The organism is Streptomyces sp. NPDC054783 (assembly GCF_053611725.1).
Genome location: NZ_JBSHAY010000027.1, coordinates 57,672 through 112,958, shown reverse-complemented (window position 1 = coordinate 112,958; position 55,287 = coordinate 57,672). Strand labels below are relative to the sequence as shown.

Genomic DNA, 55,287 nt, shown 5'->3' with positions numbered 1-55,287 from the left:
CTCCCGGACCATCCGGGGCGGATGTGCCTCGGTGAAGGCCCCGGTCACGTCGAGGCCGTAGCCGACGTTGAACTCGTCCGACCCGAACGGGGTGAGCACTCGCAGGGTGAGGGCCTGGAGCAGGTTGGCCGTGCCGGTCACTTCGGCCACCTGCCCTTCGTGCACGACCAGGTCGCCCTCCTGCAACAGCAGGCTGCGGCCAAACGGTCCGTCGTTCACGTCAATCCTCCTGGGTTCGCCGGCTACTTGGCCGTCAGCTTGGTCTGGCCGGCCGAGACGACCTGCCACATGACGGGTGTGGGCGGTGTTGCGTTGGTGAGCCCTTGGGCGGTGTCCAGCAGGACCGGCTGGCCGCGGACGGTGAGGGTGGTGCTCAGGCCGGTGAGGACGGAGGTCACCTTCAGGCACGGGGTCTGGCCCGCGGACGCGTTGGTGTTGGCGCAGCCGGCGATCGCCGCGCCGGCGAGGTCGCCCTGCACCAGGACTGGCTGTCCGTCGACCATGAGGGCGGTGCTGCCGGCCGGCACGGTCAGCGTGCCGCCGTGGATGCACTGGAGCACCGACGCGGTGGTGAGCACACTGGGCATCAGGTCACCTTCACCGACGGGCCGTCCAGCGCGAGACTGACCTTGCCGTTGCCGAACGTCAGCTTCTTGTCGGCGGCCGTGGTGATGCTGACGTTGCCGTCCTTGTCGACGGCGATCCTGGTGCCGCTCTGGTGCTCGATCGTGATCGTGCTGTCGGCCGGGGGCGTGGGCCGGGTGCCGACGGCCGGCAGTTTGTCGGCGCCGACGAGCAGATGCAGCCCGGCGACCTGCACCACCCGGTACCCGGCCGCGTCGGTCAGATCGTTGGCCCCCTTGCCGACCGGGAACCCGCCCGGGCCGAGCTGCGTGGGCAGGGCCAGCCAGTAGTCACCGGCCTGGTTGGCGGGTCGGGCCTGGGCGGGCTTCTCCGGCCAGAGGAACCCGGTCACCACCGCGTCGTTGACGAGGCCCCGGTTGTGCGCCAGGACGGCGCGCATCTTCGGGTACACAGGTGTGATCAGGCCGCAGTTGTGGAACGCGAAGGGCGACGCGACCGGCTTGTTGTGCAGGTCCACCGTGGTGTCGACCGGGGCCGCGACGCTGGGCGCGACCACCTCGGCCGAGGGGCTCTGCCCGTAGTGCAGGGAGGCCAGGTGCTTGCCGTCGCGGCCGGGCGCGTAGCCGGTGACCTCGCCGACGTCGATGGCCGGCCGCTCCTGTTGCCGGCGTTCCACGACGTCCTGCCAGCGGTCCACCACGCCCTGCACACCGCCGCCGACCTGCGCCCGTTTCCCCGGCTCGGCGACCACCAGCTTCACCTTGGCGGTATAGCCGGTCCGCGTGCTGAACCGGTGGATGACGCCGCTGATCCGCATCGTCTGGTCGGGCACGCCCTTGACCCCGGTGATCGAGGCGACCTGCCCGACCCGCAGCCCGGGGTGTCCCAGGGCCACCAGGTCGAGCGCCGCACGCATCGGTACGGTCTGCGTGGTGACCGGAGCCGGTGCGGGAGCCGATGCGTTCGGTGCGTAACGGGCCACCGCGTCCTCGGCCCGGCACTGGTCGAGGGAGACCAGGTTGCGGTCCGGATCGAAGGAGACCGGAGCGATGTCGCTCGGGTCCCCGACGGCCGGCCCGAGACAGACGGTCCGGTCCCGGACCACGAGGGGCACATCCGCCCGGCGCGCCAGATCACGCAGGATGTCCAGCGCCGAGCCGTTGGCGGCGGTGAAGTCCGACAGGGTGCCCGGCAGCGCCGAGCGTTTGGCCAGCTCCACGTCGGCCTCCTGAGCTACCCTCCGGGCGAACTCGGTGGCGTCGGTCGGCGGGTGCGTGCTCTGGGCGACGGTCTTGTTCCGGAGCCGGAACCCGCCCTCCTCCTGGCCGCTGAGCACGGTACGGGACGAGCCCTCCTGGTCCACGCTGCTGTGGACCTTGAGGAGGCGCCCCTCGAGGACGGGCTTCAGGCTCCTGGCGGCCGGGTCGTCGAAGTACCCCAGGCTGACGACGACCTTGAGCGGGGTGGTGGTGACCTTCGCCCGGATGACGTCCACCGTCACATCAGGCAGGTTCACCAGGGTGACCTCGAAGGTGTCGGCGGCGGCGCCCTCGGTCATCGTGACGGTGATGTCGGCGTCCAGGATGATCGAGCCGCTCAGCACGTCGTTCGAGGCGGTGACCGGAAGACCGGCGCCCAGCAGCGAGGCGGTGGTGGCGGACGGAGTACCGGCCGACGTGAGCTCGGCGATCTCGACCTTGTACCAGATGATCAGGCTCATCGCAGCGCCACACCTCCCACCACCTCGGAGCCGAACTCGCCGGCGCCGTTCAGGTTCCGCCGGGCCACCCGCATGGTGGGAAAGGTCAGGGACAGCTCGGCGGCGCTGTACGCGACCCCCTGGACCAGCTTGCGGCGCAGCGTCGTGACCAGCCCGGAGGGCTCCTCCCGGGCCACCCGCAGCACCAGGAACGCGCCGGCCGTCGGCAGGTCGAGGACGGCGTCCACGCCGGTGGTCCGCAACAGGTCCTCGGCCGCGTTCACATACAGGTCGAACTGGTAGATCCTGGCGTTCAGCTGGAGCCGGAACGCCTGCGGGAAGCCCTCGGCGGGCTCGATCGGCAAACGGAGGTAGCTCGGCGCTGCCACCATCCCTCCAGCTACATCGGGCCTCGCGGCGTACGGGGAATCGGGTTCGGCGGAGGGCCGCTCGGTACGGCGGCCGTCGCGGCGGCGAGGGCGCGATCGGCGGCCTCTCCGATCGCCGCCGTGATCGCCGATCTCGGCACGTGCTGCAGAGTGATGCTCACGTCGAGGGCCTCCCGTTTCTGCAGGTTCTGGGTGAACCGCAGATCGGTGATCTGTATGTCGAGGCTGATCGTGAGGCTGGACACCACCGGAATACCGGCCACGGCCAGCAGCGGCGCCGCCGTGGAGACGAGCAGACGCGACGTCAGCGCCATGACCTCCAGCGCCTTCTTCAGCAGGAGGCGTTCCGGCCCGATCAACAGCGCCTCGATGGCGATGGTCTTCGTGGTGGGCTGGGTGGCCTGGGAGAAGCGGCCACCGGCGATCCGCTCGATCCGGTACCCCTCGCGGATCGTCATGGACTGCACGTACAGCAGCGGCACCGCGCCGACCAGCACCGGGGTGTTCGCACCGTTCACAGCCGGCTCGTCAGCTCACGCTCGAACTCGCCGAAGACGTGCCTCGCGACCTGCTGGAGGTGATCGTCGCCCAACGCGCCGACGATCTTCACCTCCACCGGAAAGTGGAAGTTGACCACGGTCCCGTCGGACCCGGCGGGGGACAGGACCGCCTCGCCGGCCGCCGCGGGGACGACGTACTCGCCTTCGTGCACCAGCGCGATGCCGGTGCGCTCGACCCGGCCGCCGCCGTCGAACGACGGCAGGGCAACCGTCCCGTCCTCGTCGGCCACGGTTCACGCCTCCAGTCCGACGGTCAGGGCCATGCAGTTGAAGCTCGCGTGGGGGACACCCTCGACGACGACGTTGCTGGGGCTCGCCGAGGTGACGATGCACCGGGCGAACTTAAGGGACTTGAACGCCCAGTCGGTGCCCTTCTTCTCAGCGACCGCGATCGAGAACTCCTTGCCGTCGGTGGCCAGTTCGGTCAGATCGGCGACCGCCGCGGCCACGGCAGGGACGGCCATGGTGAACGTGAAGGTGAACGGCTGCCGGACATAGCCGACATTGTCCGCCTCAATGCTGTGGATCACCGTGTGGGGCACGTTGAACGTCGGCGTGAAGGTCGAGATCGGCGTGATGGTGGCGTCGCCGAGCATGACCTCCAACCTGGTGTTCCAGTCAGCCATGCAAGCTCTCCTTCTGTGGGGACCACGGGTCCTCTCGGACTACTGGAACTTCAGCGAGATGTTGAGGCGGTGCATCGCCGCGGCGTACTCGACCGTGACCAGGGACTCGACCACGCGCTGGGCGTGGGCGTTGTTGATCTGTGCGCCTTCCGAGGCGGTCAGGGTCGCCGGATCCTTGTCGAGCAGGCGTAGCAGCGGAATGTCGATCGTGTACGAGTCGAGCACCTCGGCCCGCTGCAGCGGATCGAGGACGGACTCCATCTGTCCGATGAGGGCCCGCAGACCCGACCGGCTGATCCGGAGGTTCCCGATCGCCTTGATCAGCTGCGCCTTGAGACGGAAGGACACGTCATCAACGGTCCGCACGATGTCGATGAACTTCTTCTTGCCGGGGGCGCTGCTGCCGGTGTATCCCTCACCCATGTACACCCCCTGGCCGGGGATCAGTGAAGGCGTGGTGAGCCAGTTGACGCCGAGTCCGGCCGGGCCCGAGGGGACGGGACCGGTCTCGGTCTCCGTCCCGTTGAGGGTCTGGATCTGGGACGGCGTGAACGGCGGGCTGGTGATCTGGACCTGCTTCAGCAGCATCGAGATGTGCGGGGCGTGGCCGGCGATGGTGCCGGCCACCGCGGCGGCGGCGTCGTCTCCGCTCTTGTGCGCGATGTAGACCATCCGGTCGCTGGCCAGCTCGCCTACGACGATCGTCGGATCGGCTGAGTCCGTGGCCAGCATGGCCACGCCCATCCGCTCCTTGCCGTCGCCGCCGGTGTCCGAGACGGCCTGCACATGCCGGACCAGTTGCGTGATCGCTCCTGGGCTGGTCCCGGTCGCACCCGATGTCGGGTTCAGGGGGAGGTTGGCGAGCACCACGAGCTGGACGTCGAGTCCTGCCACGATGTCGAGGGCGGCACCGTAGTTGGGGTTGGTGGAGTCCACGCGGACGCCCCACACGAGGGAGGGGCCAGGGGACTGCTCGAACGCGATCCCGATCGAGTCGCCGAGGTCGCCGGGGGCACAGCGGTGGGCCTCGGCTGGATCGGTGAACTTGACCGGCACCCCCACCTGCGCGAGGTCGGGCGGGGGCGAGGCAGGGGCGGAGACCTTGCCGATCACCGCGATGTCGCCGAAGGCCCGGGTGACGGGCGCGAACAGGTCGACCGTGGGGTTGACTCTGATGTATCTGACGGTCATCCGCCGTCTCCGTTCTGTGGGGCCTTCCTCAGTGGTATTTCGCTCGCAACTTCCGTTGAAGTGCGGTCAGCTCGCGTGCGGACAGCGGACGCGGCGTCGTCACGGCGGCGGGGGCCCCGGACATCTCGGCGGGCTTGGGGTCGGGGGCCGGCGCGGGCGGCGCGCCGAGGTCCTGGGCTTTGCCGGACTGGACGGACTTGGCCCTGGCGCTCGGTGTGGGTGCTTCCTTGGACGCGGACACGGCGGAGCCTCCTTTCGATCACGGGGGGTTGCTGAGGAACAGACTCAGGACGTCCTCGCGGGCGAACAGCTGTGTGATGTCCTTGACCTGCGGATCAGGTGAGGGAGAGGGAGCGGGGGCGGCCGGGAAGACGACGGCCACGGCGTACGGCGCCTTCGCCTCACTCAGCGCGGAAGGCCGAGCGGGAGTCAGCACGTCTTCGGTGGCCGCCCGCAGCTGTTTTGCCGCCCGCAGCCCCCCAGTCAGGTCGAGGGAATCCATCGCCAGGACGGCGAGTGGAATCTCGAGTCTGTAAGCGTTGCCCGGATCAACGGGATCGAATGGCGGAGGCGTGCGCAGACGGTACTCGGTGACCAAGTATTCGTGGGCGTTCCTCAGATCATCGACCGTCGCCAAGCCATGGCGGCTCATGAATTCGTCGACATCGAGAAACGGGACTTGTCTGCGAAAGTCGTCCAATGTGTCGACGGCGTCCACCATGCGGGTCACCACGGACTCCGCGCCACCGGGTTCGACCTCGGCGATCACCTCGGCATGGACGCGGACCAGGAGGTCGGCCCAGATCGGCTCGTGGGCCACGTCGAGCCGCAGATCGGACCTGCAGTAGCTCGGTGAGGTCCGGGTCAGGTCACCCGTGATGCGCCGGGACGGGAAGAACGGCTGCTGCAGGGCGATGTCACCGATGGTGACGTCCTGGACCTGGTCGAGGCGAGCGAAGGTGAACTCATGGATCGCGTGGAGCAGGGTGAGAATCCCGGTGGTGTCGTTCGCCGGGACGAGAGCGGCTTTGAGGCGATCGGGATCGCTGAGCGAGAGCAATACGGTGTCGGAGAACTGTCCCATGGCGGTGGGGTCTCGCCGTTCCGTGAGGTGGCGTGCGGATACTGCGGCGAGGCCCAGTAAAGCAGAACCGTGACGGTGCACCCGTCATATGCCCGGCGAGTTGCCTGGCGTGTGAATCCGCCGAGGGCGCATTCGTGTGAATTGCAGAAGGACTTTCTCCGGGGAAGAGGGGAGTCTCTCTCATCCACCGGGAGGCGGGAAGGGCTTCGTCCAGTCAGGGTCAGCCCACCGTCCCGGCTGCTGAGGATCCGGCAGGTCCGGACGGTACCCGGGGTCCCGTTCCCGGCGCAGTCTGACGCTGGTGTGCAGCACGGCGTCGCCGGGCAGGGGGCGGGAGCGCCGGCCCACGAGGCTCCACAGCGGGCCGTTGTGGTGCACGGGCGCACCGGCGAACTCGTCGGTGAGTGCACACGTCATGTGGTAGGCCTTGTCCCGGAACACGAGGTCCGTGGTGACACCGTCGATGATCCACTTCAGCGGGATCGCGGAGAGCAGAGGCGCGCCCTCCGTGTGGTCGAAGGTACCGCCGACATCGGAGTGCACTCCGGCGAACCACACCTCCTCGGCGCTGTCCTGACGCGCCGGCCGGTGCGTCACCAGGAACTCGTGGTAGGGGCGGCGGGTCTCGTCGAGCGACACGGCGTGCCGGATGCGGGCTGCGTTCGGCAGCTGGTGGGTGTACGGCCACTGCAGATTGCCCAGGCGCAGGAGCCCGGCCGCCTTCACGGTGTCCCACACGCCGAGGTAGGCCACGGGCAGGGCGTGGTGCGAGACCTGCCGCGGGTTGTTCTGCTTGACCTCCTCCCACAGCGGTTCGTCTTCGGTGCGCCGGCAGAACGCGTGCGAGAACCGGGCGACCTCCTGTTCGCTCTTGTCGATGTCCTGGTTGAAGGCGTACTTCGCCACCGCGTACGGAACGAGGTTCTCCGAGCCCGGACGCATGAGGCCAGGTTTGTTGAGCATGCCGACGAGGGCTCGGGCGGTGTAGGCGCCACGGCTGAACCCGAACACGTACACCAGGTCGCCGGGATGCCACTCTCGCATGAGGTACGTGTACGCCTCGGCGAGGTTGGTCCGCAGACCGCTGCCGAAGGCGAGCCCCCAGAGGCGGGAGAGCCGACGGCCGATGGGTCCGCCGGCGGTGGGCGACGACATGGTCCCCACGCCGGGGTCGTAGTAGACGAGTTGCCGGGCCGGATCGTTCGCGTCCAGCATCTCCACGAGCCTGACCACATTGGTGGGGTTGTTCGCGCCCACCTGGCAGCCCGTGCCGTCGAGGCAGATGACGATCGCGCGAGGCATGTCCGTGCTCCGTTCTAGCCGTGGACGCCATTGCCGCGCCGTGCCGCGCCGGCCGCGAGCGGACCGGCGGCGGTGTGCCGGCCGGGAGTGATCTGCCGCTCGAAGGCCTGCATGGCCACGTCGCTGTCCGCCGGCAGGACCGCCATCAGCCCGTGATCCTGGGCCGCCGCGATCGACGGGGCGGCCTCGCTGCCCTCGGGGACGAAGGTCAGACGGACCTTCCCGTCGCCCGAACCGCGGCGGTCCACCGGAGCTACGGCTCCGTGGGTGCCGTCGGGCAGGGTCACCCACAGCTTGAAGTCGTCGTACCGGACGAAGTCCGCGCCCTTCACCGGCCATGGATAGTGGTGTTCCCCGGGCACCTCGGGGAGGATGCCCTGGTGGTTCCCGTGACTCAGCGGCACGCACGAGTTGAACAGCGAGTCGGTCCACGCCTCGACCCCGTCGGCGTCCTTGATCGGCGTGCGCAGCAGTTCCTCGGCCCGCTCATAGCCCAGTTGCGTCAGGGCGGGCAAGGTGTGCGGGAAGGCGGCGATCAGTTCAGCGGCCTCCTGGCGGAGCCGGTCGACCTTCGTGGGGTCGGCGCAGAACTGCATGCTCCACTCGATACCGACCCGGGCACGGAACATCAGCCAGTGGTCGGCTCCCTTGACCCAGAGGCTGCCGCCGTGGTGCATCTCCCAGTGCTCGGAACCGTTCGGCTCCGGCCCCGGATCCACGGGCCGGGGACCGTAGGGCAGGTCGGCGTCGTTCATCTGGCTGAGGATCTTGTGCGCCGTTTCCTTGGCGGCACGGAATTGCTCTGATTCGAACCGCTTCGGATGTTCGACGAGGCGGATCTGCCACGGATGGCTCTCCGATTCGACGCCACCGGACTGGAGTTCGGGTTGTGCCATGGCTGGCCTCCTCGGCCGGCCCCACGGACAGCTCCCCCGGCTCGCGGGGCGAACCCCCCTCGTCTCCGCTGTCGAGCCGCTTTCCCGGCAGCCCCTTGCGAGTGCTTCGGGCGCCGCGGCAGCGCCGACTGTGCAGCAGCGCAGCAGCGAGGCGCGGTGCATACGCGGCACGACAACCCGCGCTTCTCCGGCGGCAGGGAATGGTCAGCCGGCCGGTGAAAACCAACACTCCACTGGATTGCGGTGTGTCGGCGACCGAAGCCCGCCACGCACACGTGTTCCGTCTACTCGACCAGCTTACTGCGGCATGCTCGCGACGTCGAAGCGATCAAGGGCCGGGCGGTCCCAGCGGTTTGGGCGTCACGGTCGCTGCGGTCAGCACCATGCGACCAGCTCTGCCTTGTTCTTGAAGTTCCCGAGATCCCTGTCCAAGGGCTGGTCGGTGTACTGGTGGAATACCCAGGGATGCTGGATGTCGGGCTTTCCGGGATGGCCGTTGTATTCGGCGATCCACAGGCCGTCACCGTCGAACGAGGACGTGTCGCGGTGCACCCAGAAGTCACGGTTGCAGTACAGGAGCACCTTGTGGCCGGGGGCTTTGTGCTGCACCCGTTTGATCCACGCGTCCTTCCACGCTCCCGAGATTGCTGGGTCTTCCCAGTCCAGGGCGAGGATGTCGCCTTCCGCAAGATTGATCTTGGATAGGAAGAAGTCGGCCTGCACCTCGTACGGTCCGGGGCGAGCGAAATGATAGAAGCCGGTGACCAGGCCGGCTTTGCGAGCGGTCTGCCTCTGGGCGACCCACTTGGGATTCGTGTAGCTGTGACCCTCTGTGATCTTTATGAACACAAAGTCGAGCCCTGAGACGTCGTATCTGTCCGGCTGGATCGACGACACGTCGATGCCTTTGGTGCTCATGACGAGCTCCTTTGTTCGGCCCGGATTTGTCGCATTTTGAGAATACGCCGATCGGCCAAGTGGTGCTCGGGCGGGCGGTAGTTGAGCAGGCAATCTGTCCTGAGCTCCCGTCATCAGGGCTTGATCCGGCCCGGTTGGCACGTCTTCGATTCTTGACCGCACTCACCAGATCGCGGTACTACTTCACTATGAATCACGTAACTAAATCCGAGGAGCTCGCCCAGGACGGGGCCGGGCTGCTCTACGACCCCCAAGTCCGCACGGCCATAGCCGCGTTCACGGCAGGGGATGACACCCTGCGACTGGAGGCGGCGGCCGCGGCGCGCGCCGCGCACAGGTCCGTTGAGCGGCTTCGCACCCACGGTTCGGAAGGCCGGGGTCTCAGCACGGGAGCCAGCGACGTCCTGATCCGGCTGCGTACGCTCGGCGAAGCCGGGGCGAATCTCGGCGAGCTCGCCCGTTCCGCGGGCATGACTCCCCGCAACGCCACCGGTCTGGTCGACACACTCGAACGCGAAGGGTTCGTCCGGCGCGATCCCGACCCCGGCGATCGCCGGTCCGTCGTCGTCCGCATCACCGCCGCCGGCCTGACGTGGCTGGACGAGTTCCGGACACCGACACAGCGGGCGATGGCGGCACTGTTCCACGGATTCAGCGACACCGAACTGCACCAGCTCCGCCACCTGTGCCTGCGGCTTGTACAGAACCAGCAGCTCATCGCCACCCACCTTGCTGCCACCGAAGGAATGGACACCGCATGACAGCGGCCATGACCGCGACCCGCACCACCGTCCGTACCTACCACCAAGCCCGGTCCCGCGACGCCGTCCCCGCCGCCGCTCGAACTCTCAGCGGGCCTTTCCATGTCCAGAGCCCACTGCTGACCTCGGACAGCACGCACGAGCACCTCAGCGGCCTGGACGCGTTCCTGGGAATCGTGACCGGCGACGACCTGGTCAGGGAACTTTACGGCGAGACCGATGCGACCTTGGTCTACGACGTTCACCCCGGTCCCGGCCATCGGAACCCGACGCACCGCCGAGCACTTCCACCTCACCAACGGCCGGATCGACCCCATCCGCCTGACCTTCGACGCCACTTCCCTGGCACGCGGTCGCAGGTGCAGCCGCCACGCCTTGACACCGCGCACAGCCTCCGCGGGCCAGGGGGGCGAGGCAGTGCAGTGAGTCCGTCAGGGGGGCAAGTGCTAGCTAGCCTCGCGGTTTCATGATGCGGAGTGTCCGACAGCTGGCCCGCGAAGCAGAAAATGCCCCTGACCAGCAAGAATGAGGATTGTCTAGGTCCTTGTTCCTGCTGAAGCCGGAGGCACTTTCCAGGTGAAGAACCCCACCGGGCCCTACCCGCGTGTCCGGGTCCAGGGCGACGGCCGCCAGGTCGTCTCCCACGCCGGCTCCGTCCTGCTTGTGGAGACCATTCGCAAGACCGGACTTGACCAGGCGATATCCATAGCCCTCGCTCCTCAGCGCAAGCCGCGGACTGTCCACGATCCCGGCAAGGTCCTCCTGGACGTCGCGCTCGCGTTCGCGCTCGGCGGAGACTGCCTCGCGGACATCGCCATGCTGCGGGCCGAATCGGCCCTCTTCGGCCAGGTCGCCTCCGATCCGACGGTCTCCCGCCTGATCGACACCCTCGCCGCCTCGGGAGAGAAGGCCCTGCAGGCCGTCCGGGCCGCCCGGGCCGAAGTCCGCAACCGGATCTGGTCGTTGGCGGGCCAGAAAGCGCCGGATGTTGGTGGTCAGGTCACGGTGGATCTCGACGGCGTCCTCGTGATCGCACACTCCGACAAGGAGGACGCGGCCGCAACCTGGAAGAAGACCTACGGCCACCATCCGCTGACCGCGTTCGCCGACCACGGCCCGGGCGGAACCGGAGAGCCGGTCGCCGCCCTCCTCAGACCGGGTAGCGCAGGCTCGAATACGGCCGTCGACCACATCACCACTGCCCAACTTGCCTCGTCCCAACTTCCGAAGAAGTACCGGCGGGGAAGACAGACGCTCATCCGCACGGATTCCGCCGGCGGCACCCATGACTTCGTGTCCTGGCTGGCGAAGCGGGGCCGTTGACTGTCCTACTCGGTCGGCATGGTCATCACCGCAGCCATCCACAAGCACGTCCTGAAGGTCCCGGACACGGCCTGGACCTCGGCCATCGAGACGAATGGCGAGGTTCGCGACGGCGCCTGGGTCACCGAACTCACCGGCAGTCTGCTGGACAGTTGGCCGAAGGGCATGCGGCTGATCATCCGCAGAGAACGACCGTACCCCGGCGCTCAGTTGAGGATCACAAACGCGGACGGCATGCGGATCACGTGCTTCGCCACCCACACCACGGGCCGGCCGATCGCCGAACTCGAACTCCGCCACCGCCTGCGGCCCGCGCGGAGGACCGCATCCGGGCCGCCCGGACCATTGGCCTGCGCAACCTTCCTCTCCACACAACGGCCCGGAACAAGGTCTCTGCGGCAATCCGCGGCCTGGAGATCACGACAACGACTAGGCCGCTGCCGCCTATTGGCAGACACTCATGGCGGACCAGGAAGTCAACGGAACCTCCCGGTACGTGCCCTAGCCCCGAACGCGAACGACGAAGGACGCCTCCCGCTGTGGACCTCGACGAATACCAGACGACCTACCTGCTCTACGCACCCGCCAAGAACCCCGCCGGCTGGAACCTCGACCTGGCCGCGTTCGGTGCCGCGCTTGACGCGGCGTTCCACGACGTCCGCTACGAGACCGAGCAGGGCCGCCAACTGCGGCTGTGCTTCTGGGCCGTGATGGAGGACGGAATCGTGTTCGACGGCTTCGCCACCAATGAAGGCCGGGACACGGTCCTCCTCACCGACAACACCGCCGACGAAGCAGCCGTGTTCATCGCCTGGCTACGCGACACGTTCCTGTCCTCACCGGACCTGATCCGCTTCACCTCGGAGCGCGCCGTGGAGCGGGGGATCGAAACGGACTGGCGCATGCCCGCGGTTGGAGACATGGCGAGTATCGCCGAGGAACTGAAGCACCACATGCAGGTAGTCGAAGACTGACCGGCGGGCGCCGGGCGCGCCGGGCCTCGAACGGCGTGGACCGGTAGAAGGCGGGCAAATCCCTCGGGCCGAACTCCCGAGAGCGTCGTACGGAAGTTGTCGGTGCTGTTTGGCGGCAGCGGCTATCCCTTGACCGCCCAGGTCAAACACGGTTGCCGGGGGCCGGATGAGGAGCCTCGTGGGGCGCCTCGTATGACGCCTTCGCATTCGGCGACCAACGGCGGCCCGGACCCGCGGGGAGTGGGGGCCGCCGGCGTTTTCAGGGGAGCTGGTTCGGACCCGGGGCAGCCCTTCCGGTGGTCTGCGCCGAACTGCTGCAGTCCGCCTCCCGCGGCGACCAGCCGTCGGCCGGGCACGAGGGAAACCCCCTGCCGGGACTTCGCACGGGACCGGGGCCCTGACGGGACCCGGGACAGCCAGGCGCGCCCCCGGGCCCGCTGGCCCCCAGGCGGTGAGTGTGGTTCTCCACAATGCTGTACAGCGCCCCGGCCACGGCGCTGAACCGGGTGAGGAAGTCACGGGCCTATACCGCCAGTTCGTCATACGCGGCCGCAGACGTGGCGCCCGGCTATCGCCAGGCAGAATCAGGCGACGTCGGCTGCGGACCCGGGGCCAGTCGGCCCCGGGCCGGTGGAGCGCAGCACTCCGGACAGCATGGCGTGGCGGCCGCCACGCCCAAGCAAGACGTCCTACCGGACATCAGGCGTAGCTGAGGATGAGGAAGGCCAGCGTGACCTGAGCCGTCCACTGCATCACAACAGCCCCACGCCTGGCACCGGTCCACCGACCTCGAGGCCACAACAGCGCTACCAGGCCGGCGGCAACAGCGGTCCAGAAGCAGCCGTACAGGAGTATGCCGGGAACATGTGAACACTCATCACCATCCGTCACGCACCGGCTGCCGCGCACGCTGGCAAGGACCGGGACGACGCTGAGGACGATCATCGGCAACAGCAGTCCCAGCCCCCAGCCGGACCATCTCCGGATGCTGCGCTCGGTGTCCTGCTGATATGGGGTCGTATTCATGATCCCAGCCAACCGCGCCGGCTGGCTCCCGTGATCGGGTCCCCTACCCACATGCCCTGAGTAGGCATGCTCAGCACCCACTCCAGAAACCGCGAAGCGGAACCGGACACAGCAAAGGAGCGACACCGCCAACACGGGCGAGACGGTCGTCGTGGTCACCGCCGTCGCAGCGGTGATCGTGCTCGCCGTCCTCGGGCGCCCGGTCCCCGCCGTCCCGACCGCGCTCGTCGCTGGAGCCCTCTGCTGGGTCCCGTAGGGCTGGCCCCGACGGGACCCGGCAGGGCAAGGGTGCGGGTCAGGCCCGGGTGAGCAGGAGCAGCCGCTTGTGGGATTTGGTGCAACAGTGACGGTCAGTGCTCTCATCGCGGTGCTCGCTCCCAGTTCGACGCGCCGCCGGGCCGCACGCGACGTCCTCGGCCTCTCGCTCCGGCGCCCCCTGGAACCCAGGCGGCACCGCTCGCGTTCGGGCGCACTATGGAGGCGGCAATGCGGACGTGGTCGTCTGCATCTCGGGGTCCGCTCACCACAGGCGCATCGGATGCCGGGGCGGCGGCGTGAGCGGTGCGCTGGTTCTGGCCAGTAGGGCCTGCGCAGTGAACCGCTGTGGGATCGGTGGAGCCGGTAGCCGGTCCGAGGCGTGGGGAGTCGGGACAGGCAGCAGCCTCCATCAGACGCGGAGTGCTTCAGCTGCTGGTGGGACGCCGGGCTTGGCGAACGTGGCGGCCCTGGGCCGGTTCGCCGCGTAGGGCTGTCACAGACCGGGAGGCCGTCTTGTCTTGACTGTGGACACTTCACTGATTGGAGAAATACATGAGCGCTGAGCACGCACACCTGCCCCCGGGCGTTGAGGTGATCGCTATCCTGCCGGAGGCGACGGCCGGGATCCCGGCAGGCTCCGAAGCCAGGACTGTCCGAGTCACCCTGTCCCCCGGTGACCCCGGCGCGCCGCCGCACCGGCACCCCGGGCCGCTCTTCGGCTACGTGACCCAGGGCGAGATCCTCTTCGAGCTGGAGGGGCAGCCGCCCCGGGTACTCAAGGCCGGTGACGCCGTGTTCGAGCCCGGCGGCGACGTGATCCACTACCTGGGCGCCAACAACCTTCCGGACGCGCAGTCGGAGCTGGTGGTGACCATGTTCGCGCCGCCGGGTACCGCGGTTCTGACCGTGGTGAGCCCGGAGGAATTGGCCGAACGACGACACCTACGGTTCACCCAGCCTTGATGACCTCCCGTTTGCGACTCTATTTGCGCCATGGTCGAGCAGGGTCGGCGTACAAGTGAACGTGGGCCCTGGCAAGGTTTCCGTGAAGCTGGGGTGTGCCCCCGTACGTGGGTGACGCTCCGTCACGGGTGGCGGCACTGTCAGCGAGTGTGATGACCTCGTACGGATCATGACTCCGCACCTCGATGCGGTGCGGGTGGAATGAGTGTGAGCGGCGGGCGGCGTGGTCCGCATCGGGGCCTGCACCCGCGATTTGACGGTGGCGTGTCCGGACTGCAGTCGCGGTTCTGCGCGGGTGCACGGTCGCTATTGCCGCACGCTGGCCGATGTCGCTGTCGGTGGGCGCCCGGTGCTGATCGGGCTGTCGGTGCGGCGGTTGTTCTGTGACAGCCCGGAGTGCGGTCGGCGGACGTCTGCCGAGCAAGTTGAGGGGCTGACGGCGCGCCACCAGCGCCGCAGACCACTGCTGCAGCACCTGGTGGAGATGGCCGGGGTGCTACTCGCCGGCCGCGGCGGCGCCCGGCTCCCGCAGATCCTGAAGGCGGCGCTGTCGCGGACAAGCGTGCTGTTCCACTTGGTGCGCTTGTCGCTTCCGGCGGCAGCGACCCCGCGGGGGCTGGGCGTGGACGACTTCGCGCTGTACGCGGACGTCTACGCAACCTTGCTGGTGGATGCCGACAGCCGGTTGCCGACCGAGCTGTCGCCGGGCGCGACGCCGAGCAGCCGGCCGCCTGACTGCGGACGCACCCCGGTGTTGAGGTGGTCTGCCGGGCGGCTCGCTGGTCTACCGCCAAGGCATCACCGACGGCGCCCCGGACGCGGTGCAGGTCAGCGACCGCTTCCACCTGTGGCAGGGGCTGTCGAAGCGGATCGGGGATATCGCCGCCGCCCACCGCGGCTGCCTACCCGCCGCAGTTCCCGAACCCGAACCGGCACCGCCACCAGCGAACCCGGCGGGACCGTCCGATCAGGCCGACACCCCAGCCCGCCGCCACGCGAAGCGCCTGCTCGAGGCGGTGCACGCGGTGACCGACACCGGTCGCTCGCTCAACGCCGCAGCCCGCGAGCTGGGCTTGAACCGGCACACCGTACGCAATTACGTCCGAGCAGCCACCTGGCAGGAATGTGTACGAACCACCCGGCCCCGCCGGCCAGCCCCTCCGTATGGAAAACAGCGGCATGGTCGCAGCTCGGCGGCAGCGAGCCAACGTGTTTTCTCGTCCGCCGTGGGAAGGCACCTGCCACCGTCGTAAAGCATCAACGCAGCGCTGGAGAGCGCCAGCCGCTCTCTCTGACGGCGGCAAGCGGCTCACTCGGTGTTCGAATTCCCGGTGTGCTGTGGCGCCTCCCGAAGTTGTGACCGTCTGCTGTCCCTTCTCGAATTCTGGCTCAACTTCTGTGGTGCTTGCCGGCGCTCAGTGCGGCGGCGAGTTGCACGGCCGGGTCACCGGCGACGCGATGCTGTGACTTCCCGGTAGGCCAGGTGGAGATGCCATCGTCCGGCCACCGCGGAACGACGTGGAAGTGCAGGTGGCGTACCGACTGTTCCGAGCCCGGACCACTCGCGTTGAGGACGTTCACCCCAGTCGCGTTCAACCCGGAGCGCATGGCCCTTGCCAGACGCTGGACCAGCTCGACTGCCTCGGCCAATACCTCGGTGGGCGTGTCGAAGACGTCGGCGTAATGAGCCGTCGGCACCACCAGGGTGTGGCCTGGAGCGAGAGGGTCGAGCGGCGTGAACGCGCAGACGGACGTCCCAGGGGCTACCCACTGCGCACGGTCTTCGCGGATGAGCCGGCAGAAGGGGCACGACATGCAGACGACACTGCCACACGCCGCCAGCTCGCAACCGATCGGGACCCTTACGCTCGCGGCACCATGAAAGTTGAGCCAGAACCTCTCAACCGAAGGTGTTTGTTGCCCACTTCGGGAGCCGCTTTTTGTCCTGGAGGCCGGGAAGTGTTGTCGCGAAATGAAGTCCCACACCCGCGCGGAAGCGGTACTCGCTGACCGCATCTCCTGGCGAAAAAGTGTCGGCGCGTGCATGCCTCGTCCTGGATGTCCGGACAGAGAGCGCCGTCGAACGGGCTGGTCTATGCCTCCTCGGCGAACATCCGGTCCAGGAAGCGGTCAGGGTGGTTGACGAACGCGCGGGTCAAGGCGACGGGCGCGGCCTGCTCGTATTCCACCTGCTCAATGGTGCCATCGCTTTCGATCTGCAGGATTCGTGCGCCGGGCATGGCCAGCAGGATCGGCGAATGCGTGGCCACCACGAACTGGCACCCTTGTTGGAGGAGTTCCCGGATCCGGACCATCATCGCCAGGCATCCCTGCACCGACAGGGCTGCCTCCGGCTCGTCCAGCACGTAGAGACCGTTCGGGCCGAAACGGTGGTGCACCAGGTCGAGGAACGACTGGCCGTGGGAGCGTTCGTGCGGGGACCGGCCGCCGTAGGCCTGCAGCAGTTTCCCAGAGCCTTCGTCCAGCCGCTCGATCTCGGTGGCCACGTTGTAGAAACTCTCCGCGCGCAGGAAGAAACCCGTGCGAGGTCTACGGTTCCAGCACACGGTCAGGTGATCGCCCAGATCGGACTCGGTGGCCCGACTGGCGAACCGGAAGGACCGGGAACCGCCCTCGGCGTTGAACCCGGCGGCCGTGGCCAGCGCCTCGATCAAGGTGGACTTGCCCGAGCCGTTGTCGCCGACCAGGAACGTCACCGCCGGGTCCAGATCGAGCCTGTCCATGCCGGCGAGGCGGGTGACGACCGGCAGGCTGAAGGGGTATCGGCCGGTGCCCACTCGCGAATCAAGCGCGACATAGCGGACAAAGCCCTGGCCATGGCGGGTCATCGGCTGCCCGTTCTCGTCCAGTTCGATGCGGCAGGGTCTATCGGAGTCATGCCCTGACCATAGATCCAGGCACTGACAGCCTGCCGACCACGTTCTCCTCCCCCGCCTCGGCCTCGCCCTGGGCTTCCGGAGCGTCGTTCTTGGAGACAGCGCGGGCGCGCGGTACGAGCCGGGCTGCGGCCTCGGCGATCGTCACGTCCGCCTCGGGGGGCGGGCTCGCGCACGTGTCGGCCGTGATGGTGATCGAGGAGTGACCCCGACGGGACTGTGACGGGCGGCCCCTGCCGTTGAATAGGTCATCCATGACGAGAACCAGTAGCCTTCCGCCGGCGTCGTAGGGCAGTGTGCCGACGGCCTGAACTGTGGGGGGACCACATGAGCAGCGAGATCTACTTCAGCAACAACTACCGTGACCTGTGCGAGCGCAACGGTACGGGGGCCGGTTTCCAGTTCGAGTTCTCATGTTCCCGCTGCTACGACACCTGGCGCTCGCCCTTCGAGCCGTACGCCGGTGAGCGGGCCGCCACCTGGCTCGGCAAGGGCGTCGACATGGCCTGGAGCATGCTGGGCCGGGCCGGCGGCGGGCTCACCTCCGCAGCCGACGGACTCGCGGGCGCCGGCTGGGGGCCCGCCCGCGACAAGGCTTTCGAGCGGGCGATCGGCAATGCGCAAGGACACTTCAACCGCTGTGCGCGATGCACCCACTACGTCTGTGGACGCTGCTGGAACGCGGCGCAGGGACTGTGCCTGAACTGCGCCCCGGACACAGCGGCCGAGGCCATGGCAGCCCAGCAACGCGGCCTGAACGACACGGCCTCGCAGCGGGCGTACGCCGTGGGCCAACAGGCGGGGCAGGGGTACGACCCCACCACGCCCCGGCAGCTGGTCTGCCCGCAGTGCCGCACCGAGACTCGCGGCGCCGCCTTCTGCTCCGGCTGCGGCTATCACCTGGCCCAGTCCACCTCATGCGCCTCCTGCTCCGCAGTCGTGCCGGACAGCGCGGTCTTCTGCCCGGGGTGCGGCACTCGGCAATAGCACGGTTCCCGGCTGCCGGGAGCGCGAAGACGCATGGAATCGCGCGGCTTCCCGTCACCTCACGTGTTCGAGTCGGGCTTGCTGCTCGGCGCCGCACTCCTCGTGCTCGTCACATTCGGCGTTCTCACCCCCGGAGCCGGACCGATTGCAGTAATTGGAGGAAGCGCACTCCGTACAGCCAGCGGATCGGCCCCGAGCACGGCAGATACACGTCTGGAGGTCCCATCAGAGATCGCGCGCGGACCGGTGGGCGGGACGGCCTCGCGTTCCGCTGCGGAACTCTTCGACCGGTCCGAGCAGGAACGGCAGGAAGCAGGGAGCGATGCCCGACGGCTGATGCTACGCCGCCCCAGGGTGCAAGAGGCGGGCGAGCATCGTCGTCCGGGGTGACCATGCCGGCGAGGTGCCCGTCGGTGACCCGGGCGACGGCCAGGGAGGCTCGCCGTCGGCACAGTTGCTCGATGGCGTGTCCGACGGTGTCCTGCTCGGCCAATTCCGGCACCGGCCGGGCCAGGTCGCAGGCGGTGACCGTCCTGCCTTGCGCACCGACGATGAGCGCGTCGCCCTCGGCTACTGTGCGTCCAAGCCAGAGGCTGCTCCTAGACGAGACCGGGCCCGGACCGACGGTCCGGAGAGTTCTCGCGGTTCGCTGCGAGATTCTCTTCGATCCGACCGAGCAGAAACGGGAGAACTCCCCGTTCCAGCAGGGCCAGCTCCCACTCCTCACGAGCACACGTCACGTCCGACGCGGTACCTTCTGGCCCGTCGGCGAGATCAGCCGACCCATTGCGAACCGCCGTCACGATCAGGTACCCCAGATCCCCGACCGCCCCTCCCACGGCAACGGCCGCAGCAATCAGACCCGCTGTGATCAGTCCGTCGCCGATGTAGCGGCGCGCCCCAAGGGTCAGCAGAGTGAATCCGATGATCAAGCAGGTGATGGCGGCAGCCGCGGCCAGAGTCGGTATGAGCACTGCCAACAGCGGCAGCAGGCCGCCTCCGGCGCTCAACGCACCGGGCCTCGACACGTCGTTCGTGCTGCGGTCTCCCGTCTTGGCGGCCACGCCCGACCGTGTCTCGACGGCTCTGCGATATTCGACAGCCGCAGCAGCGGCGATGTCGTCCCGCGCCTGCAGCGCTCGCGTACGCAGCTGTCCGCGGTCGAGTGTCCCGCCAGGGCGACGCAGCATGTCAGTGACCTGCTGGGAGTGCAACCCCTGCTCGAGAACCCGCTCGAACGTCGCATAGCCCTCTGCCCCAGGCAGTTCCCACGCCCGCATCTGTTCCCCGAACATGGAAGCCTCGCTCGTCCGCACGGCGTACGAACCAGCCGCACGAGTGCCGTCAGGAGTGGCGAGTTTAATGCCCCGGTTGCACAACCTGTAAAGGCAAAGTGACAGGAGCCGTGCACACCGGCTTGCCCGGAGGGGTTCTCATCGTGGTCTACGAGATCACTCAGCCACAACCTGATGCGAAAAAGATCAAACTGGTTCGAGTCGCGGTTCCGGTTGCCGTGTTGGTGCGGCCGTCGGTTCCCACAGTTTGGTGGTCCGTACGTAGCCGTAGACCACTGAGGTCATCGCCAGAATGAGAAGTGGCCCGAACACCCACGGGTGTCTGGCCATCTCCATCGGCAGACAGCGGTACGACGCCAAGAGCACGGCAAAGACCATGCCGCTGCAGATGACCAGCTGGATTCCTGGCCGGTCCCAGCCGCGGTCGAGCGAGCGCAGCGCTGCCTCGATCGTCAGCGCGAACACCACGCCAGCGACAAGATCCGCGCCGTAGTGGTACCCGAATCCCAGCGTTGCGCTGAGCGTGGCAATCAGCCAGAACGTGCCCGCGAACCGCAGAATCCGTGGGGCGCTGCGGGTGTGGACGAAGATCGCGGTAGCCCACGCAGTGTGCAGGCTGGGCATGCAGTTGCGGGGCGTGATCTCGTCGTACGACATCGGGTGTGGGGTGTTGACCGGCGGCGGCGTGTCCGGCCACAGGTTGGCCAGCGCCCAGTGCACGCCGCCGGTGCCGGAGGCGCCCGGGCCGTAGGCGAAGACCGGTCCGACCACCGGGAAGATCATGTAGATGGCCGGGCCGAGGAGGCCGATGACCAGGAAGGTGCGCACCAGATGATGGCGCGGGAAGCGGCGCTCGACCGCCACGTTGCGCAGTTGGTACAGCGCGACGATGATCGCGGCCACCGCAAGCTGGGCGTAGACCAAGTGGAGAAGATGCGTGCCCATCGGGCCGGTGGCCCTGACCATCCGGCCCACCAGCCACGAGGGGTTGCCCAGTGCGTGATCGGCGGTGGCCACGTACTGGTCGAGCACTGCCGGACGGGTCTTGGAGGTGATGAGTAGCCAGGTATCTCCGGACTTGCGGGCGACCGCCAGTAGCAGGCCCAGCCCGACGCCCTTCACCAGCAGGACGCGTTCGGCGCCGGTGCGGCGCGTGACAGCGATGACCGCACAGCCCAACATCACCCACAACGCGCCGTTGCCGAAGAAATGCCCGTCGGTCGTCTTGACGTCGACCGTCCACCGCACCAGCACGAACACGACGTCGATGCCGATCGCGACACCAGCCGCGATGAAACGCTGCCGCCAGGTGAGCACCACCATCATCAACGCCATACCGCCGTACAGCGGCCCCGGTTTCGGGGCGAATATCAGTCCACTCAGCAGGCTGGTGATCGGCCCCGGTTGCCCATAGTGGTGTCCGGCGATCTCCAGTGTGATGAGGAATCCAAGAGTCGCCACGCCCGCTGCGGCCCACAGCATGGCTCGCCGTTGACGCCACGCGGCCGCCAGCACAGATCTGCCGTTTATTCGCGAAAACACTCGCGACGCTCTGGATATCAATTGTTTGACCGATTTATCCGATATAGGTTGAATAGAGGAAAGCGAGGTAGTCATCGCGAGTTCGAACATGCTATCGGAGTGGCGCGCTGACTTCCGCCGGCCAAGTGGCCTTGCCCACGGTTGTCCAGAGGAATCCGAAGCGTCCGCCGACGCCGTCTTGCAGCATGAACGCACTCCTACCGCCACCCGACCGGCTGCTGATGCAGTACGCCGGGCAGGACCACCTGCTCCACATCACCGGCATCGAACGGGCAGCACGAGCTCAATCGGACGGCGTGACCGGGGACCACATGCCGAGCCACTGCTCGGCGCCCCAGGCCTCAAACCGCTCTACCTCGGTGAACCCCAGCTTCGCCGCGAGGCGCATCGAGCCGGCGTTGGCGGTCTGGGTGGTGAGCACCACCGGCTCGCCGGGAAGCGCGCCGGCGAGCCAGCCGAGTGCCGCCGCGCACGCCTCGGCGGCGTACCCGAATCCCCACGCCCGCGGCAGGAACAGGTAGCCGAGATCCACCTTCCCCGCGGCAGCCGGGCGACGGTGCCCCGTTGCTCTCCTGAGCAGGATCTGGCCGATCATCGACGCGTCGAGATCAACGACGAAGCTCCCGGGCCACTGCTCGGGCGCCCCGGACATCTCGCGCTCAAGCTCGTCACGCGGCCGGGGGCCGCCGAGGTAGGTGTGCACCTCTGGCGAGGCGAGCAGCTCGATGAACGCCGCACGGTCCCGGGCCTCGGGCTCACGGAGCACGAGCCTCTCGGTCCTGATCGGGACAGGCGGCCAGGCGACGGGTCCGAGCTCAGTCATACTGGCCAGCCAATCAGCAGGCTCGGCAGCGATCAAGACTCGCGGACCGATCAACCCATCGGCCAGGACCCCACCCTCGCCAAGGGGGCCGGGCCCTACAAGCGACGTCTGCCAGGGACGGGATGCCTCCCGTTCTCGTGAACATCGACTTTGGCAGCGGCGGGCCGCCTCCCGAAGTGCCGTACATCTGCTGTCGGGATTCGTGCACAGAACCACACGGGCAAAGGGCCTCCCGCTGGTTGGGCCATGCGTCCAGCACGTCGCCGCTGCGCTCGTCTGACAGGGTGACGCGGGCCCGGGGCATGCTGCCCCTGTAATGGTCGGCCCGGTCGCGGAATTTGTCGCGGGCCACGTCCTTGTTCCACCACCAGCCGTGCTGCACCGGCCGCTTGGCCGCGAGCAGCAGGTGGTAGCGGCCCGGCCTTCGTGCCGCACCTCACCGGCCGAGCCAACCCGCGGCTCCTGCGGTCGGCGACAGAGCAGGCATGGCCGCCGCACTGGACGACGCGCTCGACCGCAAGGTCAAGGGCTAGCTTGATCTTTAACGGTCGACGTCGAATGGTGCCTCGAACTTGATCACTCGGTTCGGTAACCGCCGTACGTCAAAGCGGCCTTCGTCTGAACATGTGCTCCGACCAAGGAACACACACGTCCAGCACGAAGGCCGTGACGATGAGTCTGCTGCATTGCGATGCCCGGCAAGAGGCATTGGCTGAACTGTCATGCTTCCGGGGAGAGTTCTACTCCTGCCTCACCGCTCGTTCGGATGTTGTTCGAGCTGGCTGACGCCGTTCTGTGCGGCGACGGGCCAGTGAGATCGCTGGCCGAGCTGTCGCTGGTCGGCGAACACCGCCGCGGTCATGGCGGGCTCTACGCCGCCGTCGCCCGCGGCCGGGTTGATACCGGCCGGCTGCAGCGGGCCCTGGCCGCGGTGAACCGCTCCGAGATCAGTGGAGGCTCTACGGGCTGACTCCAGCCGCCGGTTGGGGCTGGTGGTGATCGTCGTAGTTGGTTTCGTGTTCGGCGGGCGGGATGTCACCTATCGCGGTGTGCAGGCGCTGGTTGTTGAACCAGTCGACCCATTCGGCGGTGGCGAGTTCGACGTCGGCGAGCGCCTTCCAGGGTCTGCGGGGCTTGATCAACTCCGTCTTGCAGAGGCCGATCTGGGACTCCATGAGGGCGTTGTCCAGGGCGTCCCCGACCGTACCGATCGAGGCGTCGATGCCGGCCTCGAGGAGGTGGGCGGTGAACGCGAAAGACGTGTACTGGCTGCCCGCATCCGAATGGTGAACCAGCCCCGGACCAGCCGGAGTTCCGGCACGGTCCCGGCGCCACAACGCCAGGTCGAGGGCGTCGAGTACAAGCTTGGCCCGTTTGCTGGTGGCGGCGGACCATCCGACGATCGCGCGGGAGTACACGTCCACGACGAACGCGACGTAGACGATCCCGGACCAGGTGGCGACGTAGGTGAAGTCGGCCACCCACCGCTGATTGGGACGGGACGCGGTGAAGTCGCGCCTGAGCAGGTCTGCGGCCCGCTCGTGGCTGTCGTCCCGGATGGTGGTGCGGATCTTCTTTCCGCGTCTGGCGCCCTGGAGGCCGAGATCGCGCATCAGCCCGGCGACGGTGCAGCGGGCCGCTGGTATGCCTTCGCGGTGCAGTTGCCGCCAGACTTTCCGCACTCCGTAGACGCTGAAGTTGTCGGCGTGGACGCGACTGATCTGCGCCTTCAGCTCGGCGTCGCGGACTGCCCGGGCGCTTGGGATGCGGTTCTTCGCCGCGTAGTAGGTACTCCTTGCGATCTTCAGTCCGTGGCTGGTCAGGACACGGCAGATCGGCTCGACTCCGAACACCTGGCGGTGTGCGTCGATGAACGCTACGAGCGTTTCGACGGTCGGTCGAGCTCGGCCGCGAAGAAAGCCGACGCCGCCTTGAGGATCTCGTTGGCCCGTCGCAGCTCGGCGTTCTCGGCCCGCAGTCGCTTGATCTCCGCGGCCTCCTCGGACGTGACTCCGGGACGCTGGCCGGCGTCGACCTCGGCCTTGCGGACCCAGGTTCGCACCGTCTCAGCCGCACCGATCCCCAGCTTGACTGCGACTGCCTTCATCGCGGCCCACTCAGTCGGGTAGTTGGGGCGGATCTCCGCGACCATGCGAACCGCACGCTCACGAAGCTCAGGCGGGTAGGGGGACGGACGTGCCATGACTCGATCCTCTCAGGGAATCGAGCCTCCATCAGACCCGGAGCGGTTCAGTTCACCGTGCTTCCAACAACTCGGTCGGAGACTGGAAGCCGGATCGGCGGTAGAGCGGGACACTGCGTTCGGAAGGCCAGACGATCAAGACGTCCATGCCGCTGCGCTGCGCATGCCTTCTCAGAGCTTCAAGGAGGGCTGCCCCGAACCCTCGATTGCGGTGTTCAGGAACCACGTAGAAGTTCGTGACGTAGCCGACGGGGGTGTTGTCCTCGTAGGGCTCCGGCACCCTCTCCACCACGTGGAGGAAGACGTGCCCGCAGATCTCGCCGTCGCTTTCGGCGACCCAGGCCAGCCAGCTTTTGCTCGCGAGCCGTTCTTGGATCCAGTCCTCAGCGTGGCTCACGGGCCGAAGCGGCTCGGAGAGGTCCCCGTCATGGTCCTCTTGCTTGAATGCCCAGCGCAGACGGGCCAGTACTGGAGCATCAGCCGCGTCAGCCTCGCGCACATTGACGTCAGTGATCATCAGGCAAGTCTCGCGCACCCCGTGTTGTCGCGCTCCCAGTTTTCTGGCGCCAACCCCATCAGTCCGTCGGTTTGCCGTCCATGATCAGTCCGGTGGCGGCCAGGCAGCCGTCGACCAGGTGCGGGCGGTACTGGATCTGCTTGAGTCGGTGTTTCACAGCCCTGGTGATGTGGCCGAGGTCGGCAGCGGCCAGGTTGCCGATGTCGCGCTCGACCAGTGCCCAGATGGCCTCCTGTGGGTTCAGGTCCGGCGCGTAGGTGGGCAGTTGGAACACGGTCAGCCAGGCGGCGTTCGCCTCGATGAACTCCCGCAGCGGCTTGGTGAGGTGGAGGAGGACGTCGTCCCAGACGAGCACGATCGGTCCGCCGAGCTGGGGCCGGGCACGGATGATCAGGTCGCGGAAGTCCCGCCAACCGAAGCCCTTCGGCTCGCCTTTGCGGCCCCGGTACTCGCGGACGGCGTACATCAGCCGGGACCGCTCGCCCGGCTTGTAGCAGGTCATGCCCGCCATCGACACACGTCCCGATCCCCGGCCACGCACCCGGACTACAGGCGTCCGGCCGATCCGGCCCCAGGTCCTGGCACGCGGCGGCGTCATCGACTGCCCGGCTTCGTCCTCGAAGACCAGCCAGGCCCCGAGCGCCGCCGCGATTCTCTTACCCGCGGCCAGGTCTCCTTCTTCCACACCTCGACCGCCGCATCGGCACGCTCGCTCGCCCGCCAGGCGGGCCGCTGCCACGACCAGCCGTGCCGCTTCAACAGCCGCCACGTGCCCTCCACCGCGTACGAGACGTGGAACAGCCGGCCGATCAGCGACTTCACCCGTGCCAGCGTCCACCGCTGATCCGCCCAGCCATGCGCAAGCGGTCCCCGTTCCAACTCCCGCGCCAGCCTCGCGATCTGGTCCGGGCCGAGCCTCGGGCGGCCCGGCGAACCCTTCGACCGGACGCCGGCCTCACCCCGCTCGCGCCAGGCCCGCCGCCACCGCTCCACCGACCGATCGCCCACCCGTGGCGCGGCAGCGATCTCCCGGTTCTTCTCCCCGCTCTCGAAGCGTTCCACGGCCTGCAGCCGAATTCGCTCCCACGCGGCCGTCTCAGCGTCGGTCGGCCCGCCCGCCACCCTGCGCGTACCTCACGACCCAGGGCTACCAAAACCGGTGGCCGCTGTCCGGCGAACGGTCCCGACATCTCCCAATCAAGTTGAGTAGTCCGGAATTACTCCGAGGGGTCAAATAACCCTGGTTCGCCGCATACGCGGAATGCAGTGCTTCCGCGTAATCGACAGAATCGAGCCGCAACAGGACACCTTCGGACAGCGCTTCATGAGGAATGATCACCGAATACTGTAGCGTGCGCAAACAGATGTGCATCGACGAGGGCTTGACAGAGTTCCAGTCGCTCCCGCTCGTCCAGCGCGAAGGAAAGTTCCTCGGGCTTGAATTCCGTGCGTCCAGCGATGTACCGCATGGCTGTCTCGTAGGTTTCGGGCATACCGACCGAGCGGCGGCCGAGAACCGCGTACACGCGCTGGGTCGCGGGCTGCGAGAAGAGCGCGCACGGCACCGTCTTCTGCCGCCGCAGCGGCGTTGTGTCCAGCACGCCGAGAACACCGAGCGAGGAGTCCGTCTCGAAGGCGCCGGGAATCCTGTCCGTGAGCTGGGTCAGGAAGGTGCGCAGATGAGCGGAGCGCACCTGCTCGGGTTCCTGCCCCGCCAACGCCGTCCGGACGTCCGCCAGGAACCGCTCACTCACCTCGTCGAGGACTCCGTCGTCGTACAGCCAGCCGGCCGGCAGCTCGGCGTCCAGCAGCCCGGCGGGGAGGCTGTCCTCAACGAGCTGGGTCAGCGTGGTCCGCAGGACTTCGCGCCAGGAGTTGGACTCGATACTGATGGTGACGTGTCCCGACTGGGCGCTCAGGGTGTGCGCCCGGTGTGGCGTGCCCTTCGGGACATACAGCACGTCACCGGGCCGCAGCAGCAGCTCGGTGGTGTCGGCGCTTTCGATGCCGTGCCGCCGTTCCCACGGCGTTGCCCCGACGTGCCACTGCTTCTCGCCGAACGCCTGGAGCACGAAGACATCGTGCGGATCGGAGTGCAGGTCGAACCCCTGGGACGAGGCCGGCGTGACATAGATGTTCGCCCGGCACCGGTGGCCCAGGGCGAGTTCGAGGGAACGGCAGAACTCGGTCAGCGGCGGGTGGTACCAGTGCGCCGACTGAAGAATCAGGGTTGCTCCGCCGCGCACGGCGGCCGTGACCTCCGCCGCGCTCGCGACGCCCCGGGTCAGCATCTCGAGGATGTGTTCGTTCTCCGACATCTCGTGGTCGACGGGGCGCGGATAAACCTCCCGCATCGACCTGAGATACTTGTTGCGCGGCAGAATTTCCCCCTGTCGCACAAAGCGGATCATGTCGGAACGCAGCAGGGGCTGGCTGGTGAGCAGTCGGTCGATGTCGCGCACGCTGATGAGATCGCTGGCCGGTATACCGTCGGTGGTGACGTGGACCCGCTTGCCCCAGACATCGGCTATGAAAGCCTTCTCGTCGCCGGTGCAGCGGCGGAGTTCCGCCGTATCGACCGGCAGCATTCGAGCGGCCTCATCAACTGCCCCCGCATCCCTGGAAATCGGAACCAACGGTTCCTCCTGCCGGCGCAGTGCCGCGGTAGTGATAATCTGGATTCTCGGCGCAGTCCGATCGCTGGTGATCACGGAGTAACCGTACATCGGCGCCGTATTGCGTGCCAGCCCCGATCTGTGCAAGTTCCATTTCCACCCTGTCAATTCAAAGGCTGAGTGAACGCTTCTCATCCTGCGGTTCGAGGCCGATGACGAGGGGCTGGTGGCGTTCGTGACGTGGCTGGGCTCCTGGTCGTTCGGTTGGTGATCTCGCCCATCAACGCCCGAAGGCGTGAACGGCGCTCGCGCCGGCGACGGCTGAGCTGTTCCCAACAGGCCCCGCTCGTCCTGGTACACCTGCGCAACAACGAGACGTTGCAGCAGGTGGGGCCGAATTCGGCATGTCGACCGCGACGGCCTGCCGATATGTGACCGAGGCCGTCGTCATCCTGGCCGACCACACCCCCACCCTGCTGGACGCGCTGCAAAGCCATGATCCGAACAAGTTCCGCATACTGGACGGCACCCTGATCAGGACAGACCGAGTGACCGCCGACGAGCCGTTCTGCTCGCAAATGCACCGCCAACAGGGGATGAACGTAGCGGTCCTGGCCCGCCCGGATGGCACTGCACTGTGGCATTCACGCGCACTGCCCGGCAGGTCCCACGAGCTCACGGCCGCTCACACTCATGGAGTGATCCAAGCGTGCCTGACCAGGCAGGTCCTGGTACTCGCCGACCGTGCCCATCGCGGAGCCGGCGCCACGGCCCACGCCCCCTACTACAGCCGCGACCTACCCGAGAAGTACACCCGGTTCGACCGGGACCACGCCCAGCTGCGGGCACCCGGCGAGCGAGCCTTCGCCCGCCTCAAGCAGTGGCGGATCTTCCGCAAGGCCCGCTGCAGAGCGTGCCGTACGCCGGGCGGATCGCGGGGGCCGGGCACCTCGGCCAGTCGCTCCAGCAGGCCCGGAATCTCCTCGGCCACGGCCCCGGGATGCTCGCGGAGTTGGTCAAGGGCAGGTGGGATCGGCGATGACGCGTCGGCCGGCACGCTCTTCCACTCGATCATGGGGCGCCGAGAACTCCATGGTCTTGGAAACCCGTGCCTGTCACCAGAACGGTGCGGTGCAGGTCAACCTGACTCTGCCCAACGAGGTCGGGACGGTGCTGCGGGTGATCGGCGATCCACGCCCATGAGGTCCATGTCCCCTGTCACGGACCGATGGTGCCAGGCTTTTTCACGCCCGCCCTGGGGCAGTGTCAGCCGCCCGCAGCGACCTCGGCCTCCCAGCGCAGCAGGTCGCCCGGCTGGCACTCGAGCACATCGCAGAGCGCGGCGAGCGTCGCGAAGCGCACCGCTTTGGCGCGGCCGTTCTTGAGTACCGCAAGGTTGGCGGGCGTGATCCCTACGCGGTCCGCGAGCTCGCCCACGGACATCTTCCGCCTGGCCAGCATCACGTCGATGTCGACGACGATCGGCATCAGATCACCTCGTCCAACTCCGCCTGCATCTGCGCCGCTTCGACGTCGCGCGCGACGGCCTGAGCGAGCAGCATCCGCAGCACGAGCACGATGAGCGCGACCCCCAAGATGGCCACGCCCACCCCGCCCATGATGAGCGTGACACCCGGGTCGTCCCGCTGACCCGGCGCATTGAGTACCGTGACCGCGAACCATACGAGGGCAGCCGCCACGATCGCGCCGATCACCCCGTCCACGTACCGGAAGGCGGCGTGGGAGAACACGGTTCCGCGTCGCACCATCGTCACCAGCCGCCATACGCAAACCAGGGCGACTTGGGCCGACACCATGCCCAGGATCGTGATCACGCGCAGCGGGGTAAGCGGGAGCGACCCGTCCTCCGGGTCGGTGGCCAACGCCCACACCATCAACGCCTGTACGAACACGGTGCCGGCGAACACCACCACGAGCACGGCACGCAGCGCACGCACTGTCAGTTTTCCCATGACCCACCCTTCCATCGAGTTGCGATGGCAATCTATCGAATATCGATAGGTGAATGCAAGGGCTGGGACGGACGTGGGCGGTGGCTTCGCACCGTGGCGGGACGCCGCCACCCCCTCCCATGACATGACGTTCGCGCGAACCGCATTGATCTTGTCGAAGTCGGCCTCGCGTGAGCTTTCGGGCGGTCGGTTCACCACCAAGCTGCACCTGGCCGTCGAGCAGAATCAGAGGCGCATGGCCATCGTGATCACGGCTCGGAGACGGCTGGCGGGAGGTGCTCCGGTGTCCTGCCGAAGCCACTCGGCACGCCACTCACGAGCACGAATGGCTCGCCGATCTCCTGGGTGGCCGACCCCAGCTCGGGCCGCACGCACTGGCCAGCGGGGAGACCGTGGTGGCCGCACTGGGCGACGTCGACGTGGACGCCATCATGCCTGTGGTCGCCGCAGTCAACGCGTACGAGATCGGCGCGGCGCGTCGGGAGATCGCCGAGCGGCGTGCCGAGCGGGCCACCGGGATGGACGAGAAGCGTTGGCAGGCCTCACTCGGGCCCCATCTGCAGCGAACCTTCCCCACTGGCCGATTCCCCGCGCTGGCCACGGTGGGGGCCGGCCGACGTCCCGCGTCGTCCGCTCCGCTGTTGCCGTCGCCCACCGGTCGGAGAGCAGTTGCCGGAAGCCAAGCGTAGTGGCGTCGTCGGCGACCGCGACGTCGACCACGACGAGGCCCGGCTCGCTGACGTGCGTCCCATTGACCGGTTCCATGTACGGCACTACGCCTGGATGTCAGGGAGGGTTCCGGCGATCCGGCGTCTTCACCCGACCGAGCAACGTCCCGGCATGAGGGTCATGGGTCGAGTGCCGGCGGCGCTGAACGAACTGCGCGACGAGTGGGAGAAGGACACCTGCGGCCGGACAAGTACGAACGCCTGATGGCGACGTCGATGCAGGCCTGCCGAGGGCGAGGCGAGCGCTGAGGCCGCCCGTGCTGGGCTGCGCGCCGCGGATCCGGAGGTCTAGCACAGCAGGCTCGCCCCGGTCGCGACGCGATGCACAGCCATGCTGGAGTCCCCCAGATGGGTGGCGTCGGACGACGGACGGACGCTGCGGATGGCGTTCGACGACGTGCTGCTCCTCATCGTGCAGGCACGACCTCACAGGCGCCTCAGCAGAGCTGGCAGGTGGTCAGGGACTGTCACCGTTCCGGTCCCAGGGGGCAGGGTCGCCGGGGAGCGGGTGGACAGCGCACGCCCGCCGGGCGAAGCCGCCGAGGTCGGTCTGGAGGGAGAGGCACGTGTTGATCTCGTGCGTCCACCCCCCAGACGTCCAGCAGCAGCCCGTCCAGCGGCCCACCAGTCAGTCATCCGACCGATGTCACATCCGGGCAGCCGGTGGCGAGCAGCGATCAGAGCGGCCTCGATGTCGCGCGCGCCTGTCGACACGCACGACGTATGGGCGCGGTCGGCCCATGCGCTGACGGACCTGCGGGCTGCCACCTTCGCCCTCGTCACAGCGATGCATCACCCGCCGCCTTCGCCCTCCTCGATGGACTGCGGGGCGTCTGAAGGCACGTCCGCGGGGGCACGCAGAGCAGCGACGGCTGCGGCCACTTGCGCTTGGATCGCATCGGCCAGGGCAACTCCCTGGACGGTGGTGACCAGTTGCTCGGCGACCTGATGGAGCTTGATGTTCGTGTGCTGGGAGACCGTGACCAACACGTTCCAGGCGTCCTCGGAGCTGAGGCGGAACGAGGCCATCAGGACCCCAAGGGCTTGGTCGATGACGGCGCGTGTCTGCATGGCGCGGCGCAGCTGAACAACCTCAGTGCGCAGCTCCTCCTCGTGACTCAGGGCATCCTCCTGGTTCTGTGCAGCCGGCAGGTCAGCGCCTGACGGCAGGTATGGGGCACGATGCGATACGAACAGGGAACCGGTCCCTGTCGCGCTCAGCAGACGCCGGACCTGCCGACTGGCTGCCCGGACGGTAAGGCTCTTCCCGGCGCGTCGGGCATCACGCCGAGCGGCCAGCAGGACATTCAGTCCGGAACAGTCACAGAACGTTATCCCGGTCAAGTCGAGGTCAACGCCCTGGGGGCCCCGCCCGACGGCTTCCCGCAGTGCCGACTGAAGGGCGCCTTCCGTGCAGATGTCCAGCTCTCCGCAGATCGTCACCAGCACCCGCCCACCGCACGGGGAGACATTGATCATCAGATCCAACAGCGGCACTTCCGCAGCGGCAGGGGCGTCGGCCATTACTGCGTGCACGGTCACGTCCTCCTCCCTGGCGCACTGCGGTGGAAGCCTCGGTTCGGACATGGCCACCTCTCCCGTCCGTGTCCCCCCGACCTCGCTTCCAAGACTCCGCTCACAGGACCTCACCCGTCAAGGAATACCGGAAAACAATTTCACCCTTTGGGATACGTGAATGAGGCGTCTACCCTGGGATGCATGGGAGAAGCACCGGAACCGCACACCGGGTGGACGTTCCTCACCAACCACGCCCGGGTGCTCGCCACGATCGCCAACGATCACACGACCCGCATGCGCGACATCGCCGCACGCTGCCAACTCACCGAACGCGCAGTCCAGAAGATCATTTCCGATCTGGAAGCCGACGGATACCTCACCCACACCCGTGAAGGCCGGGCCAACACCTACCGCATCCAGCCCGGAACCATCCTGCGCCACCCCGCCGAAGCCGACCTGACCGTGGCAGACCTGCTCTCCCTCCTCTCCCGGCACGAAACCGCCCGTGCCGACAACGTCAGACACCCTGGGTAACGGCCACGCCCATCCTGGACCAGGCGGCGACCCACAGCTACGCCTTCGCCGGACCGGTCGGCCCGGCCATCGCCATCACCATCGTCATCGCCAATCGGAGGCCCGCTGGTCGGGGCCCTGACCGACCGGCACGGGCACCGGTCCATCGCAGTGGCCGCCGCGATCGCCAATTTCGCTTCGCGGGCCGCCCAGCCCGCTGCGAGCCACGGCAGCCGGGAGAACACGTTTGCCCCTACTGCTCTCGTGGGCCTGACCCAGCCTCAGGCCGGCCCCCTCGTGTGGGTGCACAGCTCACGACTGGTGCAGTCCCGCAACGAAACCTCATGGACGCCTACGAACTGCGCCACCGCCCGGTCGGTCACCCCCCACCATCCCTGCCCCCGACATGCTGCCCGCGCTGACCTGGGATCAGCGCTCCGACGCCCTCGCCATCCGGAGGGACGGACCACGCAGCCGGGACGCGGACATCACCGTGCGCTGGAAGATCTCCGGCGGCAAACCGATGACGATGCGACTGCAGGCGCCGTACGACATACTCCATCGAGGGGCCAGCCGTTGGCACAACGGCAGGGCGGCCGCCATGCCCAACAGACGCCGTAGAACACCGACTCCCGAGGCGCGGGGCCGGCCATGGACCGGCCACGGGAAAGCCCCGTCACAGTTGGTGACGGGGCTGATGAGGAGGTACGGGGGCCCGCGGGCGTTGCAGGCCCATACCGACCGACGGTTTCAGATGCCGAGGGGAAGGCCGAGGGGGGAGCCCACAACCGTGCTGACGGGTTGTTCGAGAAGACCGTCGGTGATGTCGTCGGGGCCCGGTGCCTGGGCGGCTAGGGCGGGGACGATCGCTCCGAGGGAAAGCAGTGCGCTCACTGTTGCAACGGTCACGATGCGGCGGACAGACAGCACGATGATTCCCTCTCGGTGAGGAGAAGACGCTGGACGTATGGACGGGCAAGAGACATCCCACCCGCCAGGCCCGTGCACGCTTTACGTCACTCGTTCAAGGGACGGCCGCCCGCCCCCGCCACAGGCGATTGGCATAGGCATTGAGACGCCCACTGACGGGACCCAGGTGCTCGGGTGCGGGCCTAGTCGGCCCTGGGGCAGGGGTTCCGCCCCTGGGCGGGGCCCGCGCCGGCCGCAGCTCGGCCGCGGACGCAATGAAGCACCCAGGGGCTTCGAGCCGCACTGTCCAGTGGCTTCGGCGGTCAGGGTTGCGGCGCCCACGTTCGGCCGGACGATCGCGTGAGGGTGAGGATCAAGCTCAGCCATCGTCGTCCACGCCTCCTCCCAGCCCCCAGTCATCGAGGCCGCAGTAGATCAACGCAATGCGACCTCCGGGAAAGGGCATGGATGCCGCCTCCCCTGAATAGAGGGCCACCAGCGACTCGGGCCCTCTCCACCAGGTGTCTTCCTCGCGCACCGGCTCGTAGCCGTTCAGCTCGATGCCATCGACGTCATCGCCGACGAGTTCGGTGACCCGTTTTGCGCTGGATCGACGCGTGGTGGGCCTCATGGCTACCCCTGCAGAATCTGCGCGGGCCGCACGGCGCCGACCTGGTTTGCCGCCAGGGGCGTTTCAATGTCCCGGTGGTCGAGTGAGTTTGCAGGTGTTCGCCTACGTGTGGGTGTGGAGGGCCGGGTTCGGGTGAACGTGCTGAGGAAGGTGGCTGCTCAGTATCGGCGTAGCAGTGGCCAGAGCATGGGCCATGGCCGGTCCGGCCCTGCGCAGAGCACCACGGCCGCGTGCTGTTCCTGGTTCGCGGTGCCGTGCCCGTTGTCGACGCGCGCGACCGTGTGGCAGGCGGTGAAGTGCTGCTCCAACTCGGGGTAGCCGGCCGGGTGGACGAGCAGCACCGGGCCGGTGGCGGTGGCCGAGGGCGGGCCCCAGGCGTGCAGGCCCATGTGGCCGGAGTACGGTTCGGGCAGGCCGAGGGCGGGCCCGTACCGTGCGATGGCCCCGGCCTCGCCGTAGTTCGCGGTCAGCAACACGGCGGTGGGCCGCTGGTCGGCGGGGATCGTCTCCCAGCCGGTGGCGGTGGCGCGTACGAGTTGTGGCCAGCCGACCTCCTCGCCGAGGTCGGGGTCAAGGGCCATCGGCACGGTCAGCGCCGATGCGGGCAGCACCGGCAGGGCGACCAGGGCGCTGGTGAGCAGGGCCGCGAGCAGTCCGCCCGCCAGCTTGGCGCGGTGCTCGCGGATCCAGTGGGCGTAGGGCTCGCAGCCGGCGGCGCTGATCGCGTACAGCAGTGGAATCGGGTAATACCCCTTGCCACCGCCGGCCAGCACCAGCAGGCACAGCACCACCCAGGCCACCACGACCGGCCGGGCCCAGCGCAGCTCCGGTCGACGCCACAGCCGGCTCAGCCCGGTCAGCCACAGGGGTGCCAGCACCGGGGAGAACTGGAGCAGCTGCATCGGCAGGGCGAGCAGGCGCCCGCCGATTCCGACATCGGCGCTGATTCCGTGAGCTACCGTCAGCTCGGGCCAACCGCGCACGGCCTGCCACCACAGGGTCGGGATCGCGAAGGGCAGCGCGGCGAGGACGGCGGTCAGCGGACCCAGCAGCGCGCGTGGCCGCGGTACGAAGAAGCCGCGTGGTCCAGCCGTCAGCGCGCCCAATGCCAAGGCCGGCAACAGCCCCAGCACCAGCAGCTTGTTCAGCAGCGCGATCCCGACCAACGCTCCCAGCGAAGGCCAGTAGCGGAATTCGCCCGTGCGCAGCAGTCGGAGCGTCAGCAGAATGATCGCCAGCCAGACCGTCAGGTCGAAGGTCGCGGTGGAGAGCAGGTGGCCGATTCCGAGGGTATAGCCCGAGCAGGCCGCGGCTGCTGCCGCGAGTACCTGCCCGCCGTGTCCGGCGCCCAGCTCTCGGGCGATCAGCGCGGTGAGCGTGATCGTGGCCGCGGTGAGCAGCGCGGGCAGGATCCGCACGCCCGTCGGGGTGGGGCCGAAGAGCTCCGCGCCGATCCTGGCGAGCAGCGGGGTGAGTGGTGGCTGGTCCGGGTAGCCCCATGCCGGGTGCCGGCCGGCGAGCAGGAAGTACAGCTCGTCGCGGTGGAAGCCGTAGCGGCCCGACAGTGCGATCAGCAGCGTCGCGGCCGCAGCCGCGATCCCCCCGACCGGCCCCGCCGCGAACCGCCGCAGGCACGGCTGCGCATCCCCCCGAATGGGCATGTCGGCATTCTGACAGCCCAGACGCGGCCGCAGAAGGGCCCGGAAGACAATGGGCGCTCTCTGGATGCCGCGGTGGCCGCCCGCTGGCAGGAGATCACCGGCCGGCCCGTCACCGAGGGCTACGGCCTGACCGAGACCTCACCCGTCGTCAGCGTCAACCCCGTCCACCTCGAACCCAGAATCGGCAGCATCGGTATTCCGGTGCCGTCCACCGACGTGTGCATCATCGACGACAACCATCGGCCAGTGCCCGACGGCGAGCCGGGCGAGCTCGCTGTCAAAGGCCCCCAGGTGAGGCGCGGCTACTGGAACAAGCCGGATGAGACCGCGGACGTGTTCACCGCGGGCGGATGGCTGCTGACCGGCGACATCGCCGTCATCGACGAACGACGGCTTCCTGCGGATCGTCGACCGGAAGAAGGAGGTGATCCTCGTCTCCGGGTTCAACGTCTACCCGAACGAGATCGAGGAGGCGGCGACCAGCCACCCCAAGGTCGTCGAAGCGGGCGCTGTCGGCGTCCCCGATCCCAAGTCGGGCGAGGTACCCAAGCTCGTCGTCGCCCGCGACCGGAGCCTGACCGAAGCAGAACTCCGTGCGTGAGCAAAGCACCTCAAGAGCCGGCTCACCGGGTACAAGCGGCCCTGCTACATCGAGTTCCGCGATGCCCTGCCCAAGAGCAACGTCGGCAAGATCCTTCGCCTCGAACTCAAGAACCTCTGATGTGCGGGCCGTACCGCGCACTGAAACCACGTCCCTCCCCGCCCTGCGCCCGATCCTCCAGGAAGCGAACACCAGCAATGACTGATGCCTTCATCCACGACCACCTGCGCACCCCTCGAGGGCGGGGCAAGAAAACCACCGGCATCATGCGCACGACGGGCGCTCGGGCAAGAGCAAAGCTCACGCCGGCGGCGTGGTGAGTCTGACGGCCACGGCGTCGAGGACCCAGTCCAGCCCGGTCGCGAAGGATGCCTCGGCGTCCACGTCCGTGCCGTCGTACACCGCCTTGGCCAGCGCCGGGAAGCGGCCCGTGGCCAACATCCTCGTCACATGCGGGCCGGAGGCGCGCTGCCAGTCACGCTTGGACAGGCCCGTGGCGCGCTCGGCCCGCAGATTCGCGATCTCGCGCCTGATCGCGCCGGTGAAGTAGGCGCTGACAGTCTCCACGGCGCGCATGACGGTGTCGACGTCGGCGAGGCCGTCCAGGGCGGCCAGCGTGGCCTCGGTCACGGCGAGGCCGTTCGGGCCCAGGGGCGGGCGGCCGCCGAGCAGGTCGGCCAGCCATTCGTGACGGAGAGCGGTCTGCCTGGTGCGGTGGGCGAGGATGCGCAGCGCCTCCCGCCAGTCACCGGGCTGCTCCTCGGGGAGAATCTCGGCCTGGACCTCGTCCACCATGAGGTCGAACAGCTCCTCCTTGGTGGAGATATATCCGTACAGTCGCATCGGGCCGGCGTTCAGCCGGGCGGCGACCTTGCGCAACGACACCGCTTCCAGCCCGCCCTCGTCGGCCAGCGCGATGGCGGCGGCGACGATCCGCTCCCGGTCGAGCGGCACGGGGCGAGGCGGCGGCTCCGGCCGGTCCCACACAGTCATGGTGACATCGTACTGTTGCGATGCATCGTAACGGGACAATACAGTGTATCGACATGAGACAACGCATCGCAGTGGTCGGGGGCGGTCCCGGCGGCCTTGCCTTCGCCCGCGTCCTGCACCGCCATGGCCACCCTGTCGCCGTCCTCGAACGCGACCCCTCCCCCGACGCCCGCCCCCCGGGCGGCACGCTGGACCTGCACGAGGGGCTGGGCCAGATCGCGCTGGACAAGGCGGGGCTGCTGGCGGAGTTCCAGGCACTGTCTCGCCCCGAGGGGCAAGCCATGCGCATCCTGGACGCGGACGGGACCGTCCTGCGCGACTGGCGGCCCCGTCCAGATGACCGGGCCAACCCCGAGATCGACCGCGGGCAACTCCGTGACCTGCTGCTCGGCCCTCTCGACGTCCAGTGGGGCCGGAGCGTGACGCAGGTGGTGCCGGGGACCCCGGATGGCGTAATGGTCCATTTCGCGGACGGGCGACAGGAGACGTTCGACCTCGTGATCGGCGCGGACGGCGCCTGGTCCCGGATCCGCCCGGCAGTCTCGCCGGTGATGCCGCACTACACCGGCGTCACCTCGGTCGAGACCTCCCTCGACGACGTCGACACCCGCCACCCCGGCCTCGCCCGGTTGATCGGCGATGGTTCCGTGGCTGTGTACGGCGTGAACCGCTCCCTCGTCGCCCAGCGCAACAGCGGCGGCGACGTCAAGGTGTACGCCAAGTTCCGGGCGCCGCTGGACTGGCACGCGAACCTGGACCTGACCGACGTCGAGGTCGTGCGATCGAGCCTGCTGGCTCTGTTCGACGGCTGGGCTGCTCCCGTCCTCGACCTCCTCCGCCACGGCACCGCTTTCGTCCACCGCCCCTTCTACGTCCTGCCCGTGTCCCACACCTGGACCCACGTCCCCGGGGTGACGCTCCTGGGCGACGCCGCCCATCTGATGCCCCCATTGGGGGCGGGCGCGAACCTCGCGATGCTGGAAGGCGCCGAACTCGCCGAGTCCATCGCCACCGGCCCTGGAGATCTGGACGAGGCCGTCCGTGCCTTCGAGGAACAGATGTGGGCACGGGCCGGCAGGTGGGCGAAGACCACGACGGCCGGCCTGGAACGCCTCGTGAGCCAGGACCCCGCCGAAGCCCTCGCCCACTTCGACCAGGTCCAGCCATGCTGACTGCCAAGCGCCAGGGCACCAGCACTACTGACACCTCGCCACGGCTTCATGGGACAGTACGGCGCCGCCGCAGTTGCTTCCGGCAAGACCACCGCTGGACTGTCTCATGAGACACGTCAAAGTCTGGAGAAGGACGGCTACCGCGCTCAGCTCGTCATGTACGCGAACGGACGGATACTCCTGCGCTCCCGGCAGGGCACGGACATGACCGCTCGTTCCCCGAGATTCGGGCAGCGGCCCTCGCACAGCTGCCGGCGGACACCGGGCTGGACCGCGAACTGGTGGTGTGGGAGCGGATCGGTTGGCGTTCGAGCGGCTGTAGCAGCCGCTCGCCCGGCGCGGGACCGGCTCGGGTGGTGCGGCGCGCCAGTGGCCGGCGCTAGGTGGTCTACGACCTTCTCCACGCAGGCGGGTCCCTGACCGGCTGGCCGTACGAGCGGCGGCGCGCGGCGTTGGAGGCGCTGTTCGCCGACCACGGACTGAAAGCGCCGCCGACGCTGTGCCCGTCGACGACCGACCCGGCAGCGGCAAGAGGGTGGCTGGAGTGGACGGCGGCCGGGGTGGAAGGCCTGTGCTTCAAGCGGCTGGACGAGCCCTACCGGCCCGTGCACTCGTGGCGGAAGCACAAGGTGCGGGTCACCACCGAGTCCATCATCGGCGCCGTCACCGGCGCCGTCGCGGCGCCCCGGACGGTGCTGCTGGGCCGCTACGACGCCGCGGGCCGGAGGGCTTGCGGCTGGTGGCGGTGAAGGTTCCGCCCATTTCCTCGCGCGCCGACGGACGTCGTCCAGTCCTCTGCGTTGTGTGACGGCGCGGCCGCCCTACTGATCGTTTCAGCACGCGGAGCCTGGGCGGGACACCAGGCCACTGTGAGTCACGGGAGGCGGAGCGCCTGAGCTCAGACGTCGCCGCCTTCCGCCCAGGCCGACAGCCATTGCCGTAGCGACACGGTCGCGTGTCGGAGACCGTCATGGGGATCCTCGCCCCAGGTGGGCTCCCATCTGCCGCATCGAAGGGGATCATCCGAGTTGTCGGCTGCGAGCAACGAGACGTACGGCTCCATCGTGCGGCCGCCGGGCGCGAGGTACAGCCAGAAGGCCGGCAGGCCCTCCGCGCGGTTGCGTTCGTGCATGCGGACCAGGTGCCCCGGTGCTCGTCGAGGTAGCGGAACTGTGCGTCCCGGTCCGGGTGTTGCTTGCCTTCCAGGGTCTTGGCATTCCTCTGCAGGCTGCAGCCTTCCTCGCGCAGGAGGTCGCCCACCCGGTCACATGCTCGGCCAGGCCGGCGTCTTCCTTGGCCGTTCCTTTTCCTTGGCCGTTCCCTGCCGACCGGCCGGTGGCGTGCGGATGGACGATCGCCACCGAAAGGACCTTGCCACGCGTCCCGGGCCAAAAGTCAGGGTTTCCAGGTGTGCAGGAAGGAGGCGATCCGGGCGGCGGTGCAACGCGGATCGTTCAGCTCGTGGGCTAGTGCGGTGAGCTGTTCGCGGGTGGGGTTGACCGGGATGTTGCCGGCCTCGAGGTACATGACGGCGACGGCGCAGGCGACGGTGAGGTTGGAGCGCTCCAGCCAGCGGCAGCGGCCCAGGGTGTGCACCAGGGCGGCGGCGCGGGCGTAGGCGCCGTCGTAGACGGGGTGGTCGAGGAGTTCGCCCCGGTGGCGGGCGACGGCAGCGATGGGCACGCCGTAGTCGTCGGCGGTCGGGTCGCGGTGCCCGGCCCGTTCCGCCACCTCGAGGATCCAGGATTCGTCGACGTGCAGGATCACGCGGCGGCGCCCGGCTGCGGCTCGGCGTAGGGGGCGTCGAGTTGCTGCTCCAGATCATCGAGGAACGTGCCGTGCTCATCGATGAGCCGCTGGGCAGCCGCCATGCCGGCGGCGCGAGCCCCGGTGGTGTCCTCGATGATGAGTCGCTCCACGTACTTGTTGAAGTCCAGCCGCCGGGCGCGTGCGGCGGCTTTGCCGGCCTCCAGCACGTCCTCTTCCAGCCTGACCTGCGTCTGCTTCTTCGTGGAAGTCACACCATCACGGTAGCAGGGTGGTAGCAAAGTGGGTGAGCGGCACGGTACGCACTCGCAGCTCCATGTCCCGGTCCATGAACCCCTTGAGCGCACAGGGTTCTGGCACCATCCCTGCGAGCGCAGGGATGGTCCCAAGCTCTGTCGCTTCGGTCGCTGCCGCGCTCATGCGGGATGACGCCAGGCGGAACACGACGCGTGATGTGGGGGTTTCCGCTGCTCCCCGCGCCGACAGGACGGCACCATGCCACCGAGGTGTCTCCGCACTCCTTCACCAAGCCGCCGCCGGCCGACCGGTCCCTGAGCTGCCGGCGGCATTCTTCACCCCGGCCCACATGGACCTCCTCAGCCCGGTGCCCACGGCCTTCTTTTCGCGGACGCAGCAGCGCAGGCGCACGATCCGGGCCTCGGCGAGGCCCTGTGCCAGGTCCACCGACACTCCGCCGACCCGCTCGCCACGCTGCTCCGCCGCGGCCAGTCGGCATGCGACGTCCCGGAGGAGATCGATCCACACACCGCCGCACGGTGGCTCGTCTCTCGGCTGGCGGACGACTCCTTCCGCGCGGCCGTCGTTCCCGACCGGGGAAGAGTGGAGGCCGAGCTGACAGACCGGTCCCTGCAGTCGTTGCTGCCCGAGAACGGCGAGGAGCCGCAAGACCCCTGACGCCGCCCCCAGGCGGAGCCCGCGCCGACTCACCTGATGTACCGGGCGAGCCGGGTGGCGACGTAGAGCAGGTACTCGAGGGGGCCGCGCCGGACCAGCCGGGTCCACACGGTCGCCAGGAGCACGGCAGCCGCCAGGAAGCCGAGGAGTACCGGCAATGCGCTCATCGTGTCCCCCTCGACCGCGGGCACGTACCAGACGTCGGCGAAGAACCAGAGGGCGACGATGTGCAGGACGTAGACGGTCAGCGCGATCATGCCGACCGCCGCGATGGGATTGGCCAGACGCGTGAGACGCGGCATCCGGTCGGCGACGGTCAGACAGCCGGCCACCACCACCACGGCGACGCCCGTGTTGCCGAGGATCGAGAACGACGTCTGGCTGTGCGGTGCGGCGACCAGCAGCCAGGCGGGCGGGACGCCGTTCTCGGGTTCACCGACGGTATCGGACCACCATGCCGACGACGCTGATGCGCCCGTGGCGGCCGCGATGGCGGAAAGAGCGTGCGGGACCAGCCGCAGGGCCAGCCAGGAGCCGCCGTAGCCCAACAGAGCGAGCGCCCCGCCCGCAACAGCCAACCGAGACCGGATGCCCGACCGCGAGAGATCCAGCCGGGCCACAGCCATGCCCGCGACCAGGAACGGCATCCAGGTCAGAACCGGATACGCACCAGTGAACGCCAGTTCGAGAATGCCGCCTGTGTCGCTGATCCGGGCCAGCGGGTCCCAGGCCGTGACAGCGTCTGCCCAGGTCCCGTCCTCGATCGACCTCCGTACCACGTACAGGACCTGGGGCAGGATCAACGCGCCCGCGGCGGCGATGAGCGCGAGCGTCCGCGCCCGCAACCGGTACAGCGGGAGAACAACCAGGAAGAGCAGTCCGTAGAAGCTGAGGATCACGTCCACCGCTGTGTCGAGAGCGGTCAGGGCGTATCCGAGCGCCAGAAGGACAACGGCCCGGATAACGATCTTGGCCAGTGCCTGACGGCCGGGGCGCCCGGTGCGGGGGTGCGGCCGGCCGGTGATGATGACCAGCGAGAAGCCGGCGAGCAGCGCGAAGAGGGCGGAGGAGCGGCCCCGCGCCGTCTCCAGCAGGAACCCCACCGGCCCGCCCACTGTCACGTCGGGGCCGACATGGGCGGAGAACATGCCGAAGACTGCGAGGCCGCGGGCCAGGTCAATGCCGATCAGCCGTCCGGTCGACGGCGTCGCACTGGCAGGGGCGAAGGAGCGCTCCGCCTCAAGATCATGCGGCGCCTCTGCGGGCGCGGCCAGCGTTGCGTTCTGGGTCATGTCTTCAGGTCTTTCCAGGCCCCCGCCGCACATCACCCGACGCGTTTCCGAAGGCTCCCCGCCAACCTGCCGAAGCCACTCCGGCCGACTGGCTGGGGCTGCGCCGCCAATCGGCGGGAATCGCCTCCGGCCCGAGGAGGGACGGCTGTCGCGGTGGTAGGCATCGGTCGACGAGCATGTGAGGAGCGGAGCGCAGGTGGTCCGGGTACTGGTGGTCGACGACGAGGCTCTGATCCGCACGGGCTTCACGCACATCCTGAATGCGGCAGACGACATCGAGGTAGTGGCGGCGGTCGACGGCAGCCGGGCCGTGCCCATGGTGCGTGAGTCACAGCCTGACATCGTGCTCCTGGACATCCGGATGCCGGACGTGGACGGCCTCACTGTCCTGGCCGACATACGCCGCATGCCGGACCCCCCTGTGGTGGCCATGCTCACCACCTTCGACACCGACGAATACGTGGCGAGGGCACTGCGCTCGGGAGCCGCCGGTTATCTGCTCAAGGACACCGACCCCGAGCAGCTGCCCTATCTGGTGCGAGCCCTGGCCGAGGGCGGGACGGTGCTGTCGTCCAAGATCACCCGCGCGGTGGTGGACGGATACCTCGACCATGACGGTCGCGAGCCCGCCGCCCGCCTCACCGCCCGGCTGACCGAGCGTGAGCGGGCCGTTCTCATGCTCATGGCCGAGGGCCTGGCGAACACCGACATCGGCGAACGTCTGCACCTGAGCACCGGCACGATCAAAGGCCACGTCAGCACCGTGCTCGGCAAGCTGCAGGTCAGCAGCCGCGTTCAGGCCGCCCTGATCGCCGAACGCGCGGGTCTGCTGGCGCCGTCCCAGGGCGCGGACACCCGGTGACACCGAGAAGACCGTCGGCTGCGCTAGTGGACGCCTCTCTGGTCCTGGTCGCGCTGGCGGACGCGTGGGCTCATGTCGACATCGAGGCGCGGCCGGCCACGGCCTGCCCGCTCCTGGCCGCCCTCGCCCTTGCACTGCGCCGCCACCGACCGCTGCTGGCCTTCACACTCACGATCCCCGCCGCCATGACCACCGACGCGGTGTTCGCCACCACGGCCGCGCTCTACACTCTTGCCTCGTTCAGCCGCCACCGTGTCCTGCTGGCGGGCTGCGCCCTGGCCTACGCGATCACCGACTTCCTGCCCTGGCCGTGGTCGTCCCTGAAAGCCGGCGAACTCACCCACGCCGACACACTGTTGCACCTCACCTACACGTTGGCCACCGCAGCCGCTCCCGTCTTTCTGGGCCAGCTCGTACAGGCCCGCCGCGACCTCTCCCAACGGCTCGCCGAGATCTCCGAGGCCCGCGAGCACGAACGGCTGCTCACGGCCCAGAGCGTCCTCGCACAGGAACGCGCACAGCTTGCCCGGGAGATGCATGACGTGGTCTCCCACCAGGTCAGCCTCATCGCCGTCCAGGCCGGAGCACTCCAGGTGGGCAGCCGGGACGCCGAGACCAGACACGCCGCAACCACGATCCGGCAGCTCAGTGTGCAGACCCTCGAGGAGCTGCGGCACATGGTGAGCGTGCTGCGCGCGTCCGGCAGCCGCCACACAGAACTCACCCCCCAACCGTCCCTCGCCACCCTGGAGCGTCTGGTCGAAACCAGCGGCATCGACACGGACCTGAAGACCGACCTGCCCGATGACCTTCCTCCCACCGTCCAGCGCGCCGTCTACCGCACCGTCCAGGAGGCCCTGACCAACGTCCGCAAACACGCCCCCGGCGCCAGGGCCATCGTCCACATCCGCCACGCGGACGGCACCATCCGCACCACCGTCGCCAACAGCGCCCCCACCCGGCCCGCGCTCCCCCTGCCCGGCGCCCATCACGGCCTCATCGGCCTGCGCCAACGCGCCGAACTCCTCGGCGGAACCATCAGCTCCGGGCCAACACCCGACGGCGGCTACGAACTCACCCTGGAACTGCCGGCCACCAACTCGCCATGACCGCTCGATACGAATGAGCTGGGATCTGCCGCCCTCGCGGCACAGGGAACTGTGCGATTCATGGTCGTCCGGAGTGAACGCCCTCACCCGGAACGGACACAACGAGAGCGCGTGCACGAGTACGCGGCGTTGAAGTCGGCTGTCGGAATCGCGTCCCTGGTGCCATTGGCCTGCGCCGGATGCTCCTCGGCCGGGAACGGCTCCACGTGCCACGGCGGCGAACGGCGCATCGGGCAGGTGGATGCGTCCGCATGATACCGTGCTGGCTGGCATGCTGCTCGAAAACTGACGGGGCGTCGACGCGCTCCTCGGCTCCCTCGCCTCCTCACCGGGTGCCTGCTCTCAGCCGCCGCCTTCGCCGCAGGGGCACTGCCGGCCACGGGACCGGCCGTACGACGCACCATCATGGGCGGCATCGCCTCGGTACGCCAGGCCAGCCCCGCCCTCGCCGCGATCGGCATCGCCGTCAACGACCAGCCCGCCATCCTCGGGGCACTCGCCGCGTCAGCGGCTTGGCGGCAGCCCTGCCGATCGCCACCCTGCTCAGCCGCCGACGAAGTACTCCTGAGGTAGTAGAGACAGAGGAGCCGGCTGATGGATGACGTTGACGAGCTCACGCCGGGCCGCCGACGCCGCTGCGGTTCTCTACCTGCTCACCAACCGGCTGAAGCCGCTGTGGGTGCGCGGCGGCACGGACGTGTCCCTACAGCGTGCGGACCACCTGGCAGGTCTACGACGACAGTGGGTCGGGCCTGACGATGTGTCAACGCCGCGGGCGGCACCGGCAACCGGTGCCGCCCGCGGCGTTCCGGCTACTTCCGCTGTCACCCGCCTGATCGTCAAGAGGTTCCGTGGCGGGATGTGCCGCGGGAGTACGGGCCGTGGCAGACGGTTTACGGACTACGGTGTGGCGCGAGGGCCCTTCTGTTGCCGGTGCAGATGTCGCAATCCACACCTGGCCAGAGGGCCCTCACCCATTTCAAGATCACCGGTCAGTGATCGCTGTCACCAATTTCCGTGGACAGAACAGCTAGGCCTCCCGGGCCAGGGTGTCCGCCTGTGCGGTGTCCGCCTGTGCGGAGTCCGCCGTGTCGAGTACCTGATCGCCGTACAGGTCCTGCAGCCAGTTGGTCTGGTACACGGTGTCGAGGTAGCGCTCGCCGAGGTCCGGCGCGATGGCCACCGCGGTGACGGCGCTCCCGTCATGTCGTGCGAGCCAGTCCGTCGCGGCGCTGACCACCGTTCCGGTGGAGCCGCCGAACAGGAATCCGCGTCTGGCCATGCGCTGACACATACGGATGGTGTCCGCCTCCTCCACCTGAATCACCTCGTCCACATAGGACTCGTCGAGCAGCGGCGGGCGCATGCTCATGCCGAGGCCCGGGATCATCCGGCGGCCCGGCTCGCCGCCGAACGCCACGGAACCCACGCTGTCCACGGCGACGATCCGCACCGGCCGGTGGCGCTGCCGGAAGTAGCGCGCGCAGCCCATCAGGGTCCCGGTGGTGCCCGCCCCGACGAAAAGGACGTCCACTTCCGGGAACTGACGGGCGATCTCCGGGCCCGTCGTGCGGTAGTGCGCCCACCAGTTGCCCTCATTGGTGTACTGACTGAGCCAGACGTACCGGCCGTCGGAGGCGCACAGCGCACGGACGTACTCGATGCGCGTGCCCAGGAAGCCGCCGTTGGAGTCCTGGTCGGCAACGATGTGCACCTCGCTGCCGACCGCCTCCATCAGCAGTCTGGTCGAGAGGTTGCACCGGGAGTCCGTCACACACAGGAACCGGTAGCCCTTGCTCGCGGCGATCACGCTGAGCGCGACCCCCAGGTTCCCGGAGGACGACTCAACGAGGACGGAATCCCGTGCCAGGATTCCGTCACGTTCGGCGCTCTCCACCATCTCCTTCGCTGCCTTCAGCTTGATGGAGCCGGCGAAATTGAACGCCTCACACTTCAAATGGAGTGGGTATCCGCAGATCGACGCCAGATCGACGAAGAGATCGCTCTGGTTGAAGTCGTACGGAGCCGAAACGACAGGCACGACAGACCTCCTGGTGCCGGGCCGAGGACGACAGCCTCAGCCGTAACGGCGAAGTTCGTGGAAGAAGTCATCGATGAGACGGAGGTTCCCCTCCCGGGACACCTCGTCGTAGACGTACTTGCCGACGGCGAGGTCGAGGACGCCGAGCCCGAACGGTGAGAAGACCACCGGTCGGTCGGCCGGTGGTGTGGCGCGCCCGGCCATGACGTCGCTGAGCGTTCCGTTCAGGAAGTCGCGGTTGCCGGTGAGCTGTTCCACCAGGTGGGGCGACGTGTCGGCCTTCAGACAGTGCTCGACGTCGTCGACGAAGTTGGCCGAGCCGAGCAGGACCTCGGGGGCGAGGTCGCGCAGGGACACGTGCAGGACCAGAGGGTTGTGGCTGAACCAGTCCGGTTCGGTGACGTGTGGCCGGCCGGCGATGGTGGCGAAGACCGCGAGGTCGCTGGAGCGGACGAGGTCCTCGGCACTGTCGTGGACCGTGATCGGGGCGGTGGTGCCGGCCTGCCGCAGATAGCCGCAGAAGCCGGTGGCGCTGTCGGCGGACACATCGTGCACGCCGACCGCCTCGAAGGCCCAGCCGGTGCCGCTGAGGAAGGTGTGGATGTAACGGGCGATCAGGCCTGTGCCGAAGAACCCGACGCGGGTGGGGCGTTGACGGCTGCGGCTGAGCCAGTCGGCCGCCAGTGCCGCGGACGCCGCGGTCCTGGTGGCGCTGATGATCGAGCTCTCCAGGCAGGCGAACGGGTAGCCCGTGTCGTGGTCGTTGAGGATGAGCACCGCGGAGGCCCGCGGCAGCCCGGCACTCACGTTCTGCGGGAAACTGGAGATCCACTTCAGACCGTCCACGGGGACCGCCCCGCCGAGGGAAGCCGGCAGTGCGATGATCCGCGCAGTGGGACGGTCCGGGAAGCGCAGGAAGTACGACGGCGGGTTGACCGTGTCTCCGGCGTCGTGCAGCCGGTATGCGGCCTCGGCCAGTTCCACGAGCTGCTTCTCGCGCCCGCTCAGTGCTCGCTGCACCTGTTCACCGCTGATCACGGCGAAGGTCGGCGCGGACACCGGTTCGGGCGTGGCCGGCCGGGTGGCGGTCGGCAGTACGTCGGTCATCGCTCGCTCGCCTCCGAAGCCGGGCAGTCGTCGGCCGGCCGGAGGGGCTCGGTCATGCCGACCAGCACCTGCCGCTCTCCGGTGAAGGCCTCTCGGCTGTGCGCGGTGCGGATGTTGTCCACGAGCAGCAGGTCACCGGCCTGCCAGGGCTCGCGTCGGGTGTGCGCCTCGTAGGTGGAGTTGATCAGCTCGACGACGTCCTCACCGATCGGGCTGCCGTCACCGTAGCGGGTGTTGAAGGGCAGTCCGTCCTCTCCGTAGACATCCACCAGGTACTCGCGCACCTCTGGGGCGAGCGTCCACTCGTTGAGGAAGGCGATCTGGTTGAACCAGCAGCGCCGGCCCGTGAGCGGGTGCCGGACGACGGCGCTGCGGCGCTGCTCGGTGCGCAGCGTCCCGTCGGACTGCCAGGTGAAGTCGATGGCGCCGGCCCGGCAGTAGCGCTCGATCTCGGCGCGGTCGCCGGTGCCGAACGACTCCACCAGGCTCGCCCCGATCTCGTCGGTGTAGGTGCGGGTCAGGATCCAGCCCTCCCGCTCGAACCGTTCGGTGAGCCCGGTGGGCAGTGCTTGCAGCACCTCTTCGGCATCGGCCACCGCCGTCGCCCCGCCCTGCTCGGGCGCGGTCAGGCAGGCGAACAGCATCAGGCCGGGCACCTCAAGCGGGTAGCTCAGCTCGTGGTGCATGCACATCGGCTGGTTGGCGGGCCAAGTCGTGGACGCGTACAGGCCGAGGCCGTGGGCCTGACGGGGGGCGAAGGCCTCCCTCTCCGTCATCAGGCCGTCGGCCAGACGCGCGAAGACGGCACCAACCTGGTCGATGTCCCGCAGCCCGAGCCCACGGACGACCAACGCTCCGTGCTCGGTGACCTGCGCGCGCAGCGCCTCGCGGAACTCGGCCGCCCAGTTGGCGGCGTCGTCGAGTGGATCGACGTGCAGCAGCGCCGGTCTGTCCGGTCGCAGCTCCACATCGAGCGCTGATGCCAGGGATGAGAACGGCAATTCGGATTCCTTTCGGTCGACCGCCGGGGATGCGACGGGTCTCAGGAGGAGGCAAGTGGTACGACGGTGGTCAGGACGGCCTGTGCCGCCTCGGCCGGACGGGTACGAAGGAAGTGGTGGCCGCCGTCGGCGAGCTCGTGCAGATCGACGTGTTCGGCCAGGAGCAGCCAGTCCATGTGGTGGTCGGCGTACCCGGCGGTGTGCGGGTCGTCGGCGGCAACGACCACGGTGACCGGCGTGGACAGCCTCACCTGCGGCGGTGCTTCGAGGGCCGCGCGGAAGTAGTGGTGTGCGCCGAGGCAGTCGTGCCGGTAGGCCGCACCGATGTGTTCGGCGTGCCGCTCGTTCAGCTCCGCCAGTTCCCTGTAGCCGGTGTCCGCTGTCAGCCGCGCCGCGATCTCGGCGTCGCTGCGGCTGTCGAGTTCGCCGATGGCCGTGTGCCGTCCGGTGGCCGTACCGAGCAGGTGCGCACCGAGGAACACCCGCGTCACGCGCACGCCTCGCTGCAGGAGTCTCCTGGCCGTCTCCACGGCCGGCGCGGCGCCCGAGGAATGGCCCCACAGCATGACCCGAGTGAGGCCGCGCGCCGTGATCTCGGCGGCGACCTGGTCCGCCACCTGCTCGATCGACGCGAACGGCTCGGGGTGTGCGGCCAGGTTGTGACCGGGGAGGTCCACGGCGAGGACCGCCACTCCGCCGGCCGTCAACGCGCTCGCCATCGGCTGGAAGTTGACAGCGTTGCCGCCTGCGTAGGGGAAGCACACCAACGTGCACTCCGGCACACCACGTCCGTCCGACAGGGGCAGCAGCAGCTCCGGGCGCTGCCGGGCCGTGCCGTCGATCAGGGCGGCCAGGTCGGCGAGCACCGGGTGCCGCGTGATGTCCTTCAGGGACACCACGCGGTCGAGCGCGAGGGTGAGTCTGACCGCGGTCAGGGAGGTGCCCCCGGAGTCGAAGAAGTGGGCCGTGCGGCCGATCTGCTGCTCGGGCACCCCGAGCAGCTCGGCCCAGGCCGCGGCCAGCCTCCGCTCGGTCGGGCTGAGCGGGCCGGCATCGTCCCGCGCCTCCCTTTCCGGTGCCGACTCCTCGGCCAGTGCGGTCAGGGCCTTCCGGTCGATCTTGCCGTTGGCGGTCAGCGGAAGGCTCTCCTGCCGGTGAAAGGCCGACGGGACCATGTAGGCGGGCAGCGCCGCGCCGAGGGCCTCGCGCAGTACCTCCGGCTGCTGCCGGCCGCCGGAGTAGAAGGCGATCAGCTGCCTGCCGCCGCCGGACCGCTCGGCGACGACCACCGCGCCGTCCCGTACTCCGTCCACCCGCAGCAGGCAGTTCTCGATCTCGCCGATCTCGATCCGGAAGCCGCGGATCTTGACCTGGCTGTCCCGGCGGCCGAGGAACTCCAGCTTGCCGCCGGGGTGCCAGCGCCCCCAGTCCCCGCCCAGGTAGAGCCGTTCACCTGGCCGGTACGGGTCCGTCCGGTACGCCTCCCGGGTCCGCTCGGGATCGTTGACGTACCCACGGCCCACGCAGACACCGGAGAACGCGATCAGCCCCGGGGCGCCGAGCGGTGCCAGGGACAGGTGCTCGTCCACGACGTAGACGCGCACGTTGTTCACGGGCCGCCCGAGCAGCACCCGGTCGGGCACCCCGTGAAGGATCTCGTGGTTGGTGTCGTCCGACGTCTCCGTCAGCCCGTAGGCGTTGAGCAGGACGATGCCCGGCTGGACCGCGAACCAGCGCTGGACCAGCTCCCGTTTCAGCGCCTCGCCGGTCACCGACACACACCGCAGGTCCGGCAGCGTACGCGGGTGCCGCTCCAGATACGAGACCACGACCTCCAGATAGGACGGCACGACCTGCGCCACGCCAACCCGCCCGCGCTCCAGTGTGTCGACGAACCGCTCCACGTCCGTGATCACGTCCTGCTCGACCAGCAGGGTCCGCCCGCCGACCAGCAGCGGGGCCATGAGCTGCCACAGGGAGATGTCGAAGCACTGCGGGGCGGTCTGCGCCACCACGCCCCCCTCGCCGATCGCCAGGTCCTCGATCTTGGCGTGGAGATGGTTGAGCATGCCCGCGTGCTCGCACATCGCCCCCTTCGGCTCGCCGGTGGAGCCGGACGTGAAGTAGATGTAGGCGAGTTGGCCGGGGTCGACCTGAACGCCGAGGTCATGGTCGGCGTGCGGTTCGGCGTACGCCGCGTCGACCAGCAGCTTCTCGACTCCCGGCAGGGTGGCCAACGCCTGGTCGAGGGTGTGGGTGCTGCCGGATTCGGTCAGGACCAGTCGGCACCCCGCTCGCGACAGCGTCGCCGCGATACGGCCGGCCGGGAAGTGCGGCTCGATCGGCAGGTACACGCCGCCGGCCTTGAACACCGCCAGCACCGCTGCCGGCCAGTCGAGGTTGCGCTCGGTGACGACGGCGACCACGTCCTCCCGGCCCAGGCCCCTCGCCAGCAGAGCTCGCGCCAGCCTGTTGGCGCGCCGGTCGAGCTCGTCGTACGTCCACTCCTGCTCGCCGTGTACGGCCGCCACGGCCTGTGGATGCGCCCGCACCCGCTGCTCGAACAGTTCGTGTGCCCGCGCGTCGGGCAGCGGCCGGCGGGGCCCTGCCAGACGTTCCAGCTGCTCCTGAACCTCGTCGGCCGACAGCAGGCTCTGCCGCGTGTGGTCGGCGTCCGGATCCGCCCTCATGAGCCGCAGCGCCGTCAGGTGGTAGCCGCCGATACGTGCCGCCGCCGCGGCGTCCAGCACGTCCGTGCGGTACCGCAGGCGCAGCGTCAGATGTCCGCCCCGGTCGGACCAGCGCACGTGCAGGACACCGTCGTCGGCGTGGGTCTCGTCGGCTCCGATCGGACCGAACACGACCTCGTACGGCGGCTCCGTCAGTCCGAGCTCCCGCCGTAGCTTCTCCACCGGGAACTCCCGGTGCTCCAGCACCTCCGCCTCGGCGTGCTGGGCGGTCGACAGCAGTGCCTGCCAGGACCCCGGGGGGACGGCCGCCCGGCACGGCAGCGGCTCGCCGCGCACACCGGTGGTGTAACCCGTGACCACATCCGGCTCGCCGGACAATACGGCCAGCACCTTGAGGTGTGCGGCCAGCATCAGAGCGCTGACCGGCACTCCCAGGTGCCGGACCAGTTCCCGTGCCGCCTCCGTCACCTCGTCCGGCACCGCCATCTCGTGCTCGGCCGTTCCCGGAACCGGCTCCCGAACCCAGCGCGGCACCGTGGTGCCACTGCCGGCGGTCAGTACCCGGCTCCAGAACTCCTGATCCGCTTCCACGCGCGTTCCCATCGAATGGCCTTCCTCAACTCACCGTCGTTGTGGCCGAGTTGGGGGTTGGCGTTCCCCTGCCGACGCCGGTGGACCGGTTGCCGCTCTCCGGCATGTCCACCGCGGGATTGCCTCCCCAGTGTGCGTTCCGGGGGACTTCCTCGCCCTTCATGAGAAAGGAGTCGGGTGCCAGCACCGAACCGTCGCCCATGGTCACGCCGTAGTGCACATGGGCGCCGACGCCCAGCGTGCAGCCGGCGCCGAGCGTGGTGCCGTCGGACTTGAAGGTGCCGTCCTCCTGCGAGTGGCACTGGATCTTGCTGCCGGCGTTGAGGGTGCAGTCGTCGCCGATGGTGGCGAGCGTCCGCTCGGTCAGATAGCAGCCGTCGTCGAACACCCTGCTGCCGATGCGCACGCCCAGCAGCCGCCAGACCAGGCTCTTGAAGGGGGTGCCGTTGAAGACGTTGAGGAAGTGGTCCGGGACCTTCCACAGCCGCTCGTGCCACCAGAAGTACGGATCGTAGATGGAGCACAACCGGGGGCGCAGCGCACGGAACGACGTGATGCAGCGCTCCACCAGGATGAAGTACACGGTGGAGAAACCGAGTGTGATCGCCAGGTATCCGGCGATCACCACGTGTCCGATCACACCGTACAGGTCCACCGAGACGAGACCGAACAGGGTGAGCGCGAAGGTGTGCAGCCATCGCACGAGCAGCATGAGCGCCATGGAACGAAGGTTGTAGCGGTTCTTCGCGGCGAGCAGGCGGCGGAGTGTATCGCCTGTCCTCAGATGGTCGAACCGTGCGTCTCGGTCCACCGTTCGGGGGATTTCGAAGCACGGTGAGCCGAGGAGCCCCACGCCTTCGCGGACCTCACCGTCGAGGGGAATCATCACCTTGGTCGCGAGGAGGCAGTTGCTTCCCGTCCTGCCCCCTGCAGGATAGGCAATGTTGTTGCCCAGGAAGTTGTGCGGCCCGATCGACACCCGGGACAGCCGGAAGGACGTACTGGAGAAGTCCGCGTTGACGATCGAGAGTCCGTCGGCGACCATCGTTCCGCTGCCGACGGAGACCAGGAGCGGCGTCTCGTGCTGCACTTCGGTGCCGAAGTTCGACCCGGTCTGCTCGACCCGTGACAGGTCGTACCCGAGTCCGCGGAGGTAGTGCACGATGTAGGAGCTGTCGCCGAAGAGCCAGGCGAAGAACCTGACGTTCGTCATGCGAGCCGTGGCCCGGTGCAGCGCGTAGTGGAAGCCGTAGAGCGGATAGACCTGGTCGGGCTTGACGACCAGACCCAGCAGACGCGGCACGGTGCAGAGGGCCACCAGCCCCAGGGCGGCGCACCCGAAGAACAGCACGAGGGAGAGCACCAGCGCGTCGGAGAGCAGTTCCGACCGGGACAGTACGGCCGTCTGCGGGTCGAGTCGCTTGCCGATCGCCGGTACCTCGGTGAACAGCATGTACGCACCGCCGACGACCAGCGGGATGTACAGGAAGAACAGCTGCACCGAGGTGCCGAGGCCGAACCAGGCCCGGCGCGCGGTGCCGCATCCGGCCGGAGCGACCCTGACGTAGTCGATCCGCGTGGACTCCGCCGGAGATCCGTGCCAGTGCTCACCGTCCGGGACCGCCTGGCCGCGGTACAGGGCGGACGCATGGCCGAGCTGGGCACCGTGGCCCATCGACGTGTCGATGTCCAGGACGGTCTTCTCACCGACGAAGACATCGCGGCCGAGCGTGATCCGGCCGGTCTGGATGTGTCCCGCGTGGGCCCGATAGCAGAGGAAGAAGGAGTCCTTGCGGATCACCGTGCCCGCGCCGATCGTCAGCAGGTCGGTGCAGACCGGGACGGAGTGGGAGAGGATCGTGACTCCCTTGCCGATGCGTGCGCCGAGGGCCCGTAAATACAGCACGTACAGCGGAGTCCCGGTGAGGAAGACCATCGGGTTCGCGTGGAGCAGCGCCTTGACGAGCCAGAAGCGCAGATACGTCAGGCCCCAGACGGGGAACTCGCCCGGTCGCCAACGGCCGATGAGCAGCCATTTCGCGACGACCGGGAATGCACACAGCCCAACGAACCCGATGCCTCCGAACAGCAACGACCGCAGGTAGACGTGGACCAGGCCCGAACCGTTGGCGATCCACTCGTAACCCGCGGCGGTGACGAATCCGGAGAGGAGGGAGTAGCCCAGGAAGACCAGCAACTGGAACGTTCCGCAGAGAAGATGGTTCCACCGGTGCCCGGCCGACCCCGGAGTCGGCGACGGCACGTGCGCCGGCGTCGGCGTCGACGAGGCGTCCACCGCATCGACGCGAGCGGGAGCAGCCTCTCCGAGAGCCGCCGCCAGGCTTCGGATCGTGGGGTGCTGATAGATGTCCCGCATGGACGGGGACGGCAGATCCGCTCTCTTCCGTATCCGCGCGCAGAACTGGGCCATGACCAGGGAGTTGGCACCGAGATCGGCGAAGAAGTGGCTCTCGACCGGAACACGCTCGGTGTCCAGGAGGTCGGCCAGCGCCTGCGCGAGCTCCCGCTCGGCCTCCGTCCCTCTGGGGCGGGCGTCGCTCAGGACGACGGCAGGTTCGTCCGGCTCCGACAGGACCTCGGAAGACTGATCCGCCATGCTTCTCCTCTAGAACGTGGATGTTCCTGATCACGAACCGGTGGATCCAGTTTGCCTACATCGGAAGCGATTTGCCACTTATTTCATTGCTTCAACCTTACGCCCGATATGGACAGTTAAGCCCTTTTCCCGTGGTTGCGGGCTAGAACAGGGAGCCCGCGCGTCATCCACTTGGCGGTCCCCCAGATGCCCCGGAGGGATCCGGTGAGCGCCGTGACCGGGTTGGGCGGCCGCGCCGATCGAGCTGGGCATGAGGTGCCGGTCCGATCCGCCGCCCGCAAGCCGTCGATCGCCTGGCCGTCGAAGCAGCACAGCCGTCGGCCGCCGGGCGCCAGGTGGAGATAGTGCTCCCGCTCGGAGAGCGGGCGCCCCCTCACCTCGCACGGACGCCCATCTCCGAATCAGGGTCGTCGCTGAAATCACCCGGATGCACAGCGGCTCGATCAAGGACAGCGGCTCCCGTCACATCGGGCAGGAGACAAGCCGTATCAAACGGGCAGCCGCCGAGCACCAGGACCGAAGCGGGGACTTGCTGCGCACCCCCGGGTCTGGTTGGGTACCAGCACCGCAGGCACGCCGGGACGTGCCGGGCGGGTCGGGAGGGATCCAATCAACGTACACACGACGGTAGGGCAGGACGGCTCGTGGCTCTTGCCCAACGGGCTGGAACAAGCGATCCGGGACACCGCCGAAGAGATCGCCGCACTGGTACGCAGCACGAGCGACACGACGCTTGCCGTGCCCGGGTCACAGTGGACCATCGGCGAAGCCGCCGCCCATCTGGCCCTGGCCAACGAACTGATGGCCGACCTGGCAGCCGGGCGGGAACGCCCCTACGGCGACGGAACACCCCAGGGCCTGGCCGACGCCAACGCACAGTCCCTCGCCGTCTTCGCGGAGCGCCGGGCGGAGCCTCTCGCAACGATGATCACCGAGCAGGCCGACGCATTCCTTCGCGCTGTGTCGCGCCTGGCGGCCGACGGCCCGGCACCCGCCACACCCCTGGGGTTGATGAACCGGTCCGTTCTCGCGTCGTACCTGCTCACCCACATGCTCGGCCACGGATACGACCTGGCACGCGCCCTTGAACGCCCCCACATGCTCGACCGGGAACGAGTGAGACTGTGCATGCCGTTCATGCTCTCGGTCATGCCACGTGTCA

At 68.5% G+C, this 55,287-nt stretch carries 55 protein-coding genes and 6 pseudogenes (2 of these 61 running past the window's edge); 18 read left to right on the top strand and 43 right to left on the bottom strand.

All coding sequences use genetic code 11. From position 1 onward, the window contains the following. From ACWGJ5_RS34890 to ACWGJ5_RS34830, 13 genes are all read right to left on the bottom strand, one after another. On the bottom strand, positions 1 to 219 hold the 5' portion of the coding sequence (locus ACWGJ5_RS34890; RefSeq protein ID WP_453313638.1) for a hypothetical protein. It extends 177 nt beyond the left edge of the window; 219 of the gene's 396 nt are visible here — the first part of the coding sequence; the start codon lies at positions 217 to 219; its stop codon lies beyond the left edge, outside the window. 23 nt (positions 220 to 242) lie between these two features. Further along, entirely contained in the window at positions 243 to 587 is a 345-nt protein-coding gene (locus tag ACWGJ5_RS34885; protein WP_453313637.1) for a hypothetical protein, read from the bottom strand. Further along, positions 587 to 2,305, bottom strand: a complete 1,719-nt coding sequence (locus ACWGJ5_RS34880; RefSeq protein WP_453313636.1) for a hypothetical protein — start codon at positions 2,303 to 2,305, stop codon at positions 587 to 589. The genes ACWGJ5_RS34885 and ACWGJ5_RS34880 overlap by 1 nt, the downstream gene beginning before the upstream one ends. Continuing rightward, positions 2,302 to 2,676 carry a hypothetical protein gene (locus ACWGJ5_RS34875; RefSeq protein WP_453313635.1) on the bottom strand — a complete coding sequence of 125 codons (375 nt, stop codon included), beginning with the start codon at positions 2,674 to 2,676 and terminating at the stop codon, positions 2,302 to 2,304. Before ACWGJ5_RS34875 ends, ACWGJ5_RS34880 begins: the two co-directional genes overlap by 4 nt. A gap of 8 nt (positions 2,677 to 2,684) precedes the next feature. Then, positions 2,685 to 3,191 (bottom strand): hypothetical protein, encoded by a 507-nt coding sequence (locus ACWGJ5_RS34870; RefSeq protein ID WP_453313634.1) that lies wholly within the window; start codon positions 3,189 to 3,191, stop codon positions 2,685 to 2,687. After that, positions 3,188 to 3,463 (bottom strand): hypothetical protein, encoded by a 276-nt coding sequence (locus ACWGJ5_RS34865; protein WP_453313633.1) that lies wholly within the window; start codon positions 3,461 to 3,463, stop codon positions 3,188 to 3,190. The genes ACWGJ5_RS34870 and ACWGJ5_RS34865 overlap by 4 nt, the downstream gene beginning before the upstream one ends. 3 nt (positions 3,464 to 3,466) lie before the next feature. Continuing rightward, positions 3,467 to 3,859, bottom strand: a complete 393-nt coding sequence (locus tag ACWGJ5_RS34860; RefSeq protein WP_453313632.1) for a hypothetical protein — start codon at positions 3,857 to 3,859, stop codon at positions 3,467 to 3,469. Between the two features lie 39 nt (positions 3,860 to 3,898). Beyond that, a complete protein-coding gene (locus ACWGJ5_RS34855) occupies positions 3,899 to 5,050 on the bottom strand; it encodes a hypothetical protein (RefSeq protein WP_453313631.1) in 1,152 nt (383 codons plus the stop codon). Between the two features lie 28 nt (positions 5,051 to 5,078). Continuing rightward, complete coding sequence (locus ACWGJ5_RS34850) at positions 5,079 to 5,291, bottom strand: hypothetical protein (RefSeq protein ID WP_453313630.1); 213 nt, start codon at positions 5,289 to 5,291, stop codon at positions 5,079 to 5,081. Positions 5,292 to 5,309: 18 nt separating this feature from the next. Then, the gene (locus ACWGJ5_RS34845) at positions 5,310 to 6,134 is read right to left on the bottom strand and encodes a hypothetical protein (protein ID WP_453313629.1); all 825 of its coding nucleotides are present in this window, start codon (positions 6,132 to 6,134) and stop codon (positions 5,310 to 5,312) included. A gap of 180 nt (positions 6,135 to 6,314) precedes the next feature. Beyond that, positions 6,315 to 7,436, bottom strand: a complete 1,122-nt coding sequence (locus tag ACWGJ5_RS34840) for a DUF2235 domain-containing protein (RefSeq protein ID WP_453313628.1) — start codon at positions 7,434 to 7,436, stop codon at positions 6,315 to 6,317. Between the two features lie 14 nt (positions 7,437 to 7,450). Further along, positions 7,451 to 8,332: a DUF6424 family protein gene (locus tag ACWGJ5_RS34835; RefSeq protein ID WP_453313627.1), complete on the bottom strand. Its 882-nt coding sequence runs from the start codon at positions 8,330 to 8,332 to the stop codon at positions 7,451 to 7,453. 375 nt (positions 8,333 to 8,707) lie between these two features. Then, positions 8,708 to 9,250 carry a glycoside hydrolase family 25 protein gene (locus tag ACWGJ5_RS34830; protein WP_453313626.1) on the bottom strand — a complete coding sequence of 181 codons (543 nt, stop codon included), beginning with the start codon at positions 9,248 to 9,250 and terminating at the stop codon, positions 8,708 to 8,710. 188 nt (positions 9,251 to 9,438) lie between these two features. Here ACWGJ5_RS34830 and ACWGJ5_RS34825 point away from each other — a divergent pair, with 188 nt between their 5' ends. From ACWGJ5_RS34825 to ACWGJ5_RS34815, 3 genes and pseudogenes are all read left to right on the top strand, one after another. Then, positions 9,439 to 10,011 carry a MarR family winged helix-turn-helix transcriptional regulator gene (locus ACWGJ5_RS34825; RefSeq protein WP_453313625.1) on the top strand — a complete coding sequence of 191 codons (573 nt, stop codon included), beginning with the start codon at positions 9,439 to 9,441 and terminating at the stop codon, positions 10,009 to 10,011. Positions 10,012 to 10,587: 576 nt separating this feature from the next. Beyond that, positions 10,588 to 11,726: pseudogene (locus ACWGJ5_RS34820) on the top strand (IS1380 family transposase); the annotation flags it as partial. 147 nt (positions 11,727 to 11,873) lie between these two features. Then, positions 11,874 to 12,308: a hypothetical protein gene (locus tag ACWGJ5_RS34815; protein WP_453313650.1), complete on the top strand. Its 435-nt coding sequence runs from the start codon at positions 11,874 to 11,876 to the stop codon at positions 12,306 to 12,308. 699 nt (positions 12,309 to 13,007) lie between these two features. Here ACWGJ5_RS34815 and ACWGJ5_RS34810 read toward each other — a convergent pair. Next, positions 13,008 to 13,334 carry a hypothetical protein gene (locus tag ACWGJ5_RS34810; protein WP_453313624.1) on the bottom strand — a complete coding sequence of 109 codons (327 nt, stop codon included), beginning with the start codon at positions 13,332 to 13,334 and terminating at the stop codon, positions 13,008 to 13,010. A gap of 810 nt (positions 13,335 to 14,144) precedes the next feature. On the opposite strand from ACWGJ5_RS34810, the gene ACWGJ5_RS34805 reads away from it, so the two are divergent. Together ACWGJ5_RS34805 and ACWGJ5_RS34800 are read left to right on the top strand one after the other, a co-directional pair. Then, positions 14,145 to 14,555, top strand: a complete 411-nt coding sequence (locus tag ACWGJ5_RS34805; protein WP_453313623.1) for a cupin domain-containing protein — start codon at positions 14,145 to 14,147, stop codon at positions 14,553 to 14,555. Positions 14,556 to 14,778: 223 nt separating this feature from the next. Further along, positions 14,779 to 15,915 (top strand): transposase family protein, encoded by a 1,137-nt coding sequence (locus ACWGJ5_RS34800; protein WP_453313622.1) that lies wholly within the window; start codon positions 14,779 to 14,781, stop codon positions 15,913 to 15,915. A gap of 29 nt (positions 15,916 to 15,944) precedes the next feature. On the opposite strand, the gene ACWGJ5_RS34795 is transcribed toward ACWGJ5_RS34800, so the two are convergent. Next, positions 15,945 to 16,370, bottom strand: a complete 426-nt coding sequence (locus tag ACWGJ5_RS34795) for an HIT family protein (protein ID WP_453313621.1) — start codon at positions 16,368 to 16,370, stop codon at positions 15,945 to 15,947. A gap of 278 nt (positions 16,371 to 16,648) precedes the next feature. Further along, entirely contained in the window at positions 16,649 to 17,404 is a 756-nt protein-coding gene (locus ACWGJ5_RS34790) for an AAA family ATPase (protein ID WP_453313620.1), read from the bottom strand. Positions 17,405 to 17,779: 375 nt separating this feature from the next. Here ACWGJ5_RS34790 and ACWGJ5_RS34785 point away from each other — a divergent pair, with 375 nt between their 5' ends. After that, positions 17,780 to 18,439: a double zinc ribbon domain-containing protein gene (locus ACWGJ5_RS34785; RefSeq protein ID WP_453313619.1), complete on the top strand. Its 660-nt coding sequence runs from the start codon at positions 17,780 to 17,782 to the stop codon at positions 18,437 to 18,439. Between the two features lie 599 nt (positions 18,440 to 19,038). On the opposite strand, the gene ACWGJ5_RS34780 is transcribed toward ACWGJ5_RS34785, so the two are convergent. The 3 genes from ACWGJ5_RS34780 to ACWGJ5_RS34770 form a co-directional block, all read right to left on the bottom strand. Beyond that, entirely contained in the window at positions 19,039 to 19,734 is a 696-nt protein-coding gene (locus ACWGJ5_RS34780; protein ID WP_453313618.1) for a hypothetical protein, read from the bottom strand. A gap of 186 nt (positions 19,735 to 19,920) precedes the next feature. Further along, complete coding sequence (locus ACWGJ5_RS34775) at positions 19,921 to 21,216, bottom strand: phosphatase PAP2 family protein (RefSeq protein ID WP_453313648.1); 1,296 nt, start codon at positions 21,214 to 21,216, stop codon at positions 19,921 to 19,923. A gap of 343 nt (positions 21,217 to 21,559) precedes the next feature. Next, entirely contained in the window at positions 21,560 to 22,099 is a 540-nt protein-coding gene (locus ACWGJ5_RS34770) for a GNAT family N-acetyltransferase (RefSeq protein WP_453313617.1), read from the bottom strand. A 672-nt stretch (positions 22,100 to 22,771) separates the two neighbouring features. Here ACWGJ5_RS34770 and ACWGJ5_RS34765 point away from each other — a divergent pair. Further along, positions 22,772 to 23,033, top strand: a pseudogene (locus tag ACWGJ5_RS34765) (transposase); the annotation flags it as partial. 25 nt (positions 23,034 to 23,058) lie between these two features. Here the strand turns inward: ACWGJ5_RS34765 and ACWGJ5_RS34760 are convergent. The 4 genes from ACWGJ5_RS34760 to ACWGJ5_RS34745 all read right to left on the bottom strand — a co-directional run bounded on the left by ACWGJ5_RS34760 (position 23,059) and on the right by ACWGJ5_RS34745 (position 27,530). Beyond that, positions 23,059 to 24,302, bottom strand: a protein-coding gene (locus ACWGJ5_RS34760) for an IS3 family transposase (protein ID WP_453313616.1) whose coding sequence is annotated in 2 segments (ribosomal slippage) — positions 23,059 to 24,020 and positions 24,020 to 24,302 — 1,245 coding nt in all. Because the reading frame shifts where the segments join, the coding sequence is not laid out codon by codon here. Positions 24,303 to 24,354: 52 nt separating this feature from the next. Continuing rightward, positions 24,355 to 24,819, bottom strand: a complete 465-nt coding sequence (locus tag ACWGJ5_RS34755; protein WP_453313615.1) for a GNAT family N-acetyltransferase — start codon at positions 24,817 to 24,819, stop codon at positions 24,355 to 24,357. Between the two features lie 58 nt (positions 24,820 to 24,877). Beyond that, positions 24,878 to 25,941 (bottom strand): IS630 family transposase gene (locus ACWGJ5_RS34750; protein WP_453313614.1). Its coding sequence is split into 2 segments (ribosomal slippage): positions 24,878 to 25,506 and positions 25,506 to 25,941, totalling 1,065 coding nucleotides; the frame shifts between segments, so codons are not numbered across the junction. A 200-nt stretch (positions 25,942 to 26,141) separates the two neighbouring features. Beyond that, complete coding sequence (locus ACWGJ5_RS34745) at positions 26,142 to 27,530, bottom strand: JmjC domain-containing protein (protein WP_453313613.1); 1,389 nt, start codon at positions 27,528 to 27,530, stop codon at positions 26,142 to 26,144. Between the two features lie 308 nt (positions 27,531 to 27,838). On the opposite strand from ACWGJ5_RS34745, the pseudogene ACWGJ5_RS34740 reads away from it, so the two are divergent. After that, positions 27,839 to 28,273: pseudogene (locus tag ACWGJ5_RS34740) on the top strand (transposase family protein); the annotation flags it as partial. A 427-nt stretch (positions 28,274 to 28,700) separates the two neighbouring features. Here ACWGJ5_RS34740 and ACWGJ5_RS34735 read toward each other — a convergent pair. Together ACWGJ5_RS34735 and ACWGJ5_RS34730 are read right to left on the bottom strand one after the other, a co-directional pair. Beyond that, a complete protein-coding gene (locus tag ACWGJ5_RS34735) occupies positions 28,701 to 28,922 on the bottom strand; it encodes a helix-turn-helix domain-containing protein (protein WP_453313612.1) in 222 nt (73 codons plus the stop codon). Beyond that, positions 28,922 to 29,407, bottom strand: a complete 486-nt coding sequence (locus ACWGJ5_RS34730) for a DUF2975 domain-containing protein (protein WP_453313647.1) — start codon at positions 29,405 to 29,407, stop codon at positions 28,922 to 28,924. Before ACWGJ5_RS34730 ends, ACWGJ5_RS34735 begins: the two co-directional genes overlap by 1 nt. Before the next feature lie 275 nt (positions 29,408 to 29,682). Between ACWGJ5_RS34730 and ACWGJ5_RS34725 the strand changes: the two are divergent. Next, a pseudogene (locus ACWGJ5_RS34725) lies at positions 29,683 to 29,958 on the top strand (TetR/AcrR family transcriptional regulator); the annotation flags it as partial. Here the strand turns inward: ACWGJ5_RS34725 and ACWGJ5_RS34720 are convergent. After that, on the bottom strand, positions 29,858 to 30,172 hold the full coding sequence (locus ACWGJ5_RS34720) for a DUF6207 family protein (protein ID WP_453313646.1): 315 nt from the start codon (positions 30,170 to 30,172) through the stop codon (positions 29,858 to 29,860). The pseudogene ACWGJ5_RS34725 and the gene ACWGJ5_RS34720 sit on opposite strands and share 101 nt — an antisense overlap. Between ACWGJ5_RS34720 and ACWGJ5_RS34715 the strand changes: the two genes are divergently transcribed. Further along, positions 30,077 to 30,340, top strand: coding sequence for a hypothetical protein (locus ACWGJ5_RS34715; protein ID WP_453313611.1), 264 nt, complete (start codon positions 30,077 to 30,079; stop codon positions 30,338 to 30,340). The two genes, ACWGJ5_RS34720 and ACWGJ5_RS34715, sit on opposite strands and share 96 nt — an antisense overlap. 221 nt (positions 30,341 to 30,561) lie before the next feature. Here ACWGJ5_RS34715 and ACWGJ5_RS34710 read toward each other — a convergent pair whose 3' ends face one another. Continuing rightward, on the bottom strand, positions 30,562 to 30,849 hold the full coding sequence (locus ACWGJ5_RS34710) for a hypothetical protein (protein WP_453313610.1): 288 nt from the start codon (positions 30,847 to 30,849) through the stop codon (positions 30,562 to 30,564). 78 nt (positions 30,850 to 30,927) lie between these two features. Further along, complete coding sequence (locus ACWGJ5_RS34705; RefSeq protein ID WP_453313609.1) at positions 30,928 to 31,677, bottom strand: anti-sigma factor antagonist; 750 nt, start codon at positions 31,675 to 31,677, stop codon at positions 30,928 to 30,930. A 177-nt stretch (positions 31,678 to 31,854) separates the two neighbouring features. On the opposite strand from ACWGJ5_RS34705, the gene ACWGJ5_RS34700 reads away from it, so the two are divergent. Continuing rightward, a complete protein-coding gene (locus tag ACWGJ5_RS34700) occupies positions 31,855 to 32,187 on the top strand; it encodes a helix-turn-helix transcriptional regulator (protein WP_453313608.1) in 333 nt (110 codons plus the stop codon). 729 nt (positions 32,188 to 32,916) lie between these two features. Here ACWGJ5_RS34700 and ACWGJ5_RS34695 read toward each other — a convergent pair. The 3 genes from ACWGJ5_RS34695 to ACWGJ5_RS34685 form a co-directional block, all read right to left on the bottom strand. Continuing rightward, a complete protein-coding gene (locus tag ACWGJ5_RS34695; protein WP_453313607.1) occupies positions 32,917 to 33,060 on the bottom strand; it encodes a hypothetical protein in 144 nt (47 codons plus the stop codon). 394 nt (positions 33,061 to 33,454) lie between these two features. After that, positions 33,455 to 33,706, bottom strand: coding sequence for a hypothetical protein (locus ACWGJ5_RS34690; protein ID WP_453313606.1), 252 nt, complete (start codon positions 33,704 to 33,706; stop codon positions 33,455 to 33,457). Positions 33,707 to 33,864: 158 nt separating this feature from the next. Next, positions 33,865 to 35,367, bottom strand: a complete 1,503-nt coding sequence (locus tag ACWGJ5_RS34685) for an ArnT family glycosyltransferase (protein ID WP_453313605.1) — start codon at positions 35,365 to 35,367, stop codon at positions 33,865 to 33,867. Between ACWGJ5_RS34685 and ACWGJ5_RS34680 the strand changes: the two are divergent. After that, positions 35,248 to 35,664, top strand: a pseudogene (locus ACWGJ5_RS34680) (AMP-binding protein); the annotation flags it as partial. The gene ACWGJ5_RS34685 and the pseudogene ACWGJ5_RS34680 sit on opposite strands and share 120 nt — an antisense overlap. Positions 35,665 to 35,791: 127 nt before the next feature. Next, positions 35,792 to 35,968 carry an AMP-binding enzyme gene (locus tag ACWGJ5_RS34675; protein WP_453313604.1) on the top strand — a complete coding sequence of 59 codons (177 nt, stop codon included), beginning with the start codon at positions 35,792 to 35,794 and terminating at the stop codon, positions 35,966 to 35,968. A gap of 300 nt (positions 35,969 to 36,268) precedes the next feature. Here ACWGJ5_RS34675 and ACWGJ5_RS34670 read toward each other — a convergent pair whose 3' ends face one another. Then, a complete protein-coding gene (locus ACWGJ5_RS34670) occupies positions 36,269 to 36,961 on the bottom strand; it encodes a TetR/AcrR family transcriptional regulator (RefSeq protein WP_453313603.1) in 693 nt (230 codons plus the stop codon). Positions 36,962 to 37,014: 53 nt separating this feature from the next. Between ACWGJ5_RS34670 and ACWGJ5_RS34665 the strand changes: the two genes are divergently transcribed. Next, positions 37,015 to 38,133 carry an FAD-dependent oxidoreductase gene (locus ACWGJ5_RS34665; protein WP_453313602.1) on the top strand — a complete coding sequence of 373 codons (1,119 nt, stop codon included), beginning with the start codon at positions 37,015 to 37,017 and terminating at the stop codon, positions 38,131 to 38,133. 383 nt (positions 38,134 to 38,516) lie between these two features. Then, positions 38,517 to 38,882 carry a hypothetical protein gene (locus ACWGJ5_RS34660; RefSeq protein WP_453313601.1) on the top strand — a complete coding sequence of 122 codons (366 nt, stop codon included), beginning with the start codon at positions 38,517 to 38,519 and terminating at the stop codon, positions 38,880 to 38,882. A 149-nt stretch (positions 38,883 to 39,031) separates the two neighbouring features. Here the strand turns inward: ACWGJ5_RS34660 and ACWGJ5_RS34655 are convergent, their stop codons facing one another. The 6 genes and pseudogenes from ACWGJ5_RS34655 to ACWGJ5_RS34630 all read right to left on the bottom strand — a co-directional run bounded on the left by ACWGJ5_RS34655 (position 39,032) and on the right by ACWGJ5_RS34630 (position 42,107). After that, complete coding sequence (locus ACWGJ5_RS34655; RefSeq protein WP_453313649.1) at positions 39,032 to 39,265, bottom strand: hypothetical protein; 234 nt, start codon at positions 39,263 to 39,265, stop codon at positions 39,032 to 39,034. A gap of 20 nt (positions 39,266 to 39,285) precedes the next feature. Beyond that, positions 39,286 to 39,405 (bottom strand): annotated as a pseudogene (locus ACWGJ5_RS34650) (ISAzo13-like element transposase-related protein); the annotation flags it as partial. 123 nt (positions 39,406 to 39,528) lie between these two features. Continuing rightward, on the bottom strand, positions 39,529 to 39,900 hold the full coding sequence (locus tag ACWGJ5_RS34645) for a fic family toxin-antitoxin system, toxin component (protein WP_453313600.1): 372 nt from the start codon (positions 39,898 to 39,900) through the stop codon (positions 39,529 to 39,531). Beyond that, complete coding sequence (locus ACWGJ5_RS34640) at positions 39,897 to 40,154, bottom strand: hypothetical protein (RefSeq protein ID WP_453313599.1); 258 nt, start codon at positions 40,152 to 40,154, stop codon at positions 39,897 to 39,899. Before ACWGJ5_RS34640 ends, ACWGJ5_RS34645 begins: the two co-directional genes overlap by 4 nt. 268 nt (positions 40,155 to 40,422) lie before the next feature. After that, positions 40,423 to 40,665, bottom strand: a complete 243-nt coding sequence (locus ACWGJ5_RS34635; protein WP_453313598.1) for a hypothetical protein — start codon at positions 40,663 to 40,665, stop codon at positions 40,423 to 40,425. A 179-nt stretch (positions 40,666 to 40,844) separates the two neighbouring features. Next, positions 40,845 to 42,107, bottom strand: coding sequence for a DUF418 domain-containing protein (locus ACWGJ5_RS34630; RefSeq protein WP_453313597.1), 1,263 nt, complete (start codon positions 42,105 to 42,107; stop codon positions 40,845 to 40,847). A 196-nt stretch (positions 42,108 to 42,303) separates the two neighbouring features. Here ACWGJ5_RS34630 and ACWGJ5_RS34625 point away from each other — a divergent pair, with 196 nt between their 5' ends. Both ACWGJ5_RS34625 and ACWGJ5_RS34620 read left to right on the top strand, forming a co-directional pair. After that, entirely contained in the window at positions 42,304 to 42,969 is a 666-nt protein-coding gene (locus ACWGJ5_RS34625) for a response regulator (RefSeq protein ID WP_453313596.1), read from the top strand. Further along, on the top strand, positions 42,966 to 44,078 hold the full coding sequence (locus ACWGJ5_RS34620) for a sensor histidine kinase (protein ID WP_453313595.1): 1,113 nt from the start codon (positions 42,966 to 42,968) through the stop codon (positions 44,076 to 44,078). Before ACWGJ5_RS34625 ends, ACWGJ5_RS34620 begins: the two co-directional genes overlap by 4 nt. A gap of 1,030 nt (positions 44,079 to 45,108) precedes the next feature. Here the strand turns inward: ACWGJ5_RS34620 and sbnA are convergent. The 5 genes from sbnA to ACWGJ5_RS34595 are packed head-to-tail and all read right to left on the bottom strand — an operon-like array spanning position 45,109 to position 54,125. Then, positions 45,109 to 46,119: a 2,3-diaminopropionate biosynthesis protein SbnA gene (sbnA, locus tag ACWGJ5_RS34615; RefSeq protein WP_453313594.1), complete on the bottom strand. Its 1,011-nt coding sequence runs from the start codon at positions 46,117 to 46,119 to the stop codon at positions 45,109 to 45,111. 36 nt (positions 46,120 to 46,155) lie between these two features. Further along, a complete protein-coding gene (gene sbnB / locus ACWGJ5_RS34610) occupies positions 46,156 to 47,226 on the bottom strand; it encodes a 2,3-diaminopropionate biosynthesis protein SbnB (RefSeq protein ID WP_453313593.1) in 1,071 nt (356 codons plus the stop codon). Next, the gene (locus ACWGJ5_RS34605) at positions 47,223 to 48,227 is read right to left on the bottom strand and encodes a TauD/TfdA family dioxygenase (RefSeq protein ID WP_453313592.1); all 1,005 of its coding nucleotides are present in this window, start codon (positions 48,225 to 48,227) and stop codon (positions 47,223 to 47,225) included. Before ACWGJ5_RS34605 ends, sbnB begins: the two co-directional genes overlap by 4 nt. 41 nt (positions 48,228 to 48,268) lie before the next feature. Then, positions 48,269 to 51,520 (bottom strand): non-ribosomal peptide synthetase, encoded by a 3,252-nt coding sequence (locus ACWGJ5_RS34600; RefSeq protein ID WP_453313591.1) that lies wholly within the window; start codon positions 51,518 to 51,520, stop codon positions 48,269 to 48,271. A gap of 13 nt (positions 51,521 to 51,533) precedes the next feature. After that, positions 51,534 to 54,125 (bottom strand): Pls/PosA family non-ribosomal peptide synthetase, encoded by a 2,592-nt coding sequence (locus ACWGJ5_RS34595; RefSeq protein ID WP_453313590.1) that lies wholly within the window; start codon positions 54,123 to 54,125, stop codon positions 51,534 to 51,536. A 651-nt stretch (positions 54,126 to 54,776) separates the two neighbouring features. Here ACWGJ5_RS34595 and ACWGJ5_RS34590 point away from each other — a divergent pair. Further along, positions 54,777 to 55,287 carry the 5' portion of a maleylpyruvate isomerase family mycothiol-dependent enzyme gene (locus ACWGJ5_RS34590; protein ID WP_453313589.1) on the top strand. The gene runs 281 nt beyond the window's last position, so the window shows 511 of its 792 coding nt (coding positions 1-511); its start codon is at positions 54,777 to 54,779; its stop codon lies off the right edge, out of view.

Excerpts from the sequence above, each read along its gene's own strand:
- ACWGJ5_RS34825 (WP_453313625.1), top strand. The coding sequence starts at position 9,439 with ATGAATCACGTAACTAAATCCGAGGAGCTCGCCCAGGACGGGGCCGGG.
- ACWGJ5_RS34755 (WP_453313615.1), bottom strand. The coding sequence starts at position 24,819 with ATGATCACTGACGTCAATGTGCGCGAGGCTGACGCGGCTGATGCTCCA.
- ACWGJ5_RS34840 (WP_453313628.1), bottom strand. The coding sequence starts at position 7,436 with ATGCCTCGCGCGATCGTCATCTGCCTCGACGGCACGGGCTGCCAGGTG.
- ACWGJ5_RS34795 (WP_453313621.1), bottom strand. The coding sequence starts at position 16,370 with ATGTCGTGCCCCTTCTGCCGGCTCATCCGCGAAGACCGTGCGCAGTGG.
- ACWGJ5_RS34835 (WP_453313627.1), bottom strand. The coding sequence starts at position 8,332 with ATGGCACAACCCGAACTCCAGTCCGGTGGCGTCGAATCGGAGAGCCAT.
- ACWGJ5_RS34655 (WP_453313649.1), bottom strand. The coding sequence starts at position 39,265 with ATGCACGAACGCAACCGCGCGGAGGGCCTGCCGGCCTTCTGGCTGTAC.
- ACWGJ5_RS34665 (WP_453313602.1), top strand. The coding sequence starts at position 37,015 with ATGAGACAACGCATCGCAGTGGTCGGGGGCGGTCCCGGCGGCCTTGCC.
- ACWGJ5_RS34885 (WP_453313637.1), bottom strand. The coding sequence starts at position 587 with ATGCCCAGTGTGCTCACCACCGCGTCGGTGCTCCAGTGCATCCACGGC.
- ACWGJ5_RS34595 (WP_453313590.1), bottom strand. The coding sequence starts at position 54,125 with ATGGCGGATCAGTCTTCCGAGGTCCTGTCGGAGCCGGACGAACCTGCC.
- ACWGJ5_RS34600 (WP_453313591.1), bottom strand. The coding sequence starts at position 51,520 with ATGGGAACGCGCGTGGAAGCGGATCAGGAGTTCTGGAGCCGGGTACTG.
- ACWGJ5_RS34845 (WP_453313629.1), bottom strand. The coding sequence starts at position 6,134 with ATGGGACAGTTCTCCGACACCGTATTGCTCTCGCTCAGCGATCCCGAT.
- ACWGJ5_RS34690 (WP_453313606.1), bottom strand. The coding sequence starts at position 33,706 with ATGAGGCCCACCACGCGTCGATCCAGCGCAAAACGGGTCACCGAACTC.
- ACWGJ5_RS34730 (WP_453313647.1), bottom strand. The coding sequence starts at position 29,407 with ATGGGAAAACTGACAGTGCGTGCGCTGCGTGCCGTGCTCGTGGTGGTG.
- ACWGJ5_RS34860 (WP_453313632.1), bottom strand. The coding sequence starts at position 3,859 with ATGGCTGACTGGAACACCAGGTTGGAGGTCATGCTCGGCGACGCCACC.
- sbnB (WP_453313593.1), bottom strand. The coding sequence starts at position 47,226 with ATGACCGACGTACTGCCGACCGCCACCCGGCCGGCCACGCCCGAACCG.
- ACWGJ5_RS34685 (WP_453313605.1), bottom strand. The coding sequence starts at position 35,367 with ATGCCCATTCGGGGGGATGCGCAGCCGTGCCTGCGGCGGTTCGCGGCG.
- ACWGJ5_RS34670 (WP_453313603.1), bottom strand. The coding sequence starts at position 36,961 with ATGACTGTGTGGGACCGGCCGGAGCCGCCGCCTCGCCCCGTGCCGCTC.
- ACWGJ5_RS34875 (WP_453313635.1), bottom strand. The coding sequence starts at position 2,676 with ATGGTGGCAGCGCCGAGCTACCTCCGTTTGCCGATCGAGCCCGCCGAG.
- ACWGJ5_RS34830 (WP_453313626.1), bottom strand. The coding sequence starts at position 9,250 with ATGAGCACCAAAGGCATCGACGTGTCGTCGATCCAGCCGGACAGATAC.
- ACWGJ5_RS34880 (WP_453313636.1), bottom strand. The coding sequence starts at position 2,305 with ATGAGCCTGATCATCTGGTACAAGGTCGAGATCGCCGAGCTCACGTCG.
- ACWGJ5_RS34855 (WP_453313631.1), bottom strand. The coding sequence starts at position 5,050 with ATGACCGTCAGATACATCAGAGTCAACCCCACGGTCGACCTGTTCGCG.
- ACWGJ5_RS34785 (WP_453313619.1), top strand. The coding sequence starts at position 17,780 with ATGAGCAGCGAGATCTACTTCAGCAACAACTACCGTGACCTGTGCGAG.
- ACWGJ5_RS34630 (WP_453313597.1), bottom strand. The coding sequence starts at position 42,107 with ATGACCCAGAACGCAACGCTGGCCGCGCCCGCAGAGGCGCCGCATGAT.
- ACWGJ5_RS34700 (WP_453313608.1), top strand. The coding sequence starts at position 31,855 with ATGGGAGAAGCACCGGAACCGCACACCGGGTGGACGTTCCTCACCAAC.
- ACWGJ5_RS34790 (WP_453313620.1), bottom strand. The coding sequence starts at position 17,404 with ATGACCCGCCATGGCCAGGGCTTTGTCCGCTATGTCGCGCTTGATTCG.
- ACWGJ5_RS34770 (WP_453313617.1), bottom strand. The coding sequence starts at position 22,099 with ATGACTGAGCTCGGACCCGTCGCCTGGCCGCCTGTCCCGATCAGGACC.
- ACWGJ5_RS34775 (WP_453313648.1), bottom strand. The coding sequence starts at position 21,216 with ATGCTGTGGGCCGCAGCGGGCGTGGCGACTCTTGGATTCCTCATCACA.
- ACWGJ5_RS34735 (WP_453313612.1), bottom strand. The coding sequence starts at position 28,922 with ATGCCGATCGTCGTCGACATCGACGTGATGCTGGCCAGGCGGAAGATG.
- ACWGJ5_RS34720 (WP_453313646.1), bottom strand. The coding sequence starts at position 30,172 with ATGGAACCGGTCAATGGGACGCACGTCAGCGAGCCGGGCCTCGTCGTG.
- ACWGJ5_RS34780 (WP_453313618.1), bottom strand. The coding sequence starts at position 19,734 with ATGTTCGGGGAACAGATGCGGGCGTGGGAACTGCCTGGGGCAGAGGGC.
- ACWGJ5_RS34810 (WP_453313624.1), bottom strand. The coding sequence starts at position 13,334 with ATGAATACGACCCCATATCAGCAGGACACCGAGCGCAGCATCCGGAGA.
- ACWGJ5_RS34805 (WP_453313623.1), top strand. The coding sequence starts at position 14,145 with ATGAGCGCTGAGCACGCACACCTGCCCCCGGGCGTTGAGGTGATCGCT.